Source organism: Streptococcus sp. SM5 (assembly GCF_027497975.1).
Map to the genome: position 1 here is coordinate 1 of NZ_JAJNSC010000028.1, position 43,423 is coordinate 43,423.

The 43,423-nt window shown below is 37.5% G+C and carries 40 protein-coding genes and 1 tRNA gene; 2 read left to right on the forward strand and 39 right to left on the reverse strand.

The features are described from left to right. Positions 1–7: 7 nt before the first annotated feature. From PAN07_RS15230 to PAN07_RS15385, 32 genes are all read right to left on the reverse strand, one after another. A tRNA-Glu gene (locus PAN07_RS15230) sits at positions 8–79 on the reverse strand. 197 nt (positions 80–276) lie between these two features. Next, the gene (nusG, locus tag PAN07_RS15235) at positions 277–813 is read right to left on the reverse strand and encodes a transcription termination/antitermination protein NusG (RefSeq protein WP_269798244.1); all 537 of its coding nucleotides are present in this window, start codon (positions 811–813) and stop codon (positions 277–279) included. A gap of 29 nt (positions 814–842) precedes the next feature. Continuing rightward, a complete protein-coding gene (secE, locus tag PAN07_RS15240) occupies positions 843–1,019 on the reverse strand; it encodes a preprotein translocase subunit SecE (RefSeq protein WP_269798245.1) in 177 nt (58 codons plus the stop codon). A gap of 9 nt (positions 1,020–1,028) precedes the next feature. Next, positions 1,029–1,181 (reverse strand): 50S ribosomal protein L33, encoded by a 153-nt coding sequence (gene rpmG / locus PAN07_RS15245; protein WP_075566063.1) that lies wholly within the window; start codon positions 1,179–1,181, stop codon positions 1,029–1,031. A 142-nt stretch (positions 1,182–1,323) separates the two neighbouring features. Then, a complete protein-coding gene (locus PAN07_RS15250; RefSeq protein ID WP_269798246.1) occupies positions 1,324–2,016 on the reverse strand; it encodes a phosphoglycerate mutase in 693 nt (230 codons plus the stop codon). A 167-nt stretch (positions 2,017–2,183) separates the two neighbouring features. Further along, positions 2,184–2,552, reverse strand: a complete 369-nt coding sequence (locus PAN07_RS15255; protein WP_269798247.1) for a hypothetical protein — start codon at positions 2,550–2,552, stop codon at positions 2,184–2,186. 113 nt (positions 2,553–2,665) lie between these two features. After that, the gene (gene ileS / locus PAN07_RS15260) at positions 2,666–5,458 is read right to left on the reverse strand and encodes an isoleucine--tRNA ligase (protein WP_269798248.1); all 2,793 of its coding nucleotides are present in this window, start codon (positions 5,456–5,458) and stop codon (positions 2,666–2,668) included. Positions 5,459–5,710: 252 nt separating this feature from the next. Further along, positions 5,711–6,487, reverse strand: coding sequence for a DivIVA domain-containing protein (locus PAN07_RS15265; RefSeq protein WP_269798249.1), 777 nt, complete (start codon positions 6,485–6,487; stop codon positions 5,711–5,713). Positions 6,488–6,503: 16 nt separating this feature from the next. Beyond that, on the reverse strand, positions 6,504–6,758 hold the full coding sequence (locus tag PAN07_RS15270; protein WP_269798250.1) for a DivIVA domain-containing protein: 255 nt from the start codon (positions 6,756–6,758) through the stop codon (positions 6,504–6,506). Positions 6,759–6,765: 7 nt separating this feature from the next. Further along, complete coding sequence (locus tag PAN07_RS15275; protein WP_269798251.1) at positions 6,766–7,551, reverse strand: RNA-binding protein; 786 nt, start codon at positions 7,549–7,551, stop codon at positions 6,766–6,768. Next, positions 7,548–7,808 carry a YggT family protein gene (locus PAN07_RS15280; protein ID WP_269798252.1) on the reverse strand — a complete coding sequence of 87 codons (261 nt, stop codon included), beginning with the start codon at positions 7,806–7,808 and terminating at the stop codon, positions 7,548–7,550. Before PAN07_RS15280 ends, PAN07_RS15275 begins: the two co-directional genes overlap by 4 nt. Further along, entirely contained in the window at positions 7,808–8,350 is a 543-nt protein-coding gene (locus PAN07_RS15285; protein WP_269798253.1) for a cell division protein SepF, read from the reverse strand. Before PAN07_RS15285 ends, PAN07_RS15280 begins: the two co-directional genes overlap by 1 nt. A gap of 9 nt (positions 8,351–8,359) precedes the next feature. Then, positions 8,360–9,031, reverse strand: a complete 672-nt coding sequence (locus PAN07_RS15290; RefSeq protein ID WP_269798254.1) for a YggS family pyridoxal phosphate-dependent enzyme — start codon at positions 9,029–9,031, stop codon at positions 8,360–8,362. Positions 9,032–9,036: 5 nt separating this feature from the next. Beyond that, a complete protein-coding gene (gene ftsZ / locus PAN07_RS15295; RefSeq protein ID WP_269798255.1) occupies positions 9,037–10,290 on the reverse strand; it encodes a cell division protein FtsZ in 1,254 nt (417 codons plus the stop codon). A 17-nt stretch (positions 10,291–10,307) separates the two neighbouring features. Next, positions 10,308–11,672 carry a cell division protein FtsA gene (gene ftsA / locus PAN07_RS15300; RefSeq protein ID WP_269798256.1) on the reverse strand — a complete coding sequence of 455 codons (1,365 nt, stop codon included), beginning with the start codon at positions 11,670–11,672 and terminating at the stop codon, positions 10,308–10,310. A gap of 392 nt (positions 11,673–12,064) precedes the next feature. Further along, positions 12,065–13,120, reverse strand: coding sequence for a galactofuranosyltransferase (locus PAN07_RS15305; protein WP_269798257.1), 1,056 nt, complete (start codon positions 13,118–13,120; stop codon positions 12,065–12,067). A 15-nt stretch (positions 13,121–13,135) separates the two neighbouring features. Next, on the reverse strand, positions 13,136–14,233 hold the full coding sequence (gene glf / locus PAN07_RS15310) for a UDP-galactopyranose mutase (protein ID WP_269798258.1): 1,098 nt from the start codon (positions 14,231–14,233) through the stop codon (positions 13,136–13,138). A 123-nt stretch (positions 14,234–14,356) separates the two neighbouring features. Further along, positions 14,357–15,505 (reverse strand): polysaccharide polymerase, encoded by a 1,149-nt coding sequence (locus PAN07_RS15315; protein WP_269798259.1) that lies wholly within the window; start codon positions 15,503–15,505, stop codon positions 14,357–14,359. Positions 15,506–15,721: 216 nt separating this feature from the next. Further along, a complete protein-coding gene (locus PAN07_RS15320) occupies positions 15,722–17,137 on the reverse strand; it encodes a flippase (RefSeq protein WP_269798260.1) in 1,416 nt (471 codons plus the stop codon). A 6-nt stretch (positions 17,138–17,143) separates the two neighbouring features. Continuing rightward, positions 17,144–18,109 (reverse strand): glycosyltransferase family 2 protein, encoded by a 966-nt coding sequence (locus tag PAN07_RS15325; RefSeq protein ID WP_269798261.1) that lies wholly within the window; start codon positions 18,107–18,109, stop codon positions 17,144–17,146. Next, positions 18,109–19,203: a UDP-N-acetylglucosamine 2-epimerase (non-hydrolyzing) gene (gene wecB / locus PAN07_RS15330; protein ID WP_269798262.1), complete on the reverse strand. Its 1,095-nt coding sequence runs from the start codon at positions 19,201–19,203 to the stop codon at positions 18,109–18,111. The genes PAN07_RS15325 and wecB overlap by 1 nt, the downstream gene beginning before the upstream one ends. Next, positions 19,200–20,285 carry a glycosyltransferase family 4 protein gene (locus PAN07_RS15335; protein ID WP_269798263.1) on the reverse strand — a complete coding sequence of 362 codons (1,086 nt, stop codon included), beginning with the start codon at positions 20,283–20,285 and terminating at the stop codon, positions 19,200–19,202. The genes wecB and PAN07_RS15335 overlap by 4 nt, the downstream gene beginning before the upstream one ends. Next, entirely contained in the window at positions 20,260–20,982 is a 723-nt protein-coding gene (locus PAN07_RS15340; protein WP_045613593.1) for a WecB/TagA/CpsF family glycosyltransferase, read from the reverse strand. Before PAN07_RS15340 ends, PAN07_RS15335 begins: the two co-directional genes overlap by 26 nt. A 19-nt stretch (positions 20,983–21,001) precedes the next feature. Beyond that, positions 21,002–21,787, reverse strand: coding sequence for a LicD family protein (locus tag PAN07_RS15345; protein ID WP_269798264.1), 786 nt, complete (start codon positions 21,785–21,787; stop codon positions 21,002–21,004). 4 nt (positions 21,788–21,791) lie between these two features. Next, positions 21,792–23,162 (reverse strand): sugar transferase, encoded by a 1,371-nt coding sequence (locus PAN07_RS15350; protein ID WP_269798265.1) that lies wholly within the window; start codon positions 23,160–23,162, stop codon positions 21,792–21,794. Between the two features lie 15 nt (positions 23,163–23,177). Then, on the reverse strand, positions 23,178–23,879 hold the full coding sequence (locus PAN07_RS15355; RefSeq protein WP_269798266.1) for a tyrosine-protein kinase: 702 nt from the start codon (positions 23,877–23,879) through the stop codon (positions 23,178–23,180). A 10-nt stretch (positions 23,880–23,889) separates the two neighbouring features. Next, positions 23,890–24,582 carry a Wzz/FepE/Etk N-terminal domain-containing protein gene (locus PAN07_RS15360; RefSeq protein WP_269798267.1) on the reverse strand — a complete coding sequence of 231 codons (693 nt, stop codon included), beginning with the start codon at positions 24,580–24,582 and terminating at the stop codon, positions 23,890–23,892. A gap of 8 nt (positions 24,583–24,590) precedes the next feature. Beyond that, a complete protein-coding gene (gene cps4B / locus PAN07_RS15365) occupies positions 24,591–25,322 on the reverse strand; it encodes a capsular polysaccharide biosynthesis protein Cps4B (protein ID WP_269798268.1) in 732 nt (243 codons plus the stop codon). 1 nt (position 25,323) lies between these two features. Next, on the reverse strand, positions 25,324–26,769 hold the full coding sequence (locus PAN07_RS15370) for an LCP family protein (RefSeq protein WP_269798269.1): 1,446 nt from the start codon (positions 26,767–26,769) through the stop codon (positions 25,324–25,326). Between the two features lie 152 nt (positions 26,770–26,921). Next, a complete protein-coding gene (locus PAN07_RS15375; RefSeq protein ID WP_269798270.1) occupies positions 26,922–28,880 on the reverse strand; it encodes a peptide ABC transporter substrate-binding protein in 1,959 nt (652 codons plus the stop codon). 171 nt (positions 28,881–29,051) lie between these two features. Further along, a complete protein-coding gene (locus PAN07_RS15380; protein WP_269798271.1) occupies positions 29,052–31,019 on the reverse strand; it encodes a peptide ABC transporter substrate-binding protein in 1,968 nt (655 codons plus the stop codon). 163 nt (positions 31,020–31,182) lie between these two features. Then, complete coding sequence (locus PAN07_RS15385; protein ID WP_269798272.1) at positions 31,183–32,793, reverse strand: alpha-glucosidase; 1,611 nt, start codon at positions 32,791–32,793, stop codon at positions 31,183–31,185. Between the two features lie 150 nt (positions 32,794–32,943). Here PAN07_RS15385 and PAN07_RS15390 point away from each other — a divergent pair, with 150 nt between their 5' ends. Both PAN07_RS15390 and PAN07_RS15395 read left to right on the forward strand, forming a co-directional pair. Next, the gene (locus PAN07_RS15390) at positions 32,944–34,428 is read left to right on the forward strand and encodes a DUF1846 domain-containing protein (protein WP_269798273.1); all 1,485 of its coding nucleotides are present in this window, start codon (positions 32,944–32,946) and stop codon (positions 34,426–34,428) included. A 350-nt stretch (positions 34,429–34,778) separates the two neighbouring features. Beyond that, positions 34,779–36,251: a M protein trans-acting positive regulator PRD domain-containing protein gene (locus PAN07_RS15395; RefSeq protein WP_269798274.1), complete on the forward strand. Its 1,473-nt coding sequence runs from the start codon at positions 34,779–34,781 to the stop codon at positions 36,249–36,251. Positions 36,252–36,326: 75 nt separating this feature from the next. Here the strand turns inward: PAN07_RS15395 and PAN07_RS15400 are convergent, their stop codons facing one another. The 7 genes from PAN07_RS15400 to PAN07_RS15430 all read right to left on the reverse strand — a co-directional run bounded on the left by PAN07_RS15400 (position 36,327) and on the right by PAN07_RS15430 (position 42,885). Beyond that, on the reverse strand, positions 36,327–36,854 hold the full coding sequence (locus PAN07_RS15400; protein ID WP_269798275.1) for a hypothetical protein: 528 nt from the start codon (positions 36,852–36,854) through the stop codon (positions 36,327–36,329). Between the two features lie 105 nt (positions 36,855–36,959). Beyond that, entirely contained in the window at positions 36,960–38,768 is a 1,809-nt protein-coding gene (gene glmS / locus PAN07_RS15405) for a glutamine--fructose-6-phosphate transaminase (isomerizing) (RefSeq protein WP_269798276.1), read from the reverse strand. Positions 38,769–39,015: 247 nt separating this feature from the next. Beyond that, the gene (locus PAN07_RS15410; protein WP_269798277.1) at positions 39,016–39,306 is read right to left on the reverse strand and encodes a DUF5960 family protein; all 291 of its coding nucleotides are present in this window, start codon (positions 39,304–39,306) and stop codon (positions 39,016–39,018) included. Further along, positions 39,299–39,661, reverse strand: a complete 363-nt coding sequence (locus PAN07_RS15415; protein ID WP_269798278.1) for a hypothetical protein — start codon at positions 39,659–39,661, stop codon at positions 39,299–39,301. Before PAN07_RS15415 ends, PAN07_RS15410 begins: the two co-directional genes overlap by 8 nt. Continuing rightward, on the reverse strand, positions 39,658–41,073 hold the full coding sequence (locus PAN07_RS15420; protein ID WP_269798279.1) for a Y-family DNA polymerase: 1,416 nt from the start codon (positions 41,071–41,073) through the stop codon (positions 39,658–39,660). Before PAN07_RS15420 ends, PAN07_RS15415 begins: the two co-directional genes overlap by 4 nt. A 3-nt stretch (positions 41,074–41,076) precedes the next feature. After that, positions 41,077–41,763, reverse strand: a complete 687-nt coding sequence (locus PAN07_RS15425; protein WP_269798280.1) for an XRE family transcriptional regulator — start codon at positions 41,761–41,763, stop codon at positions 41,077–41,079. Between the two features lie 210 nt (positions 41,764–41,973). After that, the gene (locus PAN07_RS15430) at positions 41,974–42,885 is read right to left on the reverse strand and encodes a DUF6287 domain-containing protein (RefSeq protein WP_269798281.1); all 912 of its coding nucleotides are present in this window, start codon (positions 42,883–42,885) and stop codon (positions 41,974–41,976) included. Between the last annotated feature and the right edge of the window lie 538 nt (positions 42,886–43,423).

A 43,423-nucleotide genomic window follows, 5' to 3' on the forward strand; every position in this document is an offset into this window, starting at 1 on the left:
ACACTCATAGTCCGTACGGGATTCGAACCCGTGTTACCGCCGTGAAAAGGCGGTGTCTTAACCCCTTGACCAACGGACCCGAGCTTTTTGACTCTTTCTATTATACCTACTTTTTTTGCCTTGTCAACAGGTTTAACTAAACTTTTTAAATTTTTTATGTTAGGGTTAGTTCTTTAGTTAAAATAATCTAGTTCCATTGTATTACATATTTCAGACAGCTTTTATGATGTGGCTGATTGAAATATGAACTAATTATTTTATATACTATTAAAGAAATTACAAGACAGCAATTTGATTTAAATTCACTTCAGCAATTGTATCATTACCGAACATTGAAATAATCATTTTCACTTTATTGTTATCAATTTCAGTGATTTTACCGGTGTAATCTGTAAATGCACCATCAATAATGCGCACTGTTTGACCAACTTCAACATCGATATCAAATTCTTGGACCGTTTGCCCCATTGAAATTAGGATATCACGAATTTCTTGTTCCAAAAGCGGAGTTGGTTTAGATCTATTTCCGTGTGAGCCCACAAATCCAGTAACATTTGGAGTGTTACGAACAACAAACCATGCTTCATCTGTCATTACCATTTCAACAAGAACATATCCTGGAAAGCGGTTCTCTTCAACTTCTTTTTTCTTTCCATTCTTTTCAATCTGAACTGTTTGAGTTGGGATTTCAACGCGCAAAATGTTATCTAACATATTGTAAGTTTGTGCACGTTGCAAGAGATTTTCTTTTACTTTATTTTCATAACCAGAATATGTTTGTAGGACAAACCATCCTTTATCAAAAGAATCCATTATATTTCCTTTCTTAACTATGTTTCAATTTAGAAAATATTGATGAAGCGAATCAAGCCATTAACAATCAATTGGTCAAAAATATAAATGATGATTACAAAAAAGGCTGTATATTCAATAATTGATTTAAAATCTAACCAACTTGCTTTGCGGGTTGGCCAAGTTGTTTCTTTAAGAAGTGTAAAAATATCCTTAATAAAACTCATTCTATTCTCCTATCTCGTTTCTTTATGTATAGTGTACTTGCCACAATGTTTACAAAATTTATTTACTTCTAAGCGTGTTGGTTTTGGAGTTCCACTAATTTTGATTGAATAATTCCTTGAACCACAAACCTCACAGGCTAGACTTGCTTTTTTTAGTGCCATAGTGCCTCCATCCTAACTATTATAACAAGAAAGATGGCCTTTGACAAGTTAAATTGCATCATACATTGTTTTTAACCTTTTGAGAATATTATATATTAAAAAACCTAGGAAATATCCTAGGCTTGAATCTGCTTAACTTAGCTTATTTTCCAAGATAGTATTCAGCAACTACATTCAATTTTTCATCGAATTCGAATACCAATGGTGGGAAGTTTGGAATTTCCACATCCATGATTTCGTCATCTGACAAACCTTTAATGTGTTTTACAAGGGCACGAATAGAGTTACCGTGTGCTCCTACGAATACATTCTTACCGTCTTTAAGTGCTGGAGCAATTTTATCTTCCCAGAATGGAAGGGCACGTTCCAAAGTCACTTTCAAGTTTTCAGCATCTGGAATTACTGAGTCATCAAGTGAAGCGTAACGACGGTCTTTATGAGCTGAGTACTCATCATCACGATCCATGTTTGGAGGTAATACATCGTATGAACGACGCCAGATGTGAACTTGCTCATCACCGAATTGTTCAGCTGCTTCTGCTTTGTTTTTACCAGTCAAACCACCGTAGTGACGTTCATTCAAGCGCCATGATTTTTCAACTGGAACCCACAATTGGTCAGCTGCTTCAAGAGCTAAGTTAGTCGTTTTAATCGCACGTTTCAACACTGAAGTATAAGCTTGGTCAAATTCGATACCAGCTTCTTTAATCAATTTACCAGCGTCAATCGCTTGTTGTGTTCCTTTTTCAGACAAATCAACATCAGCCCAACCAGTGAATAGGTTAGCTTTATTCCATTCAGACTCACCATGGCGAGCGAAAACCAATTTTACCATTATGGATTCTCCTTTTATTTTCCGAGGGCACCCTCGTTTTTCTATTCCATTCTACTAGATTTTTCATGAAAAATCCAGTCTGGACAGTGAAAAAGTGTATTTTTTCACAAAATTGTTTTCAAGTATTAAAAAAGAAGGAGTTATTAAGTCCTTCTTTCTATGTAAATCTATTCTTGAATTTGAAATTGTTTTAAACTTGATAGGTATAGTGCAGCACCAATAATAATAACAATACCGCCAATCCATCCTAAAAACGGAATCAATGATACCACTGCTCCTACGATAAACAAAATAGATGGCGCAAGCGAAATTCGTTTGTCATCTTTGTAATAGACCAGAGTTAAAATCCCTAAAATTAGTATTGCAATTTTTACCAAAGCAAAGGCAATAAACATCATTCCAACAATGACAGCAGCAGCATCTTCATCTTCAGATATACCAGCAATCATCACAATCACAAATGGCAAAATTGCCAAAATAATACCTGTGATCAAGCCAATAATTCCATCGATTTGAGCTAGAGTTTTTGTTTTCATAAAAGTCTCCTTTTCAATTAAATACACATTATTATACCATAATTTTACTGTACATTTAGAAATTTTTTAGAGAAATCAAAAAATACAGGACGAACCTGTATTTTTAAATAGTCTTATTTAGATTCAAAACCCTCTGTAACAGCTTGGGCAAAGTTTTCTTCCACGACACCTGCACAGTGATCACAGATAAACGCGTTGTAGCTACGTTCTGCAGTACTTGGATCGATACGACGGCAACGGTCACAAACCTCACCAGTTGCACGTTCAACTGTAAAGGCTACATCTTCAAAGCTTACAGCAGTTTCTGGAGCTGGTCCTTCTGCAATTGTTAAGTCAGAAACAATCAATAGTTGAGCGACATTGCTATCTACTGCACCAAGAAGAGTCTTCACTACTTCGTTTGGATAAACCGTCAAGTGAGCTTCAAGTGATTTACCGATTACTTTAGCATTACGAGCTTCTTCCAAGGCTTTTTGAGCTTGTCCACGGAAGTCCATAAAGGCTGCCCAAGTGTCCAAGATTTCTACTTGATTAGCAAATGTTTGAGCTTCTGGCAATTCTGATAATTGAACAAAGTCTTCAGCTTCAAACTCTAGGTATGACCAGATTTCCTCTGCTGTGTGAGGAAGGATCGGTGTCAAGAGTTTAGTGATTTTTACAAGGATATCATAGAAGACCGTTTGCATTTGACGGCGTTCAAGTGACTTAGCTCCTTCAATGTAGACAACATCTTTAGCGAAGTCGAGGTAGAAGGCAGATAAATCAACGTTGATAAAGTTAACAAGTGCTTTATAGATTGTCAAGAATTCAAAGTCAGCATAAGAATCACGAATGGTCTTGACAAGCTGGTTAAAGCGAATGGTCATGTACTTGTCCACTGAACGAAGCTCTTCGTAAGCAACTGTATCCTCAGCTGGATTAAAGTCAGAAGTATTAGCAATCAAGAAACGAAGCGTGTTACGAATCTTACGGTAAGTTTCAGAAACTTGGCTTAAGATATCCATAGAGATACGCACATCGTTGCTTGAGTCAACACTGGTTACCCAGAGACGCAAGATTTCCGCACCAAATTGTTTTTCAACATCGCTTGGAGCAATGGTGTTCCCAAGAGATTTAGACATCTTTTCACCTTTACCGTCAAGGGCAAAACCTTGTGACAAGATTTGTTTGTATGGTGCGACACCATGGTTGGCAACAGATGTGATGAGTGATGAGTTGAACCAGCCACGGTATTGGTCTGAACCTTCTAAATAGAGGTCAGCTGGGTATTTGAGCTCTGGACGGTTCACTACAACCCCATTCCATGATGAACCTGAGTCGAACCATACATCCATGATATCCGTTTCTTTCTTGAACAAACCATTTGGAGAACCTGGATGTGTAAATCCTTCTGGCAAGAGATCTTTGGCATCACGTTCCCACCAGATGATGGAACCATGTTCTTCAAAGAGTTGAGCCACATGTTCGATGGTTTCAGCTGTCATGATTGGTGTGCCATCTTCTGCGTAGAAGATTGGAAGAGGAACTCCCCAAGCACGTTGACGAGAGATAACCCAGTCGCCACGGTCACGGATCATGTTGTACAGACGGACTTTCCCCCACTCTGAGTGGAACTTGACTTTTTCAATTTCATCCAAGATTTCTTGGCGGAATTTAGATACAGAAGCAAACCATTGTGGTACTGCACGCCAGATAATTGGTTTTTTCGTACGCCAGTCAAATGGGTAGGAGTGAGAGATTTCTTCTTGAGCAAGAAGGAGGCTACCTAGTTTTTCAATAACTGTTGGAACAACCTTGTCGTAGAATTGACCTTCAAACTCTGCACCAGCATTGGCCATCATGATACCACGTTCGTTGACAGTTACAGCAACTTCGAGACCATTGGCAACACCGACATTGTAGTCATCCTCACCAAAACCAGGGGCTGTATGGACGATACCTGTACCAGAATCTGTTGTAACGTGGTCACCAAGTATAACGAGTTCATCTACTGCTGTATCCCATGGGTGTTCTGTCACGATGTGGTTCAATTCTGAACCACGGTAGGTAGCAAACACTTGAACATCCGCCCAACCAAATTTTTCAGACAGGCTGTTCAGCAATTCTGAAGCAACTACAAATTTACGAGTTTCGCCAGCTGGTTGCACCAAGACGTAATCAATATCTGCACCAACAGTCAAACCACGAGAAGCCGTGATGGTGAATGGAGTTGTTGTCCAAACGACGATATAAGTATCAGTGTCTAGAACACCTTTGCCATCTTTGACCTTATTGGCATAGTAAAGAGAAGTTGAAACCAAGTCATGGTATTCAATTTCCGCTTCAGCAAGAGCCGACTCAGATGACCATGACCAGTAAACTGGCTTAGCTCCACGGTAGATGTAGCCCTTGTTAGCCATTTCACCAAAGACACGGATTTGCGCTGCTTCATAGTCTGGCGTCAAGGTTACATATGGATTTTCCCAGTCACCAGAAACACCCAAGCGCTTGAAATCTTCGCGTTGTTTATCTACTTGAGAGAGGGCATAGTCACGACAAAGTTTCAAGTACTCAACCAAGTCCATCTCTTTGCGTTTAACACCTTGTTTTGCCAAAACTTGCTCGATTGGCAGACCGTGTGTGTCCCAACCTGGAATGTATGGTGCGTAAAATCCTGACATCGATTTTGAACGAACAATGATATCTTTAGAAATCTTGTTCATGGCATGTCCAACGTGAATATTCCCGTTAGCGTATGGAGGGCCATCATGAAGCGTGAAATGTGGTTTTCCTTCATTTAACTCTTGACGACGTTGATAAAGTTTTGCTTCTTCCCACTCTTTTTGCCAAACTGGCTCTTTAGTTGGAAGCCCGGCACGCATTGGAAATTCAGTTTTTCCTAGATTTAAAGTTTCTTTGAGTTTCATTGTATCTCCTTTATATATAGACAAATTAAAAACCACGATTCGCAAAAAGGACGAAAATCGTGGTACCACCTTTATTCGGAAAAAGACTCAGTCCTTTTCCCTCTTTTCCCGTAACGTGGGCAACGTCAAATCTTACTCATTTCAGACTTGATACTAAGAGAGGATAAATTTACCAACAGGGATTGTAGGACTTTCACCATCTCCTACTCGCTAGAAATGTGATTGATAAATTCTTGTTCTCGAATGAGATTCTTATAAAATTTGAACAGACTCTTTTTGAGCTTCACGATCTGAATCAGAATGAGATTCGGCATCAGATTCACGCTCTCCTTCAACAGATTCTTTCGCTTCTGATTCTAGTAATTCTTTATTTGCAGCCTCAATACGTGCTTGAAGTTCTGCCACCTCTTCTGGGGAGAATTGGCGAGTCATGTCAATCGGTTCTTCTTCCTGGTATGAAGATACATCTTCACCTAGAACCTCTTCGACGACTTCCTTGAAGGCTTCATCACTAGTTTGCAAATATGTTGCAGTCGGACGCAAAATTTCTTCCCAATCTGATGAGTCAACAATAGCTAATTGACTTTCGATTGTTGATTTCAAGCGTTGGTGGAAGACACGACTCTTGTTCTTCAACTCTTCTGTTTCAACGGCAACCTTCTTAGCATTGTCTGTAGCTTGACGCAAGATTTCATTAGCTTTATATTTAGCTTCATCTAACAGACGTTGTGCATCTTGCTCAGCTTGATGAACAATATTATTTGATCGCTCATTTGCTGCCTGTTTTACACGTTCAGCTGTATCTTGAGCAATCAGAACAGACTGACTCAACGAATCTTTAATCTCATCAAAATATGACAAACGTTCTTCTAAGTTTTTAATGTGTTGTTCTTTTTCATGATTGCTTCGCACAAGTGCTTCATAATCACGAACAACAATGTCTAAGAATTCATCAACTTCATCGCGATTAAATCCTCTAAACTGCAATCCGAAGGTTTTATCCTTAATTTCTAATGATGTAATTGGCATAATTTTCCTCACTTATTTAATAAAAAATAGAATCATTAATTGTTTCTGGTTCTTGGTCGTTTGTTACTGTTCTCTTAGGAATATCATTCGTATAATTGGAAAGACGTTCTTCTAGTTTTTTGACATAGATTTCAGTCTCATCCTTGTAGCGGACTAATTCTTCATAGTCAAAATAAATTTTATCTAAAAATTCGTCCACTTCTTCCTTATTATACCCTCTGAATTTAATCGAAAAAGCTTTATCAATAATTTCTTGTGGTGTAATCGACATATTTTTCTCACTTACTTAATAGTAACTGCACTGTTAATTTTATCTTATCTTTTTTTGTCTGACCATTTTCACGAAGAATACTGATTCTACCAAAACGTCTGACACTTACTAAATCACCAAGTTTAAGTTGGAAATCCGTTTTTTCAACTTCGTGATAATTTACTTGAACAAGTTTCTTATCAATGAGAGCATTGGCTTGCGAACGAGAAAGTTTCAAAACATTGGATAGAAAGGCATCCAAGCGCATGCTCGGAACTAACACATCCTTTTCCTGGTAGTTTTCTCTTGGAACAACTTTCTCTGAAAAAGAACGCTCTTCTAAGGAAACTGGGATTTTTGATACTTTTTGTATACCGTCCTCAAACAAATTTTTAAAATTACGATTAACAACGATTTGCGCTCTTTGATCGGTTACTAAAATATCACCGAACAATTTACGCTCAATACCTAAGCGATTAAGTACTGTTCCTAAAATTTTAGCATGTGTTAATTGTGAAAATTTATTTGGGTAAACAATTTCTAATAAGGTCATTTCAAAATCTAAAAGAGTGGGGATGAAATAATTTGGAGCAAGAATAACCCTTGCATATTCAGAAGGAACAAAATCCTCACTACTATAGACTCGAATACCTGCATTCCCACCCAATGTTTTAAGAATGAAAACTTGATGCGGATTTAAAAAATAAGTTAACACGGGAGCATATTGCTCTTCTACCTGGTTTATCCATTCCAATCCTTTATCAATAAAGGGTATATCTTCGACTGCAAAATGTTGGTAAATATCCTTGCTCATATCATCAATAGAATATTAATTAGGTAACGACTGATGTAACGGAGTAAAATAACTGCAATCCATACAGTAAAATCAAGTCCAGCAAATTGTAGGGGAAGACGTCTTAATGGTTGAAGAATTGGTTTCGTTAAAGTTTCCAAAAACCGGCCTAATTGTGTATTGTAGGCATTAGGAAACCATGATAATAGAGCAAAAGCTACAAGTATCAGTGAATAGATATCTGTAGCATTTTGTATAAATCGAGCAATTAGAAACATTAGCGTACTCTATTTCTCTTCATATCAAAGTCATAATCTTCAGTTTGAGATTCCTCTGGTAAACGAATATCTTCAATATTAACCACAACACCAACTGGAGTTAAAAGATACATTGTATTTGCAACTTTTCTAAGTTCACCAGCTAGAACATGACGAGCTCCGTCCAAATAATCTAAACAACGGCGAGCTTGAACTTCAGTCATATATTGGAAATCAATTAAAATACTTTCATTTCCTGCCAACAAATCAACAATATCTGTTGCATCTTCATATCGACGAGGATAACGGACATCAATTGTCACTTTTTCAGTACTACGATGACTTTCAACTGCTAATTCTTGTTGACGTGCATGAAGGCGTCTAATATTTTTTTCCTTGGCATCAGATTCTGAAGAAACTTGAGTCTGTTGTGGCAATTCCTTTCTTGGTGGAACTGCTGACAATGAACGCTCTGATGACGCAGTTACTACTTCATCAGAAATATTTTCTCCATCTTCAGTAAAATAATCTATAAATCTATCAAATTTATCTTTTAGTGACATGGTTTTTTCCTACTTAAAAAATGATGTACCTATACGAACAAAAGTTGAACCAAATTGAATCGCTTCTTTATAATCACGACTCATTCCCATACTTAGTTCTGACATTGGCATATTGGGGATTAGTTTTTGTTGAATTTCTTTTTGTAACTCTTGTGTTTCTCTAAAAATTGATTGTAACTCTTCAGTTTCAGCTTCAAAAGGAGCCATTGTCATAAGACCAACATATTCAATCTTATCTAACTTTGCTAAATCCGGCAACAGATTCATTAACTCCTCTTTTGAAAAACCATGCTTAGTTTCTTCACCAGAGATATTTACTTGTAAAAAACACTTAATCTTGCGATTTGTACGCTTTTGTATTTCTTCTGCTAATTTTAAAGAGTCTAAAGCATGGAAATAATCAACGTAGGCAATCACATCCTTGACTTTTCGTCGTTGCAAACTTCCTATTAAATGCCAGGTTATATTTCTATCGCTTAAGGCATGAAATTTTTCAAGGAATTTATCAACACGATTTTCTCCTATATGTCTCACCCCTTGATCAACCAATTGTGAAGCAGTTGATCCGTCGACATATTTAGTTACAGCAATGACAGAAACCGAGTCGACTTCACGACCGGCTTCTTGGACTGCATCTGTAACTTGCTGAAAAACAAGGTTTGTATTCTCTTTTAAATTCATTTGAATTATCGGTTTTTAAAGAATGGTGGAGTTTCCAACTCGTCTTCATCAGAAGAAGGAGCTTCAAATCGCTCTACTGGTGATACCAGAGAATCTCCCTGACGAACAATAGTGTCACGTCTTAAATCCCAATCACCAAATGCAGATGCTTTAGGTGCTTCAGGAGTACGAGAAGTACCAACTGGAACTTCTGGAGTTTCAGTTAAATCGAAGTGACGATCGTAGGTATGAGTACGTCCAGTTTTAACTGGTTCACGGTATGCATTTTGTCTTGGCTTAGGAGCTACAACTTTTTCAACAGCATCCTGACGAACACCCGTCGCGACAACAGTTACTCGAATTTCATCTTTCATTGTTTCATCAATAGATGTTCCGAGCCAGATATTTACACCGTGTCCTGCAGCTTGGTTGACAATTTCTGAAGCTTCTTCTGCTTCTGTCAAGGTCAAGTCCAAACCACCAGTCACGTTTACGATAACATCCTCTGCACCATCGATTGTAGTTTCAAGGAGTGGAGAGTAGATAGCTTTACGAGCCGCTTCGATAACACGCTCTTCACCACTACCAATACCAATTCCCATTAGGGCATTACCTTTGTTTGCCATTACAGTCTTAACGTCTGCAAAGTCCAAGTTAATCAATCCTGGGCGAGTAATTAAATCTGTAATCCCTTGTACACCTTGACGAAGAACGTTGTCCGCTTCACTCAAAGCTTCAAGAAGCGGTGTCTTCTTATCAACGATTTCCAATAGGTTGTTATTTGAAATAATCAACAGTGTATCAACATGCTCACGAAGTTCGTTAATACCTTCCACTGCATATTGGCCACGTTTACTTCCTTCAAAACCAAATGGACGTGTCACAACACCGACAGTCAAGGCACCAAGACCTTTAGCGATACGAGCAATAACTGGTGCAGCACCTGTACCAGAACCACCACCCATACCAGCAGTGATGAAGACCATATCAGCTCCACTGATTGCTTCGGTTAGAACTTCTTCGCTTTCTTCAGCAGCTTTACGACCAACCTCAGGTTGACCTCCTGCACCAAGTCCACGAGTTAATTTAGGGCCAAGTTGAATTACAGTTTCAGCTTTTGTACTACTTAAAGCTTGTACATCAGTGTTAGCTGCAATAAACTCAACACCAGAAACACCTTCTTCAACCATACGGTTTATGGCGTTCCCACCGCCGCCTCCAACACCGATAACTTTAATTACTGCACCTTGTGCTGCTGCTGTATCAAATGAAAATGTCATATTATTTTTCCTCTACTTTATTCGTCAAACATGCTTCCAATCAAGCTACGGAAACGATCAGTTAATTTCTCTTTCGGTTTTTCTCCCGATTGGTTGAGTGATGCATCTGTCGTATAGACAGGTTCATCAGAACCACTAGTTGATCCGAAAACTGAGCTTTGAGAAGCAGTTGCTTTTGGTTGATTTGATCTAAAGTCAATTGGTTGATGACGTAATGTTTCATCACCTCTAATAGCACGTTGAGCTAGTACGTTTACTTCAGTAAGGCTACCAGCGAATTCTGATAAGCTGATTACATGCGCAAATGCTGGGTTGCGGATACCAACTTGATTTGGAACGTAAAGTTTAACACGTACTCCAAAGACTTCTTGTGCCAGCTCAACAATTCCAGGAAGAATAGCATTTCCGCCAATCAAGGAAATCCCACCTGACAAGTCAAGCAAATGTCTTCTTTCCAAATCTTGCTTGATTTGTTCAAAGACATGCTTCAATCTAGCTGAAATAATTTGAGCTAAGTAAACTTCGCTCACTTCTACTGGTTCAACTTCACCGATAACTTCAACTTGGAAAGTTTCTTTACTTGCCAACTGAGGATAAGCCTCACCATAGTTTAGTTTCAAGCTTTCAGCAATTTTCTTAGAAGTTTTTAGAACTTTTGAAATGTCTTTTGTAACGTATTCTCCACCTTCTTGGTATACATTAGTGTACTGCAATTCTTGATTGCGAATAGTTGCAACACTTGTTTGGCCACCACCCATATCGATAACAGTCGCTCCAAACTCACGTTCGCCTTCGTTAAGAACAGAGTTGACAATTGCAAGCGGTGAAATAATCACGTTATCAACTTGAACTCCAACACGTTCTACAGTTTTACGAAGGTTGTGAAGAATGGTTCTTGGACCTGTGTATAAAAGCCCACGCATTTCTAAGCGTACTCCCATCATTCCACGTGGATCACGAATTCCTTGGAAGCCATCAACAACAAACTCTTCTGGAACAAAAGTAATCACTTCACGATCTGGTGTCATACTCTTTGTCAAAGCTGATTTGACTACATTTTCAACATCTTGATCTGTAATTTCTTTTGTGTCTGATGTTACAGGAATCATTCCTTGCGTTGGCTCAACTTGCAACAAGTTCGCTGGAAGACCAACGTTTACAGACTTGATAGAAATTCCTGCTTTCTCTTCTGCTTGAGAAATAGCAGATTTAATAGCTGCCGCTGCAGCCTCGATATCAACGATAATTCCATCCTTGACACCTTTACTTTTTGCGTTACTAACGCCAATTACATTTACTTCACCATCTACAAGCTCTGCAACTAACACTTTAATAGAGCTCGTTCCAATATCTAAGCCTGTAAAAAAACCATTTCTAGTCATTACACTGCATCCTCTCTATCTTCCAAGTTTCACACTTTGTTTTTTTAATAGCTACAAGAAGGCATAGCTATTCACAGAATATTATATCATAAAAAATATATTCGTGCTTAATTTTTTATGATTTTATAGCATGTTTTTGAAGAAAAAAAGGCAAAAATTTCTTAAAAAATAACTTTATTATAAAACTAAAATTAAAAACAATACTAAAATGTGTGAAATTATCATCAATTGGATGAACGTTCGGTTTTTCTAGTCATGGAATTCTGTTTTTTGATTTCGTTTTTCACGTAACTTTTAGCTATCATTTTTGAAATCATTCGTTTTTTTTAAATGTGTTTTAAAAAAACTAATTACAGAACAATAAAAAAAGAAGCTAGGGTTTCTAACTTCTTTTACATTTTCAACTGTTTTAATGCAGTACGTAAATAATATCCTTCTCGAATCTCTTTTCCTACACGCTTGGTGTTTTCTAATAGAGTCTGGTAGTCATCTAAAGTTAACTCCTCTATTACTTGCGGCAAGTCATGTAGTGACTCGACTGCGATACCACACTCTTTCACTAGAACAAAATGAGAGAGAGCTGACTGCTTCCACACTACAAGCGGGAATCCAGATGCCAAGTAAAGGGATGCCTTGTGAGAGTTGTTGTAGCGAAGGTACTCGCCAAAGACACCACTACAGGTTTCAACACTATCCCCATCCCATACGAGTCCAAATCCACCCTCAAGGGCTACAGGAAGCTCGTCAGGCAGAAAAGAACCAAAGTAAGTTTCATTCTCTAAAGCTCTACTCTCATCAAAACCAACACCATAGAGGTTATAGGCAGGATTTGCCGGCAATTTATACAAGTAACCAGCTTTTTCTTGTGCTAGATTACCTGCCACAATCATCGGCTGGTCTTTTGTTTGACCGATCTTCTCTTGGAAATTAGGAATCAAATAGTCAAAAATGCCAAGGCTAACAATCTTATCTTCCGCAATTCCTTTATCCACCAAAACAGATTTCATAACCGGGTTGTGGGCGATGATTCCATCAGCTGCTTTGAGAAAACTTGCTTCTTGGAGGTACATCCGAATTCTGTGTTTTAAAGGCAGTGAAGTCATGTTGGCATGGCGGAGCACTTCTAGGTCATGAATCAAAAGATAGACTTTAATCCCTCTTTTTTGCGCTTTTTTGACCAAATGGGTGGAGAAAAAGCTATGGTGGAGCATGGGAAACTGGATCAACAACTCATCTCCTTGCTTTAGTTGATCCAAGGCTTGTCCAAAAGCCTTTGCCTTATGGCGTTGAGCCGCAAGGGTACTCATTTGATACCAATTGTCGACGGACAAGACCAAGGGGTGATAGCCTTCTTCTTTCACAATACTTTCTACGTCATTGCGCGCTTTATTTCCCGCGTTCTTTGCGTTGACATCATGCAGGAATTCTTCTTTTAAGTAGTATTTCATAGATTATTGTTTCTTTCAATCAAACTCATTTGCTACAACTTCCAAAGCACGCTCAATGACCACGTGCATGTCGTAGTATTTATAGTCTGCCAAGCGTCCACAGAAGATAACCTTGTCATTCTTATCCGCTTCTTCTTGATACTTCGCAAACATAGCGTTGTTCTTTTCATCGTTGATTGGGTAGTATGGCTCATCCCCACGTTTCCAGTCAGCTGGGTATTCACGCGTGATAACCGTCTTAGGTTGGGTACCATACTCGAAATGCTTATGTTCAATGATACGAGTATAAGGAATCTCACGCTCTGTGTAGTTGACCACGGCATTTCCTTGATGGTTTTCCTCATCCAAGATTTCGTGTTCAAAACGAAGACTGCGGTATTCCAATTCCCCATGTTTGTAATCAAAGTACTGATCAATCATTCCTGTAAAGACAACTTTATCAGCTGAAGCTTCAAGCTCTTCACGATTGGCAAAGAAATCAACGCCAAGCTCTACTTCCACATCACCAAGCATGTTTTCAATGATGACGTTGTATCCACCGATTGGAATACCTTGGTAACGGTCATTAAAGTAGTTGTTATCAAAGGTCAAACGCACTGGGAGACGCTTGATGATAAAGGGTGGAAGGTCTGTTGCAGAACGTCCCCATTGTTTTTCTGTATAGCCCTTGATCAACTTTTCATAGATATCTGGACCAATCAACTTGATAGCTTGCTCTTCCAAGTTTTTCGGCTCAACATCCTTCATATCAGCTGTTTGCTCGGCAATCTTGTCTTTGACTTCTTGAGGAGTCTTTGTTCCCCACATAGCATAGAAGGTATTCATATTAAACGGAAGATTGTAAAGACTTCCCTTATAGTTAGCTACCGGTGAATTGATATAGTTATTAAACTCCGCAAACTGATTAACATAATCCCAAACCTTTTTGTTGGAAGTATGGAAAATGTGGGCACCATACTTGTGAACATTGATGTCTTCAACATTTTCACAGTAGATATTTCCACCGATGTGATCACGTTTGTCAATCACTTTTACTTTTTTGCCACGTTTTGTAGCTTCGTGTGCAAAGATTGCTCCAGACAAACCTGCACCTACAATTAAATAGTCATACATATTAAATTAAAACTCCGTTAATGAACTTTACATTTCTTATTATTGCCGACTCAGGATCAGCAAAAGTTAGTTGTTTTTTAGAAAGGTATCATATCATGACCCGACTAAAATCTAGTACTAGAGCTAGGTCTCATTTGTAGCAACAATATCATTTGATTCTTTTTTGCTAAAAGTATTTGTTGTAAATAGTAAAAACATGAATATATTATATGTAGGAACAAACCAGAAGGCTTCAATCATACAGTTAAAAGCAATCAATGATAAAATCGCAACTAATAAATATTGACCATCCTTATACTGTTTCCTTGAGGCGACAACATAAATTATTATCAATAGAACTACAGGCACTATTCCATATGTAAATAACATCTGCACATAAGAGGAATCTACATAGTTATACCCTATTACAGATTCTGTTTTACCACCCGAACCTATAAATTGAACGTTTCTTGTCCCAAATAGATGCACTCCAAACGTATCAAATGCATTCCTACCTAGAGCTAGCCTTCCCGTGATTAATTTATTTATCGATACCAAAAATGGATTAGACCATGAAAACTTGTATGAAAAATAGGTAACAACTGATGCGAATACAACAGCTGAATATGGTAGCAAGGCAAAAATCTTTAGTTTTTTCCCATTGCTGTAATAAAAATAAATGAAAATAACTGTCGCTAACAAGATTGACAAAGCATTTAAACGTGCATCACAGTATTTTATAATGAAAGCTGATAGCAAGACACCAAACAGCGATCTAGTCCATATAAATTTGTCTTTTAGAAGATAGGAAATTGCTAAAAATAGATAAAAACAATGTGATGCAAAGTCCGTAGGATAAATAAATCCAAATGAATTTCGAATAACACCCGCACGATTATATTGTAGATTAGGAACCATGCCAACAAGTGATAAAAGAAAAACTCCAACTACGAGAATACCAGCTACAACTACATAGTTCCTCAAAACTACTTTCATATCTACATTAACCAAGAGGACTAGCAGCATCGAATAGACTAGAAAATTAAGCCTATTCGTTTGAACATACACTAAAACCCCCGAAAGCAACAATAGAATAGAAAATATTAGATATTTGTATGAGACACGCATTTTATACAAAAAACGAAGCCCTAAAAGCAATACAACCAAAAATAGGAAATTTACTTTGACTTGAAAAAAAGTCCTATCCAGCATCGTAGTTGATATGGTATTAAAAAATACCACTACAGATACAACAATGCTGACTAGTAGGTTTTCAAATTTAATTTTTATCATATTTTTTGAAAAAGAATCATACAGGGTGAATTCTAAGAAAAAGAAATATTGAATCGTATGAGAAAAAATATTATTTCTTTAATCTTCTAGTTCACTTATACTCTTCTATCCTCCCTTTCCTAACTATTTAATCAACCAAAGCGAATTTAATCTAAACAAGAGTTTTTTACAACAAGACTATAAGCTACTGAAATTTCTTATTTATTCCATATAATTTCACTTATTCGATAACTGCTGTTTTAACTCTCTTGGATTAATTACTTTTAAGAATAGTATTTGAGAAATGTAAAGTATCACTCCTATTGCAGCAAATACCATAACATTTATAACAGGCGTAAAATTCACTGTAGTTTTCACTACAAATAGTCCACCGTACATGAGAGCTGATGCTCCTATAATTTTAAAAGTCGAAGCAAGAATAGGCACTTCTTTTAAATAATTTCTTGTAAAATACAGTTGAATTGCCCATACCAAGGCTTCTGTTAATACAGAAACAATGGCCGCTCCGATATAACCTAATTTAGGTAGTAATAATAAATTTAAACCGACACTCACAATAGCTGGAATAGTTGTCGAAATCATAAATTCTTTATTTTTATTATGTGGAATCAAGATTTGAATACCCATAATATTTGTCCATCCAATAAAGAACATCCTAAAAATCATAATTGCTATCGCATATTTAGCATCTTGGAAATCCTGTCCTAAGAAAAATTGCACAAAATCATCATTAACAATTAACATCCCTGCTATTATAGGAAAAATGACCAAATTGTATATTAAGAAAGACATCTGATGCATTTTGTTTACAGCCTTGTGATCTCCAGTCGATAGGAGATTGGCAACACGAGGAAGCATCACACTTCCTAACGAAGTCACTAGTGTAAGCAAAATATTGACCAATTTTAAGGCTTGGTCATAAATTCCGACGTCTTTAGTTGAGGCTAATGCCCCTAGCATAGTACGATCCAAAGTAACATATAGCGAAATAGCTATTTGCGGCAAAAACAAGAGAACAACTGGTTTCAAGTGTTGTTTAGCATAGGGCCAATCAAAATGTGGTTTCCCGATAAATTCTCTGGCTGGCAACCACATACTAAACTGCCCCAATAATTCAAATATTGTTAGCAAAAACACATAAAGATATAAATCATTTGCTGATTTTACAAATAAGAAGATTGAAATGACACCGACCAGTTTAACAGTAATATTTCTAACTGTTATCTTGCGAAAATCCTCTAACCCTTGAAATAACCAGGAGATATCCATCCCTTTAGATACCAGACTCAAACCCAAAATATATGCAACGGGATTTTGCATAAATGACAAGGACAGACATAAGAGAATGTATAAGCATATCGACAGAATGGTCGCACCAAACTGCAAGGTGTATATGCCCCAAAAGTTTTTTCGGATATCTTTACGATGGCCTGAAATTTCTTTTGTACCATAATTGGCCACTCCCAATGTCGCCAATAAAATAAAGTAGGTAACAATTGAATTGAAATAACCATAAGTACCTAAATCAGTTGAACTAAATACCCTAGTTACATAAGGTGTTGTTATAATAGGAAGAATTATGACTAAAAGCTGGTAAGAAAGATTATATGCATAATTTTTTAAAACCTTCATTCTTACCTAACCCATCTTCTCTCTAATTTTTTCATACAGTTTTGGAGAAACCAAAAGCATCAGGTATTTCACTTTATTTTTTCCTGTTATATTTGGATTAGGAATAATATCGTTGAAGTAACTAGTGTATTCTTTTCTGATTTTATTGACATCCGAATACATCTTTGAACTAAGCATAGCATGTACTACATGTAACCCCTTAAAGACATAACGTACAGTAAGTGCTTTCTTCATTTCCTTATCATTAGGATAATCTCTCTGAACAAATTCTCTATTCATCTCTATAGCCTTATAGAAGTCTAAAAATTTATCACTATAAGAAGAATTGACAATACTTCCAGGTCTTCTATAATATTTGTATAAATTGATGCATCCTACGGCAATTTCATTGCATGCTCCGATATGCTCAAAAGAGACAGCCAAATCTTCATAGATCATACCCTCTGGAAAAGGAAACTTCATCAAGATTTCTTTTTTGTATAGTTTTCCCCCTGGATGAGTTCCAACTATATTTCCATAAAACATCTCTTTCAAAGCTGTATAGCGATCTAATTTCAAAGAATCTATGTTAGTTAATGAACCTAAAAAATCCTCACTTTGGAAGTCCCTAACTTCGATGACGGAAGTTGCAACAAGATCAACATCATACTTCTTTTGAAGTTGCACTAAATACTCAACAGTTCTACGATCATAGTAATCATCAGAATCAATGAAAATTATCCACTCAGCAGAAGCAAACTTTACACCCGTATTTCGAGCATTAGAAAGGCCTCCATTCTCAATATGCAAGACTCTAATACGGTCATCTTCTTGGGCATACTTATCACATATTTTTCCAGAATCATCAGTAGAGCCATCATCTACCAAAATAATCTCAATATCCTTGTACGATTGATTAATTAAGCTATCAACACAATATTTCAAATAATCTTCAACGTTGTATACTGGAACAACAATCGAAACTTTCCCCATTATACTAATCCCTTCATGATAACTTCTACAATCTGTTGACAAGCTGTTCCATTCCCATAAGGATTGCTTGCCTTACTCATCTTGTTGTATTCCTCTTCATTTTCCAAAAGAAGCTTAAAATTCCTATAAATATTTTCTTCTTCTATTCCTACCAATTTCAAAGTTCCTGCCGCAATCCCTTCAGGACGTTCTGTGGTATCACGCATGACTAAAACTGGTTTCCCTAATGATGGAGCTTCTTCTTGAACTCCACCAGAATCTGTCAAAATCATGTAGCTTTGGTTCATGAAATTATGGAAATCAATAACTTCTAAAGGTTCAATGATTTTCATGCGTTCATTATCCCCAAAGACTTTACTTGCCAATTCACGAACTTTAGGATTTTTATGAATTGGGTAAACAACTTTTACATCTTCAAATTCATTTAAAATACGATTAACAGCATTAAACATATTTTTCATTGGTTGCCCAAGATTTTCACGTCTGTGAGCTGTCAACATAATCAACTTACTATCCTTAGCCCACTCTAAAATTGGGTGATTATAATCATCCTGAACAGTTGTCTTTAAGGCATCAATAACGGTATTCCCTGTTACAAAAATATTCCCTCTTCCCTCTTTTAGAAGATTTTCCTTTGCAACTTCTGTCGGAGCAAAATGATAATCTGCAATAATAGAAGTAGTCTGACGGTTGAACTCCTCAGGGAATGGACTTTGAAGATTGTAGGTTCTTAAACCTGCTTCCACGTGTCCAACTTTTATTCCCATGTAAAAGGCTGCCAAGGCCGTTGCGAAAGTTGTCGTCGTATCTCCGTGAACAAGTACAATATCTGGTTTTTCTTGTTCAAGCACCGCTTGAATTTTGTCTAGAATACTGGTCGTAATTGAAAATAGGGTTTGATTCGCCTTCATAATCCCCAAATCATAATCAGGAACGACTTTAAAGACATCCAAAACTTGCTCAAGCATCTCCTTATGTTGTCCAGTCACGCAGACAAGTGTCTTAATCGAGTCATTTTTTTTCAACTCATTTACTAAAGGACACATTTTGATTGCCTCTGGGCGCGTCCCAAAAACCAACATGACTTTTTTCATTTTGATTCTCCCTTTAGTTCTCTATACAGTTCCCTATAGTTCTCCAAGAATAAAGGATAACTAAATTTATTTTCATAGTCTTTCTTTGCTTGGCTAGCAAGCTCCTGTCTTAATGTTGCATCCATAGCTAATTTATCAATAGCAGATGCCAGAGCAGCAGGGTCTTTTGCCGGAACTAGAATCCCATTTTTATTTGTTACAACTTCGTTTAATCCCGGTATATCCGTCGCAACTAAGGTTTTACTATTCATAAATGCCTCAATGGCAACTAAGCCAAATCCTTCAAATACTGAAGGTAAAACACAAAAATCAAAACTATTGATACATTCCACAATATCCTTACGATATCCTAAAAAAGTTACCGAATCTTGAAGATGTAGCTCTTTAACCTTATTCTCAAGTTCATTTCTAAGCTCACCATCACCAACGATAAATAATCGAATATCCTTAATAGTCAGTAAGGAAATAGCATCAAGAAGATAAGTCAAGCCTTTTTGTTCAGATAACCTGGCAACACAACCAAGTTTAATCCCACCATAACTGATAATCTCATCGACTTGGTCATCCGTTTCCTTTAAAACAACTCCATTATAAATAACCCTGCTATCAGTAATACCTACATCTTCTTTTAGGTTTTTATTTACTGCTTCTCCCACTGCCACACTTTTAGCATTTTTTAAAGCAAATCCATATAGAGGCAGTTTATCTTTAAAGACATTATGGGCTGTGTAGACATGGATCAATTTTGGATGGCGCATCTGCAACAAACGAATATAGAAAGCAGCCATCCGGTGATGGGTGTGGACAAGAATGATCTCGTTTTCTTTGATGATTTTGGAGAGACTAGCAAGAATCTTGAGCACAGTAGCTGGCTGTTTGCTATCGACGTCTAGAATCCGATGGTGTTGAATCCCATTCTCTGCTAGTTTATCTTCCCATAGTCCACCAGTAGACGCGACATGTACCTGATCAAATTCATCCTTGAGGTCTGTCGCCAACTGATAGACAATGCGTTCTGCCCCACCGATATCCATAGTCCGCGAAATGTGCAGAATATTATTTTTTTGCTTTCCGTTTTTCATGTACTACTCTCTTAATAAAAGTGGCATTTCCTACAAAATAGCGCTTAAATAGGCGTTTTGGTTCATTGGCCACACGGAACAACCATTCCAGATTGGCCTTTTGCATCCATATAGGTGCCCGCTTGATATGTCCTGAAAGGACATCAAAGCTTCCTCCCACTCCCATAAAGACAGAATTAACACCTTGATCCATAAATTTTTGAATGATGTATTCTTTCTTGGGAGAGGTAATCCCAACAAAAACAAAATCAGGATTTTTCTCTCGGATATCTTCTTGAATACCGTACTCATCTTCTTCAGAAAAATAACCATTACGATATCCAAGGACTCGTAAATTTGGATAGTCTTTCTTAAAGATTTCTAGCATGTCTATTAAAACTTCTTCCTTGGCACCAAAAAAATAAACCGAATAAGACTTTTCATTGGCCAACAAGAGCAATCTTTGCATCAAATCAATCCCAGCAACTCTCTCAGGAACTTGATAACCCAAAAAGCGGGAAGCAAGAACAACTGAAGCTCCATCTGCATTAATAATCTCAGAAGCGTTCACTATCTTTTTAATAGATTCATCTGTTTGACATTGATTAATTTTGTCTGCGTTCACCCCCATTAGATGGAGTGGCCGTTGCTCAAGAACAAATTTTTCAACAGCTTGGACAGTTTCGTCCATTGTTAAGGGGTCAATTCTGACCCCCATTAAATTAAAACTATTCAATTTAATCTCCCCACGTAGACTCAAAATGACCCTTACGCTCAGCTTCTTTTGGCAGTTGCATGTAATCACCGTATATTTTTGTCAAATATTCATCGGGATTTGCATGACAACTTATTTGTAAATTTTCAAATTCTAGTAATTGCGGTTCCCCGAACACTTCTTTTCTTGCGAGTTCACGTTCTCGGTAGGAACCCAAGACATTTCCGACCATAGTACTAGTCTCGTAATCATATTGTTTGATGATACTTTGCAATTTTTTATTAATTTTTGAAGTGTTTAAAAGTTTATTTAATTTCAAAGTTTTTGAAACTTTTACAATCGCATTTTCGAATGAACCTCTATCTCTCTCATGTATGCGATCGATGACAGAAATTTTAGACAAGGCACGATAGAACTTTATTTTATTTGTATGCACCCAGTAATGAATTCCGTCTTCTGGGTAACCATCTAAGGGAAAGATATCAATAAAGGGACTACACCATTCATTGCCAAATTGAATTTGGATTGAAGTATCCATAATAGAAGTATTACCTAGATTATCGTCGTGAAGTCTTAAAATAACACTTTCAGGAAGCTCTTTCTCACAGATTGACAAGAATTTTTCATAATCTTTTCTAGGCATTCCTAAATCCATATCATCATCCCATGGGATAAATCCTTTATGACGAATGGCACCTAGTAATGTCCCACCTAAGGCGTAATAACGCAAATTATGTCTTTTACAAAGATCAATATAACTTTCTAAAAGAGTTAACTCTCCTAATTGAATTTCTCTCACTTTATTCATAGAATCATTTTGCTCCATCTCTCATCAGCACTACTTTTATTGTTTTTAATAAAATTTCGAAATCTTTCCAAATTGTCCAATCATCGATATAAGCTACATCTAGTTTGACAACATCGTCAAAATTGGTAATTCCACTTCGACCACTAATTTGCCATAGCCCAGTAATGCCTGGTTTAAAACTCAATCGACGTTTCTGCTCAGGAGTATACTTTTCATATTCGTCCACAGTTGGAGGACGAGTTCCTACTAGGCTCATATCCCCAATCAGTACGTTCCAAAACTGTGGCAACTCGTCAATACTAGTTTTACGTATAAAGCGACCAATTTCTGTAACTCGAGGATCATTATCCATTTTAAACATACCACCTTGCATGGTATTCTGATCCATCAATTGCTGCTTGATTTCTTCTGCATCTACCCTCATGGAACGGAATTTATAAAATGTGAAATAGCGACCATTTTTACCGACTCGGGTTTGAGAGAAGATTGCTGGTCCACCATCTTTTCGAATCATTGGAACAAGGACTATACTTACCAATCCACAGATGATCAGTCCAACAATTGCTCCTAAAATATCAATCATTCGTTTGGCAACTATGTGGCTTGGTTTGTAGAGATTTGTAGAAAAAGTTACTACATTTAATCCAGCCATCTCATGGATTTGTTTGTTTCTACCTAAATTCTTATCAAAGGCATTTAGATTAACAGTAACATCAATTCCCATCGTTTCAAATTGAGAGATAATGCTACCAATATCATAATCCTCACTAGGTAGATTTACAAAGACTTCATCAACTACCTCATGAGTTGCATAATTGATAAGATTTTTGGGTGGAACAACAGTAACATTATCATGTTTAAAATCTGGATTATCTAAGACACTGACTGCTACTAATTTCCCAGACACGTCATTTGCTGTCAAAAGACGTTCAATTACCTTCTCAATCCGAGATGTCGCTGTAATCAAAAGAATCTTTCGGCTACCTTTTAAATTATGATTAAATTGAACCCAGTATTTTTTTATAACAAAACTAAGAATATAATTTAGAATCCCGTATAAAGAAAGGAAATAGATCATTCCTCTTCTAGAAATAACAAATTGATCTTTAAGGAAAAAACTAGAGAAACTAATTAATAACGCAAAAAATATGATGTATTTTATTGTCTCTATCAATTCAACCGACTGACTTCGCTTGAAAAAATCCTTACCATAGCCACTAATATAGAAGGCTGCAAAATGAAGAAAATAAAGGACAAACACAGTTTTTGCAACAATCTCTGTTTCTGTAACAGAAATCAGTATATAAGCTAATACACTAACGAGTATACTCTGCAAAAACGCTAGAGTTACGTTATAGAAACCCCTTCCTTCCATATTTCCTCCCTAAACTTATTTTTTACCGTAGGCACCGTAATTCCCATATCCACCATATGTACCATAAGTACCATACTTTTCAAGATGGATATTGAATTTATTCAAAATTACTCCCAAGAAGGGTACGCCTGTTTGCTCTAATTGTGTCTTAGCTTTTTGAACTTCTCTACGTTTCGTAGCAGAAGCCTCTGTTACCAAAATAGAAGCATCGCATTTTTGAGCAATAATCGCAGCATCGATAACGACTCCAATCGGAGCTGTATCTACAATGATATAGTCAAAATACTTGCGAAGTGTTTCTATCATAACTTCAAATTTTTCACTTTGAAGAAGAGCTGTCGGGTTAGGTGAAATAGCTCCAGACTGGATAACAAATAAATTCTCCACATTCGTCTCACACAAGCCATGTGACAAATCTTTTGTACCAGATAGGTAGTCTGTCAAACCAGTGATTTTTTCAGTAGACATGAAAACACCAGACATAACAGAATTTCGAATATCTGCATCAATAAGGAGTGTTTTGTAGCCAGCACGCGCAAAAGCCCAGGCAATGTTGGTTGATGTCGTAGATTTTCCTTCTCCAGGTCTAACTGAGGACACTGCAATAACCTTTAACTTATCTCCACTCAATTGAATATTTGTGCGTAGAGCGTTGTAGTATTCTTCTGCTTTTTTTACAAACGCTTGGCGTTTTTCTGATAATTCTAACTTTGCCATGTTTACTCCCTTACTTTAATTTCTCTAGATTTGGAATAACTCCCAAAAGTGAGAGATGCATTACTTCTTCAATATCTTCTGGACGTTTCACTCGATCATCCAATAGTTCAACTAATAGAGCCAATAGAATCACAACACTTGCTCCTGCACCTACACCCAAGATTGTGTTGCGACGAATGTTTGGTGAAGATGGTGATACAGCAGGACGAGCTTCTTCCAAGGTCGTTACATCTGATACTTTCGTAACAGAAATAATTTTTTCAGCAGCTACTTCTCGAAGAGCATTTGCAATACGGCTTGCTTCTTCAGGTTTACTGTCACGTACAGAAATTGACACAATACGTGTATCTGCCGGAACTGTTACTTGAACTTTTCTAGCAAGAGCTTTCGCATCAAAATTTAATCCTTGCCCAGCCACTACTTTTTCTAATACATCCTGAGAAAGGATAATCTCACGGTAGTCTTTTACCAAGTAAGAACCTGCTTGCAAATCTTGGTTAGTTAATCCAGGTTTATCAGCTTGATTTCTATTAACAACGTAGATACGTGTAGTACTTGTATATTCAGGTTTAACCACAAACGAACTATAGGCAAAAGCAATAGCTCCAGTAACAATAGCTGCTAGAGCGATAAATAATTTACGCTTCCACAATACTTTTAACATTTGTACTACATCAATTTCGATTTTATCTTTGTCTTTCATTGTAACTCCTATAATATTTGATTTTCAATCACTTTTGCAGGATTGGTCGTAAAAAGCTCTTGGGCTTTTTCTTGGCCATATTTTTTACTAACCAATTCGTAGGCTTCCTTCATATAAGGTCGTCGATCAACTAGATTATGCATGTCACTTGCCACGATATGAACTAGATCTCTATCTAAAAAATAGCGAGCTCGTTTTTTCATAAACTTATAGGTATCGCCAAATAGTTTTGGCTTTAGAATACTCGAACTATTAATTTGCGTGTAACATCCCATATTGATAAGCTCTCTCACTCTTTTTTCATCATTTTCCAAAGCGTGGTAGCGTTCAATATGAGCAATCACAGGCGTTATGCCTAACATGAGAACCTTAGACAAGGCGCTGTGAATCTCACGATAAGGTGTATTCATACTAAATTCAATCAAGGCATACCGTGTATCATTGAGTTTAGGGATGATGTGATTTTCTAATTTATCTAAGATGTCGCTAGTAAAATAGATTTCAGCACCGTATAAGATTGTTAGGTCAGGAGCTATTTCCTTAGACAGTTCCTGAACGATCTTAAAATTAGCAGCAATTTTATCTTCTGGCGTCTCAAACATTCCCTTTCGTCGATGAGAAGTTGAAACAATAGTCCGAACCCCTTGTGCATATGCTTCTTCAAGCAATACTCGACTATCTTCTATAGTTTTAGGTCCATCATCGACATCAAAAACTATATGTGAATGGATGTCAATCATTTTATTTCCCTTCCATGATATCTTTAATAGCTGTCTTACTTGCTTCCAAACTATTCTGATCCACTTCTAACATATACAAGGCACTATCTGGCATTGCATATGAAGGAAGATCCATACGACCAGTTCCCTTTAAATCTTGAGTTGTAACAGTATATTTGCCGCCATTTGCTAGTTGAGAATTGACTAGCCCAACCATAGTTTCTGGTGGCATATTGGTTTGAACCGAAGACTGTAGACCTTGGATAATGGCATCATAATTTTTCAAGGCTTCTGCAGAGGTCAATTTTTGAATAATAGCAGCAATCACTTTTTGATGATTACGACCACGATCGCCATCACCATTTGCTAACGAATAACGCTCTCTAACAAAGCCTAAAGCTTGCTCAGAGTCTAGATGCACATTTCCAACTGGGAAATGATAATTGCCATGACGTGACGTGAATTCTTGGTCGTTGTAGACATCTACACCTCCCAGAAGATCTATCAATTTCAAGAAAGAAGTGAAGTTGAGACGAGCATAATAATTCAATTCAATGTCATAGAGGTTTTCCAAGGTATGGATAGAAGCATCCACCCCATAAATCCCCGCATGTGTCAGTTTATCTTTTTGATTATTCCCACCATCAGCAATCGACACATAGGCATCACGAGGTGTTGTCGTCAATAATATTTTCTTAGTATCCTGATTGACAGTCATAATGATATTGACATCTGAACGTGATACGGAACTTATAGGACCATAGGTATCAATCCCGCTAATATAGACATTAAAAGTATTATTTGTTGCCACTTTAGGAGCTGCAACTGTCTTTGTTAGATCCTTAGTATAAATCTTTTTAATTTTCTTAGCATAATCCGGATCTTCTTGTTCAATCAGATTTTCAAAAACACCATTTAAGACAATTGCTTTTGTTTGGCCAGCAAGCAAGCTCTTATATGCCGCTTGATAAGAACTAACCTCCTCAACAGTCAGTTCTTTACTATGACTTGCTTTGATATCATCTATAAGTTTATGAATATTTTCTCCATCTGTCGCCATAGGAGCTGCAAGGCTTGTCAATTGAGAAATATCATCTACCTCACTATCTGCTAAAACAGCTATACTCATCGAATAACTTGAATAATTAGACGAAGCATTAAATTGATTTGCTAAGCTGACAAACTGTTGGACTCCAACTAAAGCAGCTAAACTTAAAGCAATTGAAATGATGAGACTTATCATGGTGAAAATCTTAGCTTTTTTCTTTATGATTAAAGTTAAAAACACCAATGCAATCAGCACAATAACAGCTGTCAGAATAATATTCAAGTTACTGACAGCCAGAATATGATAACGATATACTAGAAACAATAAAAAACAAGCAAGAACTACATAGATTGCAAAGAAACCAATGTTGAAGCTCTGCTGAACTTTACCAGATTTACTTAATTTTGAACGTTTACTCACGTTTCACCTCTAAATAACTTTTTATCTTCATTATATCATAAACTAGCCCTCAAGGCTATTAACATATAACTTGATAACGTTTTAATTTATAATAAATATTTTATCGCCTTATCACAAATAAAAGAGCTTCTCCAAGAGAAACTCTTTTATAATTATTTGACGTGATTTTCAAGCTCTTTTTGATTCTTTTCGACTGAATTTTTGCGTTCTTGTTCCCATTTGGCTTTGGCTTCGTCAAATTGGGCAATAGTAACCACATCTTTCTGCAGTCTCATGTATTTGTAGTTGCTTCCAGTCCCTTTGATTCCAACAAGTGAATATGCTCGTGTAAATGGCGTTACACGGGTCACCGAAGCTACGCCACCATCTGAATTCACAGGAATAAGAAGCGAACTATCAATCAACCAAGCTTGTGCATCTGCATAATTTTCATAACGTTTTGCAACATCTGAACTTTCTGCATCCGCCGCTTTCAATTTCTGAGTATATTGATCCATTCCAAGACTTGTAATCTTGTCAGCATCCTTACTTGGATCAAGCCCTAAAATCTTAAGATAGAAACCATCTTCTGCGTTAAAAGGATTGAGGTAAGTTGATGGATCTTGGTAGTCCGCTGACCATCCATCCAAGTTCAAATCATAGTCATGATCAGCTGGCGTTGGTGCTTGGAAAGTCGCATTGGCATAGTCTTCAGTTGAAACTAAAACTACATCAATCACTACATTTTCCTCTCCAAGAGTGGATTCGATAGACTGTTTAAGTGAATAAATCTTAGGAAGAAGAGTTTTATTGATCTGATCCACTGGTAAATCTAAATGAATCGGGAAGGTTACACCTTGAGCCTCTAGTTCTTTTTTAGCTTCTGCAAATTGAGCTTGCGCTTTTTCTTTGTTGAAGTAGCCATCTTGGGCATCTTCGAGATTCATATTAGTCCATTCTGTGCCGTAATTCACTAATTTAGAGGCAACTGTTTCACCAAAAGTTTTATCTCCTACTTGCACAAAAGTAGGTGGTACAAGTGTGTTACGAAGAGTGTTTTTAGCAGCTTCTTCTCCATTAGACTGAGCTGAGTAGGCTGTACGATCAAGGGCGAAGTTAATAGCTTGACGGAAATTTTTATTTAAAATTGCAGTTTTTGTAGCTTGTTTCTGTTCATCGCTGGTCTTGGCTGTATGGTTATAGGCTTGACGATTTACGTTGAAGTTATAATACCAAGAAGTTGCACCTTGCAAGCTATAGACGATATTATCCTTGTATTTCTCCTTAATCTTGGCGAAATTTGAACTATTTGGATAAACACCTGCAGACGAATAAGCTCCACTTTCAAAGTTACGAATCGTCATGTCTTGGTCAGAACCATCAACATAAGCCAACTTAACTCTTTCAATCGTCACTTTTTCTTGATCATAGTAATGAGGGTTTTTCGTATACTCAAGTGATGACTTAGATGTAAATTCTTTTAACAAATAAGGACCACTATAGAGAATACTGTCTGGTTTTAGTTCTCCAAATTCTTTGTCTTTAGAAGTCAAGAACTCTTCATTGACTGGGAACAAGATACTGTTAGTTGTCTTAGAATTCCAGAAAGATTCAGGACGTGTCAAGGTGTATTGGACAGTATGGTCATCTAAGGCTTTAACACCAACATTTGAAAAGTCTGAGTTTGCTCCTGTCACATAATCATCCAAACCTTTGATTGAGTTTTGAATCAAATCTAGCGCTTGACTCTTATTATCAGCAGCATATTTAACACCCGTCACAAAGTCCTGAGCTTTGATAGGCGCATATTCCTCCCCATCAGCAGTGAACCACTTAGCATCTTGGCGAAGTTTATAAGTATAGGTTAGACCATCCTTAGAGACACTCCAATCTTCTGCAAGGGCAGGAACAAGATTCCCATAGTTGTCATTTTCCAAAAGACCATCAACTAAGTTGGTGATAACATTGGTATTGTCACCAGCATAATCCAAAAGATAGTTAAAAGTAGTTGGATCAGCACCAAATGTAGATGAGTAGGTCTTATCGTCCGATGCAGACTGACCACATGCTGCCAGCAATACAGTAGTAGCAAGAGTCAAACCCGCTCCCAATAAGCGTTTTTTAAGTCTCATGATTCATCTTCTCCTTTTATGTTAGGTTTTATGACATGTAACTATTTTATCAAATTTTGGCTAAAAAGTAAAGTTATATAATTTTTTGACATTACAAGCAATTATTCTTATATAAAAACAAAGAACTCCTAATGTATTAGGAATTCTTTGTCAAGATATATTTTATGAAGGCTATTTAATGTGGTTCGCTAACTCTTTTTGGTATTTAGCATTTGTTTCAATTTTCTCTTTTTGCCATTTCTTGAAGGCTTCTTCGTATTCTTTAGTGGTTACAATATCATTTTGCAATTCCAAACCTTTGAATACAAATGGATCACCCTTAATTCCGACTTGAGAGTAGGCTTTTGTAAATGGCACTGTACGACTCACAGTCGGAGAACCACCTGAAGAAGCAACAGGAATAAGGAGTGAGCTATCAGATACCCAAGCTTGTGCTTTAGCATATTTTTCATAGCGTTTGTTAAGGTCTGTTGTTTCAGATGCTGCATCATCCAAGAGTTTCTTGTACTCATCAAGTCCAACTTGAGCCATGACTTCTGGATCTTTTCCTTTTGTGATACCCAAGTGTTTAAGGGCAGAACCCTTCTTAGCATCCAGGATATTTAGATAGGTAGCTGGATCTTGATAGTCTGGTCCCCATCCAGTACCATTCAAGTCATAGTCTTTTTGAGAAGGAACCTTAGCTTGAGATGTAATACTCATTTTTTCATTATCAGTCATTTGAAGCACATCGATAACGACATTTTCAGTACCAAGCGCTGATTCGATAGATTGTTTGAGTGAGTTTGTCTGTTGCACAGCAATCACATCTGTCTGTTCAACTGGAATATCTAAATGGATTGGGAAGGTTACGCCCTTAGCTTGCAATTCTGACTTGGCTTTTTCAAAGGCTGCTTTTGCTTTTGTTGGATTGTAAAGAGTGTCTTTACCATCTGTCAAAGCTACATCTTTCCACTGGTCTCCGTATGTAACCAGTTGTTCCTGAGCTAGTTCTCCAAAGGTTTTTTCACCAACTTGAACATAGTCAAAAGGCACAAGGCTATTACGGATAATCTTATCTGCCCCTTCCTCGCCATTTAACTGCGCTGCATAAGAATGACGGTCAAGCGCGAAATTGATGGCTTGACGGAAGTTCTTGTTAAGAAGAGCTTCTCTTGTTGATGTTTTTTGAGCATCATCAGTCTTAGCTGTCTTGTTGTAAGATTGACGGTTTACGTTAAATGTAAGGTAATAGCTGGTCGCTTCTTGCGGGCTGTAGACAATTTTATCACCGTATTCTTGCTTGGTTGATTCAAAATTTGAAGAAGTCGGGAAGAGGCGAGCTGTTGTGAACGAGCCTGCTGTAAAACTACGAATCAATGACTCTTGGTCAGAACCATCATAGAAAGTCAACTTAATGTTATCGATTTTAACATTGTCCTTATCCCAATAATTTGGATTCTTTTCGTATTCAATAACGGATTTTGACGTTAGATTCTTCAAGATATATGGCCCATTATAGAGGATAGATGAAGGTGTTGGTGTTCCGTAATCTTTACCTTGAGAATTGAGGAATTCTTCATTAACAGGAAGCATTGGTGCAGTTGTTACCTTAGAATTCCAAAAGCTTTCAGGTTGATTCAAGGTATATTGAACAGTATAATCGTCAACTGCCTTGATTCCTACTGTTGAGAAGTCGTTGCTCTCACCACTGACATATTCTGCCAATCCTTTAATAGAATCTTGGATAAGAGTTAAACCATCCGATTTACCGTCAGCTGCATGTTTCAAACCAGTTACAAAATCCTGAGCCTTAACTTCTGCATACTCTTCACCTTCAGAAGTATACCATTTAACACCCTTACGAAGTTTGTAAGTGTATGTCAAACCGTCCTGTGAAACTGACCAATCCTCAGCTAGAGATGGAATCAAATTTCCGTACTTGTCATTTTCCAAAAGACCATCTACAACGTTTGCGATAACGTCAGATGTTGAACTTTTACTAGTAATACTATAGTCCAAGGATGAAGGGTCGATAGCGTATACATACGAGAATGTTGTCGGAGCTTCTGCTTTTTTCTCAGTCTTCCCACAAGCTGCTAAAAGTAGTGCTGCACTCATCGTAATCCCTGCTATTGCTAGCCACTTTTTCGATTTCATTGGTATTCTCCTTTAAATAGTTATTTTCACCATTATACCCTATTTTTTTATAAAAGCAAGGGTTTTCATGCGATTTTTTAGAAAATTCAAACAAATCTTCTTTATGGTTTTTTCCTTTGATACAAAAAATCTCAAGCACCTAAAGATACTTGAGATTTTCCATTTAATCAATTAATTCGACACAGAATGCATCCCAAGGAGATAGTGTTAGTTGTTCGAGTTTATCTCGAACATCGGTATTAGCGATTAAGACTGACTTAAGGACTGCATCCAAGTGAAATTCTTGTTCTTGACTAGAAAGGTTAACCACTACTAGGAAACGACGCTTACCATCCTTGCGGATATAAGCAAAGACCTTTTCAGCTGTCTCTAGTAATTCAAAATCTGCATGAACCAACCAGCTGTTTTCCTTGCGAATCTGGACTAGTTTTTGATAGGTATAAAAGATTGAGTTAGGGTCATCTAGAGCAGACTCAACATTAATACTGTCATAACTTGGGTTTACAGATAGCCAAGGTTTCGCACTTGAAAATCCAGCATAAGCAGTATTATCCCACTGCATTGGAGTACGAGCATTATCTCTACCCACTACTCGGATACTATCCATAATTTGCTCTAACGGCACACCCTGTTCAAGTGCTTCTTTGGCGTAATTGACTGACTCAATGTCTTCTACTTGCTCCAAGCTTTCAAACGGAAAGTTAGTCATACCGATTTCTTCACCTTGATAAATATAGGGAGTTCCTCTCATTAAATGCAGTAAAATCGCAAATGCTTTGGCTGATTTCTCACGGTATTTCTCCTCATCCCCCCAAATGGAAACAATGCGTGGAAGATCATGGTTATTCCAAAACAGGGAATTCCAACCATCCTCTACTCCGAGCTCAGTTTGCCACTTATTAAAAATGGTCTTCAACTTAGAGACATCCAAATCTTTTTGGTAGTGCCACTTAGGTTGCCCTTCCTGATACTGAAGACAAATATGTTCAAATTGGAAGACCATAGACAACTCTTGACCTTTTGGATTCGAATAACGCTTAGCCTCTTCTGGGTTTGCTCCCCAAGCTTCACCAACAGTCAACAAATCTTTGTCACCAAAGGTTGCCTTGTTCATCTCCTTAATATAGGGATGGAGCATGGGACCGTTGCTGACGACCTTCTCATCTGGAATCTTGCCAATCATATCGATCACATCCAAACGGAATCCACCGATACCCTTGTCAATCCAGAAATTAATCATTTGATAGATTTTATGACGAAGCTCTTCGTTTTCCCAGTTGAGGTCCGGTTGTTTCTTACTGAAAAAGTGTAGATAGTACTGACCAGACTTTTCATCATATTCCCACGCCGAACCACTAAAAGTAGAGGTTAAATCATTGGGTTTATCTCTCCAAATATAGTAGTCTCGCTCTGGACTTTGGGGATTGTCACGCGCTTCAATAAACCAAGCATGCTCGTCTGAGGTATGGTTGACCACCAAATCCATGATGATTCGAATATCTCTCTTTTTCCCCTCAGCTATCAATTCATCCATGTCTTCCATAGTGCCAAATATAGCAGCAATATCTTGATAATTTGAAATATCGTAACCATTATCATCCATAGGACTATCATAGACAGGCGAAAGCCATATAGCTGTGATTCCAAGCTTAGCAAGATAGTCTAGTTTACTGGTAATCCCTTTTAAATCTCCGATTCCATCCCCATTACTATCCTTGAAACTTTTTGGATAGACTTGATAAACGACCGCATTATGCCACCATTTCTCTTTCATATCTCTACCTCTTTTTATAATATTCTATATTCCATAATAGACTTTTTTCTCATTTTATGCAAACGTTTACCCAATATTTTTTCTTATTTCGTCACTCCTCAGTTTCTTATCTTCTCTTTTTTTTATATAATAGAGTTCAGAGGTAAAAAAATGAAAAAACAAGCTTTTAGTTCTGAACAATATTTAAACTTACAACGCGACCATATTTTGGAGCGTATCAATCAATTTGATGGTAAGCTCTATCTAGAGTTTGGCGGTAAGATGTTGGAAGATTTCCACGCTGCCCGCGTCCTTCCTGGATATGAGCCAGATAACAAAATCAAACTCTTGCAAGAGTTGAAAGAACAAGTCGAGGTTGTTATTGCCATTAACGCTAGCAATATCGAGCACTCAAAGGCTCGTGGTGACTTGGGTATTTCTTACGACCAAGAAGTGCTCCGTTTGATTGATAAATTTAACGAATTGGGTATCTTTGTTGGCTCTGTCGTTATCACACAATACGCCGGTCAACCTGCTGCAGATACCTTCCGTAATCAATTAGAGAAGCATGGTATTGATTCCTATCTACACTATCCAATCAAGGGGTATCCAACAGATATGGATCACATCATCTCACCTGAAGGTATGGGGAAAAACGACTATATCAAAACTAGTCGTAACTTGATTGTCGTGACAGCTCCTGGACCTGGTTCAGGGAAGTTGGCAACTTGTATGTCTAACATGTACCACGACCAACTTAATGGCATCAAGTCTGGTTATGCTAAATTTGAAACCTTCCCAGTTTGGAATCTACCTCTCCATCATCCGGTTAACTTAGCCTATGAAGCTGCTACTGCAGATCTTGACGATGTCAATATGATTGACCCATTCCATCTCCAAACTTATGGAGAAACTACAGTCAACTATAACCGTGATATTGAGATTTTCCCTGTCCTTAAGCGCATGCTTGAACGTATCTTGGGTGAATCTCCTTATGCATCTCCAACGGACATGGGTGTTAATATGGTTGGTTTTGCTATCATTGATAACGATGCGGCTATCGAAGCATCCAAACAAGAAATTATCCGTCGCTACTACCAGACAGTCCTCGACTTCAAGGCTGAAAAGGTCGGAGAGACCGCGGTTAAGAAGATTCAACTTCTTATGAATGACCTGGGAATTACACCAGCTGATCGTACAGTTGCTGTTGTTGCTCGCCAAAAGGCAGAGGAAACAGGTGGTTCAGCACTGGCACTTGAACTACCATCAGGAGAGATTGTTACAGGTAAAAACTCTGAACTCTTTGGACCAACCGCTGCTGTCTTGATTAATGCTATTAAGAAATTAGCCAATATTGATAAAGAAACTAAATTGATTGAACCAGAAGTGGTCAAACCAATTCAAGGCTTAAAAATCAATCACTTAGGCAGTCGAAATCCTCGTCTACATTCAAATGAAATTCTTATCGCACTTGCCATTACAGCTATGGAAAATCCAGATGCAGATCGCGCCATGAAAGAATTAGGAAATCTCAAAGGAAGCGAAGCTCACTCAACCATTATCTTAACAGATGAAGACAAAAACGTCCTTCGCAAACTTGGAATCAACGTAACTTTTGATCCTTACTATCAATACGATCGCTTGTATCGAAAATAAGTTTTAAATATCATACTTATATGTAATTCCCCCCAAGAAGTTGCTTCTTCCCTATAACTTCTTGAGGGGTTATTTCTTATTCAAGGGATAGAAAATCATTCTCTATGTTTTTTACAAACATGTATTATCAAAAACTGAAAAAGAAAGCGGATTATTTTATCTATTTTCTTAATTATTTAGAGATTTTCGGTCTTATAAAGACTTTATTTTTATAAATCGCTATTTATTTTGCCAATTTTTACAAAATTTATATTAAATTTCATTGTTTTTTAATATTCTAGTGATATAATTGTAAGAAATTGCAATTTCTTTATAAGTAGATAATAATTTACCGCAGGAGTTTATTATTCATGAGAGAATTACTCACTCAAAAAGAACAAAGACAATTAAAGATTTTAGAGTATTTATTTGAAAATTCAGATTGGATCTATCTTGATGATTTATCTAAAATCATTGGCAATAATCCCAGAATTATTAAAAGTGACATCAAGGAATTACGGGATATACTTCCTGATTTTAGCATCAAACACTCTACCGCTGGAATTATGATGGTAAATGTACAAAATATTGGTATTGAGAAAATCTACCAATATTTTTTGCAGACCTCTGATTTTTTTAAAGTCTTAAAAGCTTTCTTCCTATTAGATGCTCCGTTTACTTATGAACATCTTGCTGAATCTTTAGATGTATCTCTTCCCGCACTTCGGAAAAAAGTTGCTGAAATTAACAAGATCCTTAATGGAAATTACAATTTCAAGTTAAAAGTTACACCAATTTCTATCATTGGAGATGAAAAGGATATCCGCTTCTTCTTCTCCCAATACTTTCATGAAGCTTATGGTTTTTTAGACTGGCCTTTTTCCCATGTCCAAGAAGAAGATGTGGAAAATTTTGTTTCTTTCTTTCTTAAGTTGGCAAAATTCCCTGCAAAATATCAAAATCTATACCAAATTAAAACTCAAGCAGCTATTAACATTCATCGAATCAATACAGGAAACTACGTTCAGTTATCCACTGAATGCTCTTGCAAGTTCCCTCTCTATGATCAATTACCTAAGTTTGAGCATCAGTTACAAGTTTTCTCACAAAAGATAGGAGTTGAATTAACACCTAAAAATCTTGACCAGATTTTTAGTCCTTTTGCTGAGCTTTCTCTTTTCTTCACAATCGATGACTTTTTGGCAGCTCGTCCCCTCTGCGAGCAAGTGGACCATTCCTACCACGCCGCTCGAGATATACTAGATAATCTCACCCGCAAATTTGGAGTTCAATTCTCAAATACAGATGCGCTTATCTGGAATTTGCATAACACTGCTCTTTTAGAACGCAAAGAAATCAATTCCGAATCGATTATCAGTCGTAATAAATCTTATACCCTGAGCAAAATTAAAAAGATTTTCCCTAAATTCTACGAAGCAACCGTGATAGAAATGATGAGATATAAAACCAGCATTGGTCAGAAGGAAAAATCTCGAAACGTTGTACACCTAGTATATACTTTCTTCACTCACGCTGAAGGCATTATCGACCAGTTATTTGAGGCAAAAAAGAAGGTTAGGGTTTTAGTTTTAAGTGAATACGACTTCGCTCACCCCCACTTCCTGATTTCTCTATACCAGTTCCATACTTCTAATAACATTCAATATGAAACTTGGGACAAACCTTCCTTAAATCTCAACGAAATAAAAGAGATGAACTATGATGCCATCATCACTAATTTTGATCTCAAGGGCTTAGTCCACCCAAATATTATGAATATCAGCAGAATGTCTATTTTGCAAGTTGTAAATGAACTAAATAAAATCTCAATCCAAGATTTATAGTTATAAAAACCTCCTAGAAAAATCTAGGAGGTTTTTGAAATCTATGTATTTCTATAAAATCACGCAGTAGTCACATTATTCAAAATCAAGTGTTTGGCCCTTAATCACAAGCTTAGTATGAGCTGTTATATATTGACGATCAAGGGTTGTTGTGACTTCCCCTTCACCATTTATAATATGCCAAGCTCCATCTTTATGAACAACCATGGCAACTTCTTGTTTGTTTTTATCTTCATTTCTAACTGCTAGGGCATAGGCATCATCGACCCCTTCTAGCAAGAGTTCTTTGTTGCTACTGAGTGTCAGTAGATAATAGGCTCCGTCTCGAACACCAATATCATATTGTTGATTCACAAATATAGTTTTGTCGTAGCTAGGTCTGGGTTCAGAAGTTTCTGATCCATTTCCAAGAATACTTTTAAAAGTATTTTTTTGTTTTTCTGACTCTGCCTGTTCTTGAGATTTGATAAATTTTTGAACTGCAGCAATCTTTTCACTATCTTGTTTCTTTGAAGCTCTCATTTGATGAATAATGACAGTCCGAATCAAAAACGAACTTGCAAACAAGAGTCCTATGATAGTTGAAATTTTCCCTTTTTTCATTTAGGCTTCAATCTCCTTATACTTCACTATTTACTACTTTTCAATAGTATAACAAGATTTTTATAGGATGACAAGAAAAATTGAAAAGTAACAGCAGGATTTCCCTTATTCTACCGTTACTGACTTGGCAAGGTTACGTGGTTTGTCCACATCGAGTCCACGGTGTAGGGTTGCAAAGTAAGCAATCAATTGCGTTGGTACGACCATTGAGATTGGTGAGAGGTAAGGGTGGACGGTCGTAAGAACGATGTCGTCTGTCTCTTTGGCAACATTTTCTTCTGCAATAGTAAGGACCTTAGCGCCACGAGCTGCCACTTCTTGTACATTCCCACGAGTGTGGTTGGCAAGGACTGGGTCTGACAAGAGGGCCAAAACAGGTGTTCCATCTTCAATCAAGGCAATGGTTCCGTGCTTGAGCTCTCCAGCCGCAAAACCTTCACACTGGATGTAAGAAATCTCTTTGAGCTTGAGACTGGCTTCCATGGCTACATAGTAATCTTGACCACGTCCGATGTAAAAGGCATTGCGTGTTGTTTCAAGAAGGTCACGAACTTTAGCATCAATCAATTCTTTTTCTGAAAGGGTTGATTCGATAGACTGAGCCACGATAGACAACTCGTGAACCAAATCGAAAGCTTTGGCTTTTTCATTGCCATTTGCTTCACCAACTGCTTTTGCAAGAAAGGCAAGGGTTGCGATTTGTGCTGTATAAGCCTTAGTTGATGCTACGGCAATTTCAGGACCTGCGTGAAGCAACATAGTATGGTTGGCTTCACGTGAAAGGGTTGATCCTGGCACGTTTGTCACTGTCAAGCTTGGAATTCCCATTTCATTAGCCTTAACCAAAACTTGACGGCTATCAGCTGTTTCACCAGATTGGCTGATAAAGATAAAGAGTGGTTTCTTGCTGAGAAGTGGCATGCCGTAGCCCCACTCAGAGGAGATACCAAGTTCAACAGGCGTATCTGTCAATTCTTCTAGCATCTTCTTAGAAGCAAATCCTGCGTGGTAAGATGTTCCAGCTGCAAGAATGTAGATACGGTCAGCGTCTTGAACAGCCTTGATGATAGCTGGATCTACGACAACTTGACCAGCCTCATCTGTGTAGGCTTGGATGAGCTTACGCATAACTGTTGGTTGCTCATCAATTTCCTTGAGCATGTAGTAAGGGTAAGTCCCCTTACCGATATCTGACAAGTCAAGCTCGGCAGTATAGCTAGCACGCTCACGGCTGTTACCATCATAGTCTTGCACTTCGACGCTATCAGCCTTCACAATCACCAATTCTTGATCATGGATTTCCATGTATTGGTTAGTTTCACGAATCATGGCCATGGCATCTGAGCAGACCATGTTGTAGCCTTCACCAAGACCAATCAAAAGCGGTGATTTGTTTTTCGCCACGTAGATAACATCTGGATTTTCAGAGTCGATCAAGGCAAAGGCATAAGATCCACGGATGATGTGAAGGGCTTTTTTGAAGGCTTCAAGTACTGACAAGCCATCTTCTTCCGCAAATTTCCCAATTAAGTGAACGGCGATTTCAGTATCCGTTTGTCCCTTGAAGTGGTGACCTGCAAGGTATTCTTCTTTGATTTCGAGATAGTTTTCAATCACCCCATTGTGCACCAAGACAAAACGTCCTGTCTCAGAGCGGTGTGGGTGAGCATTGTCTTCCGTTGGTTTCCCGTGAGTCGCCCAACGCGTATGTCCAATACCAGTTGTTCCCTCAACACCAGCTGTCTTAGCAGATAATTCTGCAATACGACCAACAGCCTTAACTAAATGGTTTTCATCACCACCTAGGACAAAAATTCCCGCAGAATCATAACCACGGTATTCGAGCTTTTCAAGCCCTTGAATCAAAATATCAGTTGCATTTGTGTTTCCAACAACACCAACAATTCCACACATAGTATATACGACACAGATAAACTGTGTTTTCTCCTTAAATTGGTATAGTCTAATTCTTGCTTTACAGAATCAGCAAAAACAGTATATACTTGTTTCTTTATCTTGTCAAGAATAAAAATTGGTATAGCTCAATTGGTTTTAAACAGCAAACAAAAAACCATTCAAGAAACAGCTCTTGAACGGCTGGAAATTATAGTTGTTTGCAGTGTTATCATTGCAACAAATATATCTAAGATAAGAATTTTTACTAATGATTTCGCCCCAACCCAAGATAGGTATAGGTTCGAGTACCTGGACAATCTTTTTCCATCTTCACTCTAAAATAAAACCGATGTTTCCTACCATCTTTGGCATTTTCCTTGTTTAAGACAAAGTAGTCCTTTTGGTTAATGGCCATGGTGCGTAGAATGTCGTCAATCAGAAAAGTCAGAGGCACATTCATGGCAGAGTATTTTTGAAAATCTTCCTCGAAACGAATATAGTCATCTGAGAAATAGTCCATCTGCAATTTGTTTTCATATAACTCTTTTCTAGTCATCAACTTCCTCCTGACAAAGTTGGATTGTGAGAATATCATCTACTCTTAGCAGTCTATAGCCCTCATTCGTTTTAACAGAGACTTCTTGAGGAGATAATTCTCTTACTTCACCCAATATCGTGCTTTTATGATTTTTCTCCTTGACCATAAAAGAGCCTTTTAGTCGTCCAACGTAGAGCTGGGAAAGCAGCAACAACTTCTCGACTGGATTCAAATCTGTTGATAAATCCACACGATTTTTTTCTGCACTGAGTGAACTGGTATGCTCCGATAGAAAAAAGCCCATCCACTTCTGCATGCCCGGATCCTGATAATCCCTCGCGGATTGAAAGGGCAAATAAGAACGATCAATCATTTTAGTCCATCTAATCCTCCAGCAGAGTGCCCTCCGATCAGCTTACTTCTGGCAATACTTCTCGATGCGTCCTCTAAAGCAGTCGCCTTCAAGAGAGAAGTAAAGCCGAATTGCTCTCTAATCGAATCAATGGCAGTCTGGAGCCTTTCTTCTTTTTCTACTTTATCAACATCATCAAAAAGAGAAATCAAAGCAAAGGATTCGTCCACAAATCCTGAATAATTGACAGCAACACTTCTGACGGCCCCAGAAGTGTATTTGCTATGGAATAATTTCAGCACGTAGCTGACCAAAAGACTAGTGCTGTTGGTTGGCTCAATCTTCATCTGGGTATGGATGGAACGTTTTTGTTCCTGCTTAGAAAAACCAAGATGAATAGATACCACTGTCGCCTTTTTACTAGCTCTTCGAATCCTGATAGCCACCTGCTCCGCCATCTCTCGGAGTATAATTTCGATATCTCGCTGCTTGACATAGTCTCTCGGTAAAATTTGCGAATTGCCCAAGCCATGAGATTTTGGCTTATAGGGTTTATGAACATTACTCTCGTCAATCCCATTGGCATGGAACCACAAGCGAAGTCCAGCTTGGCCAAGCTCCTTCTTCAGGACATCAGGATTGCTATTGGCTAATTCCTTAATCGAATAGATTTCCAAGCTATTCAAGCGCTTCTCCATCCGATGACCAATCCCCCAAAAGTCGGTCATCTTTGGAATGGACCAGACCTTATCTTCCACGTCCTGGTAAGACCAATTGGCTCGCATAGTCGGTGTGTGCTTGGCTTCATTATCCAAGGCCAACTTAGCAAGCAGGGGATTGGCATTCGACATACCGACCGTCGAGTAAATCCCTGTCTGTCGCCAAATATCCCTCTGAATACGAGCCGAAAGCATATCTAGCTTATCTTTTCGAGAAATCTGCTGGTCCGGGACAAAATAATTAAGCGAACTGGTTAGGTCAATAAAGCCTTCATCAATTGAATAAGGATAAATATCATCTGGACTGCCATAGTTCTGAAAGATTCCTTGGATTTCCATATTAACTGCGATATACTTATCCATCCTAGGAGGGACAATCACGGTCACCCGAGCCCAATCTTCGATAAATTTCACATAGGCCGGGTCTGTCCGTAAAGCTTGTTTTTTGGCATTATAGTAGGAAAATTTACGCGTCTTGATATCAAAGGGGAGGTCATAGGCACGACCAACATTTGCTTTCCCAAAAACCTTTTTAAACATAGGAGAGGAGGCAAGAATCAGCCCAACAGAATTATCCGCCCGACTCATAACACAAAGGGAGGTTTTAAGGGGATGGAGTCCTCTTTCTACACACTCAACACTAGCATAAAAGGACTTCATATCGACAAAGGCAATATCACTTTGGGGCTCTCTGGAATAATCAAAGTAGCCCATAGGCTATCCCTCCATAGGTACAAAATTACCTACGATAATTCCCACAATCCGAGGATCTTCTTCGTAAGAAATGTGAATATCCTTATATTTAGGATTGATGGAGACCAAACGCAGACCATCTTCTTCTCGATAGACCCGTTTGATATAGGTCTGGTTATTGCAAACCACTGCATAGACAGCACCGTCGTAATCAAATCCGGTCTCCCGAATCAGAGCCACTGAACCATTTTGATATTTAGGTTCCATGGAATCTCCTGATACCCAGGAAGCAAAGTCGTGGGCTAGTTCTTCATTAAAGTAAACCGTATCAAAGTTTCGATCATCATAAACCGAAGCACCAATCCCAGCTGACATGCGTTCATAGACATGATACTCGTAGAGTTTTTCTGAAATAGCAGTCACCTTCTTGGCTTGTTCTTCTTGAGCCAAGTTGCGAGCATAGACCACCACCTTCTCTTTCCCTTGATTGGAAAGGCTATTATAGAGACGGACAATTTCGATTTGGGTAAAATTGCCTTTTGGTACTTTTAAAAGATCTTCTAGTTGAGCAACCTTCTCTTTAGAAGGCTCCTTGACTCCACGTTCCCAAGCTGAATAAGCCTGAAAACTAATCCCAAGTCGCTCTGCAATCTCTTTTTGTGTTAGTTTTAGCTCTTTTCTCCGAGCCTTAAGTTTTTCTGGTTGGTACATGACTTACCTCCTAGTCTGATGCTTTCGTTGCAGGTTGACTTTATTTTTAAAATTCAACCATTTTGGTTTAGTTTTATTATATAAAAAAAGTAGACGAATGTCTAGTGGGAAAATTCCACTTTAAACCCTACCTGCTTCAGCTTCATAAAATAATCATGACTTACAAATAAAGAAGAAAACCATCTCAAATTTGATGAGATGGTTAATCATTTAGTCCACTTTATAAAAAACTTGTTCTGAGCTTGTTGGAGCAGCTTGACCAGCAATAAGCCTGTTTTTACTTGAATCAGAATCAACCCACTTCATAGTAGTCCCAGCAGGATAAACACTCATTCCATACCCTGAGAAACCATCTCTAATACTGAAATTAATACTTCCATCGTTACCTATACTCACTTTTTCAATATTTCCACTGTCTACTAGCCCATTTTTATCGAATGTAAACTCTTTCCCAAGTCCATTTCTCCAAGTTCCAACTAGAGTAGAGAAATCTCCATTTAGAATAGCTTGCTCATCTATTTTTTGTGATTCAGCATTCGTTTGCTCTTCTTGTGTCGAAGGTTTTTCCTCCGTAGTCGTAACACTATCTTGAGTAGTCGTTGAACTAGTGGTTATTGTACTAGTTGCTGTCGTACTAGTAGTAGAAACCAGCTCTGTTGTAGCATTTACTGCTTCTGTATCTTGTTTCTTATGATTAAAGAGGAAGAGAGAACTTATCAGCGCTATAGGGATTAAGGAACATAACATAAGCAACAGCCAGTTGATGCCTTTTTCTTTCGACTGCAGAACAATGATTTCTTGATCATCCTGATAAATCTCAACTAATTCATTCAATTTAGGCTGAAAATTCATCTCACGAATTGGAATTGTTAGCTCATCCCCTGTATTCAGCTGTATTCTAGCAAGCCCATCTTCAATGCTGATGATCTTATGCTTCGGTTTATAAGTAAAAGCAGCATTTTTAGCTTCAAGTTTTACAACTAGGTCCTCATAAATGTGAACAATATCACCAATTTTGGGCTCGAATTCACAATTTTCAATAGCAGACTTTTGAAAACTTCCATTATTATAACCGATATAAACAGTATCTTCAATTCTTTTAATTATCTTTCCGATTTTCATTTATAACTCCTTTCGATTCTTCTAACCCTAATTATAACACACTAAACTGATACTAGGAACAAATTATATAAGACAATGACTACTGGTGTGATTTTTGGGGGTGAACTCTCTATTAAGGATTTAAAAAGAACACCCCGAAAGGTGCTCTTTGTAAGTATAGTAATTCTTTCGAATTAACGTTTACTAAATTGTGATGCTTTACGAGCTTTCTTAAGACCTGGTTTGGAAAGTATGAATTTCAGTTGGACTAAAAACAGCGTAATATCAAGACTTTTCTCCGCTTTTATAAAAGCTTTTTTCCAATCAAATTCAACTAATTTTATCCGAATGGTGTGGATTTTACCCCCAAAATTACAGAGAATGGAGCTGATAAACACTAAACGTTCACACCATTAGTTAAATGATTTTTTGTTCATCATTTTTCTTAGATGATAGAACTTCTAATTTATTTCTTATTCAAGCAAAAACAACCTGCTATAAGTAAGAAAGAGGAAGATACAAGAAAAACACGGCGTAAAAACCGATTCAGTTCATTGTC

What these genes read in the sequence shown, in the direction of transcription:
- nusG (WP_269798244.1), bottom strand. Translation starts at nt 813, where the DNA reads ATGGATTCTTTTGATAAAGGATGGTTTGTCCTACAAACATATTCTGGT.
- secE (WP_269798245.1), bottom strand. Translation starts at nt 1,019, where the DNA reads ATGAGTTTTATTAAGGATATTTTTACACTTCTTAAAGAAACAACTTGG.
- rpmG (WP_075566063.1), bottom strand. Translation starts at nt 1,181, where the DNA reads ATGGCACTAAAAAAAGCAAGTCTAGCCTGTGAGGTTTGTGGTTCAAGG.
- PAN07_RS15250 (WP_269798246.1), bottom strand. Translation starts at nt 2,016, where the DNA reads ATGGTAAAATTGGTTTTCGCTCGCCATGGTGAGTCTGAATGGAATAAA.
- PAN07_RS15255 (WP_269798247.1), bottom strand. Translation starts at nt 2,552, where the DNA reads ATGAAAACAAAAACTCTAGCTCAAATCGATGGAATTATTGGCTTGATC.
- ileS (WP_269798248.1), bottom strand. Translation starts at nt 5,458, where the DNA reads ATGAAACTCAAAGAAACTTTAAATCTAGGAAAAACTGAATTTCCAATG.
- PAN07_RS15265 (WP_269798249.1), bottom strand. Translation starts at nt 6,487, where the DNA reads ATGCCAATTACATCATTAGAAATTAAGGATAAAACCTTCGGATTGCAG.
- PAN07_RS15270 (WP_269798250.1), bottom strand. Translation starts at nt 6,758, where the DNA reads ATGTCGATTACACCACAAGAAATTATTGATAAAGCTTTTTCGATTAAA.
- PAN07_RS15275 (WP_269798251.1), bottom strand. Translation starts at nt 7,551, where the DNA reads ATGAGCAAGGATATTTACCAACATTTTGCAGTCGAAGATATACCCTTT.
- PAN07_RS15280 (WP_269798252.1), bottom strand. Translation starts at nt 7,808, where the DNA reads ATGTTTCTAATTGCTCGATTTATACAAAATGCTACAGATATCTATTCA.
- PAN07_RS15285 (WP_269798253.1), bottom strand. Translation starts at nt 8,350, where the DNA reads ATGTCACTAAAAGATAAATTTGATAGATTTATAGATTATTTTACTGAA.
- PAN07_RS15290 (WP_269798254.1), bottom strand. Translation starts at nt 9,031, where the DNA reads ATGAATTTAAAAGAGAATACAAACCTTGTTTTTCAGCAAGTTACAGAT.
- ftsZ (WP_269798255.1), bottom strand. Translation starts at nt 10,290, where the DNA reads ATGACATTTTCATTTGATACAGCAGCAGCACAAGGTGCAGTAATTAAA.
- ftsA (WP_269798256.1), bottom strand. Translation starts at nt 11,672, where the DNA reads ATGACTAGAAATGGTTTTTTTACAGGCTTAGATATTGGAACGAGCTCT.
- PAN07_RS15305 (WP_269798257.1), bottom strand. Translation starts at nt 13,120, where the DNA reads ATGAAATACTACTTAAAAGAAGAATTCCTGCATGATGTCAACGCAAAG.
- glf (WP_269798258.1), bottom strand. Translation starts at nt 14,233, where the DNA reads ATGTATGACTATTTAATTGTAGGTGCAGGTTTGTCTGGAGCAATCTTT.
- PAN07_RS15315 (WP_269798259.1), bottom strand. Translation starts at nt 15,505, where the DNA reads ATGATAAAAATTAAATTTGAAAACCTACTAGTCAGCATTGTTGTATCT.
- PAN07_RS15320 (WP_269798260.1), bottom strand. Translation starts at nt 17,137, where the DNA reads ATGAAGGTTTTAAAAAATTATGCATATAATCTTTCTTACCAGCTTTTA.
- PAN07_RS15325 (WP_269798261.1), bottom strand. Translation starts at nt 18,109, where the DNA reads ATGGGGAAAGTTTCGATTGTTGTTCCAGTATACAACGTTGAAGATTAT.
- wecB (WP_269798262.1), bottom strand. Translation starts at nt 19,203, where the DNA reads ATGAAAAAAGTCATGTTGGTTTTTGGGACGCGCCCAGAGGCAATCAAA.
- PAN07_RS15335 (WP_269798263.1), bottom strand. Translation starts at nt 20,285, where the DNA reads ATGAAAAACGGAAAGCAAAAAAATAATATTCTGCACATTTCGCGGACT.
- PAN07_RS15340 (WP_045613593.1), bottom strand. Translation starts at nt 20,982, where the DNA reads ATGGGGGTCAGAATTGACCCCTTAACAATGGACGAAACTGTCCAAGCT.
- PAN07_RS15345 (WP_269798264.1), bottom strand. Translation starts at nt 21,787, where the DNA reads ATGAATAAAGTGAGAGAAATTCAATTAGGAGAGTTAACTCTTTTAGAA.
- PAN07_RS15350 (WP_269798265.1), bottom strand. Translation starts at nt 23,162, where the DNA reads ATGGAAGGAAGGGGTTTCTATAACGTAACTCTAGCGTTTTTGCAGAGT.
- PAN07_RS15355 (WP_269798266.1), bottom strand. Translation starts at nt 23,879, where the DNA reads ATGGCAAAGTTAGAATTATCAGAAAAACGCCAAGCGTTTGTAAAAAAA.
- PAN07_RS15360 (WP_269798267.1), bottom strand. Translation starts at nt 24,582, where the DNA reads ATGAAAGACAAAGATAAAATCGAAATTGATGTAGTACAAATGTTAAAA.
- cps4B (WP_269798268.1), bottom strand. Translation starts at nt 25,322, where the DNA reads ATGATTGACATCCATTCACATATAGTTTTTGATGTCGATGATGGACCT.
- PAN07_RS15375 (WP_269798270.1), bottom strand. Translation starts at nt 28,880, where the DNA reads ATGAGACTTAAAAAACGCTTATTGGGAGCGGGTTTGACTCTTGCTACT.
- PAN07_RS15380 (WP_269798271.1), bottom strand. Translation starts at nt 31,019, where the DNA reads ATGAAATCGAAAAAGTGGCTAGCAATAGCAGGGATTACGATGAGTGCA.
- PAN07_RS15385 (WP_269798272.1), bottom strand. Translation starts at nt 32,793, where the DNA reads ATGAAAGAGAAATGGTGGCATAATGCGGTCGTTTATCAAGTCTATCCA.
- PAN07_RS15390 (WP_269798273.1), top strand. Translation starts at nt 32,944, where the DNA reads ATGAAAAAACAAGCTTTTAGTTCTGAACAATATTTAAACTTACAACGC.
- PAN07_RS15395 (WP_269798274.1), top strand. Translation starts at nt 34,779, where the DNA reads ATGAGAGAATTACTCACTCAAAAAGAACAAAGACAATTAAAGATTTTA.
- PAN07_RS15400 (WP_269798275.1), bottom strand. Translation starts at nt 36,854, where the DNA reads ATGAAAAAAGGGAAAATTTCAACTATCATAGGACTCTTGTTTGCAAGT.
- glmS (WP_269798276.1), bottom strand. Translation starts at nt 38,768, where the DNA reads ATGTGTGGAATTGTTGGTGTTGTTGGAAACACAAATGCAACTGATATT.
- PAN07_RS15410 (WP_269798277.1), bottom strand. Translation starts at nt 39,306, where the DNA reads ATGACTAGAAAAGAGTTATATGAAAACAAATTGCAGATGGACTATTTC.
- PAN07_RS15415 (WP_269798278.1), bottom strand. Translation starts at nt 39,661, where the DNA reads ATGATTGATCGTTCTTATTTGCCCTTTCAATCCGCGAGGGATTATCAG.
- PAN07_RS15420 (WP_269798279.1), bottom strand. Translation starts at nt 41,073, where the DNA reads ATGGGCTACTTTGATTATTCCAGAGAGCCCCAAAGTGATATTGCCTTT.
- PAN07_RS15425 (WP_269798280.1), bottom strand. Translation starts at nt 41,763, where the DNA reads ATGTACCAACCAGAAAAACTTAAGGCTCGGAGAAAAGAGCTAAAACTA.
- PAN07_RS15430 (WP_269798281.1), bottom strand. Translation starts at nt 42,885, where the DNA reads ATGAAAATCGGAAAGATAATTAAAAGAATTGAAGATACTGTTTATATC.